53 protein-coding genes, 15 tRNA genes and 1 riboswitch (1 of these 69 only partly in view) are annotated in these 57,423 nt (G+C 36.6%); of the genes, 52 read left to right on the top strand and 16 right to left on the bottom strand.

Annotated features, from left to right (window positions below; translation table 11 throughout):
• Window positions 1-27: 27 nt before the first annotated feature.
• From MOC86_RS00005 to dhaK, 16 genes are all read left to right on the top strand, one after another.
• Window positions 28-102 (top strand) — tRNA-Asn (locus tag MOC86_RS00005).
• Window positions 103-105: 3 nt separating this feature from the next.
• Window positions 106-197 (top strand) — tRNA-Ser (locus MOC86_RS00010).
• Window positions 198-210: 13 nt separating this feature from the next.
• Window positions 211-285 (top strand) — tRNA-Glu (locus MOC86_RS00015).
• Between the two features lie 33 nt (window positions 286-318).
• Window positions 319-394, top strand: a tRNA-Val gene (locus MOC86_RS00020).
• A 14-nt stretch (window positions 395-408) separates the two neighbouring features.
• Window positions 409-485 (top strand) — tRNA-Met (locus MOC86_RS00025).
• A gap of 3 nt (window positions 486-488) precedes the next feature.
• Window positions 489-564: transfer RNA gene (locus tag MOC86_RS00030), tRNA-Asp, on the top strand.
• Between the two features lie 26 nt (window positions 565-590).
• Window positions 591-666 (top strand) — tRNA-Phe (locus MOC86_RS00035).
• A 24-nt stretch (window positions 667-690) separates the two neighbouring features.
• Window positions 691-775 (top strand) — tRNA-Tyr (locus MOC86_RS00040).
• 8 nt (window positions 776-783) lie between these two features.
• Window positions 784-857 (top strand) — tRNA-Trp (locus MOC86_RS00045).
• 10 nt (window positions 858-867) lie between these two features.
• Window positions 868-943, top strand: a tRNA-His gene (locus tag MOC86_RS00050).
• Between the two features lie 48 nt (window positions 944-991).
• Window positions 992-1,066: transfer RNA gene (locus MOC86_RS00055), tRNA-Gln, on the top strand.
• A gap of 4 nt (window positions 1,067-1,070) precedes the next feature.
• Window positions 1,071-1,145, top strand: a tRNA-Gly gene (locus MOC86_RS00060).
• 13 nt (window positions 1,146-1,158) lie between these two features.
• Window positions 1,159-1,229, top strand: a tRNA-Cys gene (locus MOC86_RS00065).
• A gap of 41 nt (window positions 1,230-1,270) precedes the next feature.
• Window positions 1,271-1,351 (top strand) — tRNA-Leu (locus tag MOC86_RS00070).
• A gap of 354 nt (window positions 1,352-1,705) precedes the next feature.
• Complete coding sequence (locus MOC86_RS00075) at window positions 1,706-2,455, top strand: glucose 1-dehydrogenase (protein ID WP_268582228.1); 750 nt, start codon at window positions 1,706-1,708, stop codon at window positions 2,453-2,455.
• Window positions 2,456-2,777: 322 nt separating this feature from the next.
• Window positions 2,778-4,526 (top strand): dihydroxyacetone kinase subunit DhaK, encoded by a 1,749-nt coding sequence (dhaK, locus tag MOC86_RS00080; protein ID WP_268582229.1) that lies wholly within the window; start codon window positions 2,778-2,780, stop codon window positions 4,524-4,526.
• A 56-nt stretch (window positions 4,527-4,582) separates the two neighbouring features.
• Here dhaK and MOC86_RS00085 read toward each other — a convergent pair whose 3' ends face one another.
• Both MOC86_RS00085 and MOC86_RS00090 read right to left on the bottom strand, forming a co-directional pair.
• Window positions 4,583-4,840 carry a hypothetical protein gene (locus tag MOC86_RS00085; RefSeq protein WP_268582230.1) on the bottom strand — a complete coding sequence of 86 codons (258 nt, stop codon included), beginning with the start codon at window positions 4,838-4,840 and terminating at the stop codon, window positions 4,583-4,585.
• 42 nt (window positions 4,841-4,882) lie between these two features.
• Complete coding sequence (locus MOC86_RS00090; protein ID WP_268582231.1) at window positions 4,883-5,152, bottom strand: hypothetical protein; 270 nt, start codon at window positions 5,150-5,152, stop codon at window positions 4,883-4,885.
• 153 nt (window positions 5,153-5,305) lie between these two features.
• Between MOC86_RS00090 and MOC86_RS00095 the strand changes: the two genes are divergently transcribed.
• Entirely contained in the window at window positions 5,306-6,286 is a 981-nt protein-coding gene (locus MOC86_RS00095; protein WP_268582232.1) for an aldose epimerase family protein, read from the top strand.
• A gap of 38 nt (window positions 6,287-6,324) precedes the next feature.
• Here the strand turns inward: MOC86_RS00095 and MOC86_RS00100 are convergent, their stop codons facing one another.
• Window positions 6,325-7,530, bottom strand: a complete 1,206-nt coding sequence (locus MOC86_RS00100; RefSeq protein ID WP_268582233.1) for an MFS transporter — start codon at window positions 7,528-7,530, stop codon at window positions 6,325-6,327.
• Window positions 7,531-7,814: 284 nt separating this feature from the next.
• Between MOC86_RS00100 and MOC86_RS00105 the strand changes: the two genes are divergently transcribed.
• Complete coding sequence (locus tag MOC86_RS00105) at window positions 7,815-9,230, top strand: amidase (protein WP_268582234.1); 1,416 nt, start codon at window positions 7,815-7,817, stop codon at window positions 9,228-9,230.
• 23 nt (window positions 9,231-9,253) lie between these two features.
• On the opposite strand, the gene MOC86_RS00110 is transcribed toward MOC86_RS00105, so the two are convergent.
• The gene (locus MOC86_RS00110) at window positions 9,254-10,861 is read right to left on the bottom strand and encodes an FAD-dependent monooxygenase (protein WP_268582235.1); all 1,608 of its coding nucleotides are present in this window, start codon (window positions 10,859-10,861) and stop codon (window positions 9,254-9,256) included.
• A gap of 128 nt (window positions 10,862-10,989) precedes the next feature.
• Between MOC86_RS00110 and MOC86_RS00115 the strand changes: the two genes are divergently transcribed.
• Window positions 10,990-11,063, top strand: a tRNA-Gly gene (locus MOC86_RS00115).
• 105 nt (window positions 11,064-11,168) lie between these two features.
• On the opposite strand, the gene MOC86_RS00120 is transcribed toward MOC86_RS00115, so the two are convergent.
• On the bottom strand, window positions 11,169-11,834 hold the full coding sequence (locus MOC86_RS00120; protein ID WP_268582236.1) for a B3/4 domain-containing protein: 666 nt from the start codon (window positions 11,832-11,834) through the stop codon (window positions 11,169-11,171).
• 95 nt (window positions 11,835-11,929) lie between these two features.
• On the opposite strand from MOC86_RS00120, the gene queG reads away from it, so the two are divergent.
• From queG to trmL, 3 genes are read left to right on the top strand one after another with little or no spacing between them, the layout of a single operon-like run.
• Window positions 11,930-13,063 carry a tRNA epoxyqueuosine(34) reductase QueG gene (gene queG / locus MOC86_RS00125; protein ID WP_268582237.1) on the top strand — a complete coding sequence of 378 codons (1,134 nt, stop codon included), beginning with the start codon at window positions 11,930-11,932 and terminating at the stop codon, window positions 13,061-13,063.
• 39 nt (window positions 13,064-13,102) lie between these two features.
• Window positions 13,103-13,975 (top strand): amidase domain-containing protein, encoded by an 873-nt coding sequence (locus MOC86_RS00130; protein ID WP_268582238.1) that lies wholly within the window; start codon window positions 13,103-13,105, stop codon window positions 13,973-13,975.
• A 48-nt stretch (window positions 13,976-14,023) separates the two neighbouring features.
• Window positions 14,024-14,497: a tRNA (uridine(34)/cytosine(34)/5-carboxymethylaminomethyluridine(34)-2'-O)-methyltransferase TrmL gene (trmL, locus tag MOC86_RS00135; protein WP_019393994.1), complete on the top strand. Its 474-nt coding sequence runs from the start codon at window positions 14,024-14,026 to the stop codon at window positions 14,495-14,497.
• A 25-nt stretch (window positions 14,498-14,522) separates the two neighbouring features.
• Here the strand turns inward: trmL and MOC86_RS00140 are convergent, their stop codons facing one another.
• The gene (locus tag MOC86_RS00140; protein ID WP_268582239.1) at window positions 14,523-15,269 is read right to left on the bottom strand and encodes an alpha/beta fold hydrolase; all 747 of its coding nucleotides are present in this window, start codon (window positions 15,267-15,269) and stop codon (window positions 14,523-14,525) included.
• 13 nt (window positions 15,270-15,282) lie between these two features.
• A complete protein-coding gene (locus tag MOC86_RS00145) occupies window positions 15,283-15,801 on the bottom strand; it encodes a helix-turn-helix domain-containing protein (RefSeq protein ID WP_268582240.1) in 519 nt (172 codons plus the stop codon).
• A 299-nt stretch (window positions 15,802-16,100) separates the two neighbouring features.
• On the opposite strand from MOC86_RS00145, the gene MOC86_RS00150 reads away from it, so the two are divergent.
• From MOC86_RS00150 to MOC86_RS00180, 7 genes are all read left to right on the top strand, one after another.
• Window positions 16,101-17,186, top strand: a complete 1,086-nt coding sequence (locus MOC86_RS00150) for a type II asparaginase (RefSeq protein ID WP_268582836.1) — start codon at window positions 16,101-16,103, stop codon at window positions 17,184-17,186.
• Window positions 17,187-17,599: 413 nt separating this feature from the next.
• Window positions 17,600-19,495 (top strand): PrkA family serine protein kinase, encoded by a 1,896-nt coding sequence (locus tag MOC86_RS00155; RefSeq protein ID WP_197232551.1) that lies wholly within the window; start codon window positions 17,600-17,602, stop codon window positions 19,493-19,495.
• 264 nt (window positions 19,496-19,759) lie between these two features.
• Window positions 19,760-20,938, top strand: coding sequence for a sporulation protein YhbH (gene yhbH, locus MOC86_RS00160; protein ID WP_268582241.1), 1,179 nt, complete (start codon window positions 19,760-19,762; stop codon window positions 20,936-20,938).
• A gap of 135 nt (window positions 20,939-21,073) precedes the next feature.
• Window positions 21,074-21,694, top strand: a complete 621-nt coding sequence (locus tag MOC86_RS00165; RefSeq protein ID WP_268582242.1) for a GvpL/GvpF family gas vesicle protein — start codon at window positions 21,074-21,076, stop codon at window positions 21,692-21,694.
• Between the two features lie 6 nt (window positions 21,695-21,700).
• Complete coding sequence (locus MOC86_RS00170) at window positions 21,701-21,931, top strand: gas vesicle protein (protein ID WP_243514819.1); 231 nt, start codon at window positions 21,701-21,703, stop codon at window positions 21,929-21,931.
• Entirely contained in the window at window positions 21,918-22,202 is a 285-nt protein-coding gene (locus tag MOC86_RS00175; RefSeq protein WP_268582243.1) for a gas vesicle protein K, read from the top strand. Before MOC86_RS00170 ends, MOC86_RS00175 begins: the two co-directional genes overlap by 14 nt.
• A gap of 16 nt (window positions 22,203-22,218) precedes the next feature.
• Window positions 22,219-22,527, top strand: coding sequence for a gas vesicle protein (locus MOC86_RS00180; RefSeq protein ID WP_268582244.1), 309 nt, complete (start codon window positions 22,219-22,221; stop codon window positions 22,525-22,527).
• A gap of 75 nt (window positions 22,528-22,602) precedes the next feature.
• Here the strand turns inward: MOC86_RS00180 and MOC86_RS00185 are convergent, their stop codons facing one another.
• Window positions 22,603-23,292, bottom strand: a complete 690-nt coding sequence (locus tag MOC86_RS00185) for an FHA domain-containing protein (RefSeq protein WP_234962016.1) — start codon at window positions 23,290-23,292, stop codon at window positions 22,603-22,605.
• Between the two features lie 132 nt (window positions 23,293-23,424).
• Between MOC86_RS00185 and MOC86_RS00190 the strand changes: the two genes are divergently transcribed.
• Both MOC86_RS00190 and MOC86_RS00195 read left to right on the top strand, forming a co-directional pair.
• Window positions 23,425-24,252 carry a penicillin-binding transpeptidase domain-containing protein gene (locus MOC86_RS00190; protein WP_268582245.1) on the top strand — a complete coding sequence of 276 codons (828 nt, stop codon included), beginning with the start codon at window positions 23,425-23,427 and terminating at the stop codon, window positions 24,250-24,252.
• Between the two features lie 137 nt (window positions 24,253-24,389).
• Window positions 24,390-25,175, top strand: a complete 786-nt coding sequence (locus MOC86_RS00195; RefSeq protein WP_268582837.1) for an alpha/beta hydrolase — start codon at window positions 24,390-24,392, stop codon at window positions 25,173-25,175.
• Between the two features lie 31 nt (window positions 25,176-25,206).
• Here MOC86_RS00195 and MOC86_RS00200 read toward each other — a convergent pair whose 3' ends face one another.
• The 3 genes from MOC86_RS00200 to MOC86_RS00210 form a co-directional block, all read right to left on the bottom strand.
• Window positions 25,207-27,207, bottom strand: coding sequence for a penicillin-binding transpeptidase domain-containing protein (locus MOC86_RS00200; protein WP_268582246.1), 2,001 nt, complete (start codon window positions 27,205-27,207; stop codon window positions 25,207-25,209).
• 151 nt (window positions 27,208-27,358) lie between these two features.
• Window positions 27,359-27,604, bottom strand: a complete 246-nt coding sequence (locus MOC86_RS00205; RefSeq protein WP_268582247.1) for an alpha/beta-type small acid-soluble spore protein — start codon at window positions 27,602-27,604, stop codon at window positions 27,359-27,361.
• A 105-nt stretch (window positions 27,605-27,709) separates the two neighbouring features.
• The gene (locus MOC86_RS00210; RefSeq protein ID WP_268582248.1) at window positions 27,710-29,008 is read right to left on the bottom strand and encodes a helix-turn-helix domain-containing protein; all 1,299 of its coding nucleotides are present in this window, start codon (window positions 29,006-29,008) and stop codon (window positions 27,710-27,712) included.
• 832 nt (window positions 29,009-29,840) lie between these two features.
• Between MOC86_RS00210 and MOC86_RS00215 the strand changes: the two genes are divergently transcribed.
• From MOC86_RS00215 to MOC86_RS00265, 11 genes are all read left to right on the top strand, one after another.
• Window positions 29,841-30,695 (top strand): cation diffusion facilitator family transporter, encoded by an 855-nt coding sequence (locus MOC86_RS00215; protein ID WP_419146593.1) that lies wholly within the window; start codon window positions 29,841-29,843, stop codon window positions 30,693-30,695.
• 103 nt (window positions 30,696-30,798) lie between these two features.
• Complete coding sequence (locus tag MOC86_RS00220; protein ID WP_268582250.1) at window positions 30,799-31,203, top strand: YybH family protein; 405 nt, start codon at window positions 30,799-30,801, stop codon at window positions 31,201-31,203.
• A 168-nt stretch (window positions 31,204-31,371) separates the two neighbouring features.
• Window positions 31,372-32,154 carry an aldo/keto reductase gene (locus MOC86_RS00225; protein WP_326847704.1) on the top strand — a complete coding sequence of 261 codons (783 nt, stop codon included), beginning with the start codon at window positions 31,372-31,374 and terminating at the stop codon, window positions 32,152-32,154.
• 253 nt (window positions 32,155-32,407) lie between these two features.
• Window positions 32,408-32,806, top strand: a complete 399-nt coding sequence (locus tag MOC86_RS00230; protein WP_268582252.1) for a YhcU family protein — start codon at window positions 32,408-32,410, stop codon at window positions 32,804-32,806.
• Between the two features lie 156 nt (window positions 32,807-32,962).
• Entirely contained in the window at window positions 32,963-34,498 is a 1,536-nt protein-coding gene (locus tag MOC86_RS00235) for a bifunctional GNAT family N-acetyltransferase/carbon-nitrogen hydrolase family protein (RefSeq protein ID WP_120045847.1), read from the top strand.
• 79 nt (window positions 34,499-34,577) lie between these two features.
• Entirely contained in the window at window positions 34,578-35,129 is a 552-nt protein-coding gene (locus tag MOC86_RS00240) for a glycerol-3-phosphate responsive antiterminator (protein WP_326847693.1), read from the top strand.
• A gap of 183 nt (window positions 35,130-35,312) precedes the next feature.
• Complete coding sequence (locus MOC86_RS00245; RefSeq protein WP_243514798.1) at window positions 35,313-36,140, top strand: MIP/aquaporin family protein; 828 nt, start codon at window positions 35,313-35,315, stop codon at window positions 36,138-36,140.
• A 19-nt stretch (window positions 36,141-36,159) separates the two neighbouring features.
• Window positions 36,160-37,650 (top strand): glycerol kinase GlpK, encoded by a 1,491-nt coding sequence (gene glpK / locus MOC86_RS00250; RefSeq protein ID WP_243514796.1) that lies wholly within the window; start codon window positions 36,160-36,162, stop codon window positions 37,648-37,650.
• A gap of 179 nt (window positions 37,651-37,829) precedes the next feature.
• A complete protein-coding gene (locus MOC86_RS00255) occupies window positions 37,830-39,500 on the top strand; it encodes a glycerol-3-phosphate dehydrogenase/oxidase (RefSeq protein ID WP_268582253.1) in 1,671 nt (556 codons plus the stop codon).
• A 132-nt stretch (window positions 39,501-39,632) separates the two neighbouring features.
• Window positions 39,633-41,396, top strand: a complete 1,764-nt coding sequence (locus MOC86_RS00260; RefSeq protein WP_268582254.1) for a phospho-sugar mutase — start codon at window positions 39,633-39,635, stop codon at window positions 41,394-41,396.
• A 146-nt stretch (window positions 41,397-41,542) separates the two neighbouring features.
• On the top strand, window positions 41,543-42,073 hold the full coding sequence (locus MOC86_RS00265) for an NADPH-dependent FMN reductase (RefSeq protein WP_268582255.1): 531 nt from the start codon (window positions 41,543-41,545) through the stop codon (window positions 42,071-42,073).
• Between the two features lie 30 nt (window positions 42,074-42,103).
• On the opposite strand, the gene MOC86_RS00270 is transcribed toward MOC86_RS00265, so the two are convergent.
• From MOC86_RS00270 to MOC86_RS00280, 3 genes are all read right to left on the bottom strand, one after another.
• The gene (locus MOC86_RS00270) at window positions 42,104-42,688 is read right to left on the bottom strand and encodes a biotin transporter BioY (RefSeq protein WP_061803202.1); all 585 of its coding nucleotides are present in this window, start codon (window positions 42,686-42,688) and stop codon (window positions 42,104-42,106) included.
• Window positions 42,689-42,867: 179 nt separating this feature from the next.
• Window positions 42,868-43,119, bottom strand: coding sequence for a YhdB family protein (locus MOC86_RS00275; protein ID WP_243514770.1), 252 nt, complete (start codon window positions 43,117-43,119; stop codon window positions 42,868-42,870).
• A gap of 183 nt (window positions 43,120-43,302) precedes the next feature.
• Window positions 43,303-44,676 carry an aldehyde dehydrogenase gene (locus MOC86_RS00280; protein WP_268582256.1) on the bottom strand — a complete coding sequence of 458 codons (1,374 nt, stop codon included), beginning with the start codon at window positions 44,674-44,676 and terminating at the stop codon, window positions 43,303-43,305.
• A gap of 180 nt (window positions 44,677-44,856) precedes the next feature.
• Between MOC86_RS00280 and MOC86_RS00285 the strand changes: the two genes are divergently transcribed.
• From MOC86_RS00285 to MOC86_RS00315, 6 genes are all read left to right on the top strand, one after another.
• Entirely contained in the window at window positions 44,857-46,263 is a 1,407-nt protein-coding gene (locus MOC86_RS00285; RefSeq protein ID WP_268582257.1) for a SpoVR family protein, read from the top strand.
• A 141-nt stretch (window positions 46,264-46,404) separates the two neighbouring features.
• Window positions 46,405-48,375 carry an alkaline phosphatase gene (locus tag MOC86_RS00290; protein WP_326847694.1) on the top strand — a complete coding sequence of 657 codons (1,971 nt, stop codon included), beginning with the start codon at window positions 46,405-46,407 and terminating at the stop codon, window positions 48,373-48,375.
• Window positions 48,376-48,491: 116 nt separating this feature from the next.
• Window positions 48,492-49,487: a zinc-binding alcohol dehydrogenase family protein gene (locus MOC86_RS00300; RefSeq protein WP_268582258.1), complete on the top strand. Its 996-nt coding sequence runs from the start codon at window positions 48,492-48,494 to the stop codon at window positions 49,485-49,487.
• A gap of 76 nt (window positions 49,488-49,563) precedes the next feature.
• Window positions 49,564-49,730, top strand: a riboswitch (M-box (ykoK) riboswitch).
• A gap of 95 nt (window positions 49,731-49,825) precedes the next feature.
• Complete coding sequence (mgtE, locus tag MOC86_RS00305; RefSeq protein WP_268582259.1) at window positions 49,826-51,184, top strand: magnesium transporter; 1,359 nt, start codon at window positions 49,826-49,828, stop codon at window positions 51,182-51,184.
• A 187-nt stretch (window positions 51,185-51,371) separates the two neighbouring features.
• Window positions 51,372-52,634 (top strand): Nramp family divalent metal transporter, encoded by a 1,263-nt coding sequence (locus MOC86_RS00310; RefSeq protein ID WP_268582260.1) that lies wholly within the window; start codon window positions 51,372-51,374, stop codon window positions 52,632-52,634.
• Between the two features lie 410 nt (window positions 52,635-53,044).
• Window positions 53,045-53,473, top strand: a complete 429-nt coding sequence (locus tag MOC86_RS00315; RefSeq protein WP_268582261.1) for a GNAT family N-acetyltransferase — start codon at window positions 53,045-53,047, stop codon at window positions 53,471-53,473.
• 14 nt (window positions 53,474-53,487) lie between these two features.
• Here MOC86_RS00315 and MOC86_RS00320 read toward each other — a convergent pair whose 3' ends face one another.
• A complete protein-coding gene (locus MOC86_RS00320) occupies window positions 53,488-54,513 on the bottom strand; it encodes an LCP family protein (protein ID WP_419146594.1) in 1,026 nt (341 codons plus the stop codon).
• Between the two features lie 333 nt (window positions 54,514-54,846).
• On the opposite strand from MOC86_RS00320, the gene MOC86_RS00325 reads away from it, so the two are divergent.
• From MOC86_RS00325 to MOC86_RS00340, 4 genes are all read left to right on the top strand, one after another.
• A complete protein-coding gene (locus MOC86_RS00325; RefSeq protein ID WP_268582263.1) occupies window positions 54,847-55,722 on the top strand; it encodes a helix-turn-helix domain-containing protein in 876 nt (291 codons plus the stop codon).
• A 60-nt stretch (window positions 55,723-55,782) separates the two neighbouring features.
• The gene (locus MOC86_RS00330) at window positions 55,783-55,920 is read left to right on the top strand and encodes a hypothetical protein (protein WP_172460265.1); all 138 of its coding nucleotides are present in this window, start codon (window positions 55,783-55,785) and stop codon (window positions 55,918-55,920) included.
• A 69-nt stretch (window positions 55,921-55,989) separates the two neighbouring features.
• Window positions 55,990-56,430, top strand: a complete 441-nt coding sequence (locus MOC86_RS00335) for a GNAT family N-acetyltransferase (RefSeq protein WP_268582264.1) — start codon at window positions 55,990-55,992, stop codon at window positions 56,428-56,430.
• Window positions 56,431-56,580: 150 nt separating this feature from the next.
• The gene (locus MOC86_RS00340; protein WP_019393946.1) at window positions 56,581-56,922 is read left to right on the top strand and encodes a DUF1516 family protein; all 342 of its coding nucleotides are present in this window, start codon (window positions 56,581-56,583) and stop codon (window positions 56,920-56,922) included.
• Window positions 56,923-56,959: 37 nt separating this feature from the next.
• Here MOC86_RS00340 and MOC86_RS00345 read toward each other — a convergent pair whose 3' ends face one another.
• Window positions 56,960-57,423: the 3' portion of an aldo/keto reductase gene (locus MOC86_RS00345; protein ID WP_268582265.1), read on the bottom strand. It continues 439 nt past the right edge of the window; only the last 464 of its 903 coding nucleotides appear in the window; its start codon lies beyond the right edge, outside the window — the gene reads right to left on this strand; it ends in the stop codon at window positions 56,960-56,962.

Below are 57,423 nucleotides of genomic sequence, written 5' to 3' on the forward strand. Positions count from 1 at the left end.
AGTAGGACGTTGCCAGGCTAACCATATTCCACAGTAGCTCAGTGGTAGAGCTATCGGCTGTTAACCGATCGGTCGTAGGTTCGAATCCTACCTGTGGAGCCATTTGGAGAGCTGTCCGAGTGGTCGAAGGAGCACGATTGGAAATCGTGTAGGCGGCTAACGTTGTCTCAAGGGTTCGAATCCCTTGCTCTCCGCCACTACTCTACTTATGGCCCGTTGGTCAAGCGGTTAAGACACCGCCCTTTCACGGCGGTAACACGGGTTCGAATCCCGTACGGGTCACCATTATTACTATATTACATAGACTACTGTTTTCGTGGAGGATTAGCTCAGCTGGGAGAGCATCTGCCTTACAAGCAGAGGGTCGGCGGTTCGAGCCCGTCATCCTCCACCATTTAAACAACATATCGCGGGGTGGAGCAGTCTGGTAGCTCGTCGGGCTCATAACCCGAAGGTCGTAGGTTCAAATCCTGCCCCCGCAACCAAAAGGTCCCGTGGTGTAGCGGTTAACATGCCTGCCTGTCACGCAGGAGATCGCGGGTTCGATTCCCGTCGGGACCGCCATTATTTTAAAATTCAAAATTGCATACGGCTCAGTAGCTCAGTTGGTAGAGCAATGGACTGAAAATCCATGTGTCGGCGGTTCGATTCCGTCCTGAGCCACCATTTATCATGTTTGACAATGAAGATGGAGGGGTAGCGAAGTGGCTAAACGCGGCAGACTGTAAATCTGCTCCCTCTGGGTTCGGCGGTTCGAATCCGTCCCCCTCCACCATTTCTTACAGGGGCATAGTTTAAAGGTAGAACAGAGGTCTCCAAAACCTCCGGTGTGGGTTCGATTCCTACTGCCCCTGCCAAATTAAAATGGCGGTTGTGGCGAAGTGGTTAACGCACCAGATTGTGGCTCTGGCACTCGTGGGTTCGATTCCCATCAATCGCCCCATTTAGTTTACATATAAAATACATATTATGCTTTCAAGCATCATATAAATGGGCTATAGCCAAGCGGTAAGGCAACGGACTTTGACTCCGTCATGCGTTGGTTCGAATCCAGCTAGCCCAGCCAATATGCGGAAGTAGTTCAGTGGTAGAACACCACCTTGCCAAGGTGGGGGTCGCGGGTTCGAATCCCGTCTTCCGCTCCATCTACTTTAAGACGGCGGCATAGCCAAGTGGTAAGGCAGAGGTCTGCAAAACCTTTATCACCGGTTCAAATCCGGTTGCCGCCTTTTTTTGTATCTGCTATTTCTAGCAGATTTGTTTTTTATATGCCGGTGTGGCGGAATTGGCAGACGCGCACGACTCAAAATCGTGTTCCTCTGGAGTGTCGGTTCGAACCCGACCACCGGTATCATACATTGTAGTGAAATCAAGACTTCAACGATTATGTTGAGGTCTTTTTTTGTTTTTGTTTAACATGATAAAATAAGCTTGAATTGTGTATGTATAATTGTGTGCTTTGAATGGTATCAATGAAATGAAGTAGAAAATTCTCATAGAAATTAGTAAGAGTAAATTCTTGCAAGAGGAAGTCTTTGAAGCATTTTTCAAAAATCCATAATTTAAATATCATGAATATAAAGGAGAAGTATGGAAATTATAAAAGTGGTTAAAAAAAACTTCTGCAAAGGTTTCGAATGAGGAGTTTGTCTCGCATAGTGGCGGGTATGAAAGACATATCAATATGTAAATGGAGTGGAGTATTATGTCCTTTAATGGAAGGATTGTTGTTGTAACAGGAGCGGCAAATGGAATTGGGAAAGAAGTATCAAAGCAATATGCAGCAAAAGGAGCAAACGTTATAATAGCTGATTTTGATGAAGAAGCAGGAAGAGAGCATGAAAAACAAATTCGTCAAGCCGGAGGCGAAGCAACGTTTATTAAAACAGATGTAAGAAATGAAAAGGACATTATCAACTTAATGACAGAAGCTGTTTGTACATATGGCAAGATTGATATTTTAATAAATAACGCTGGCGTTACGAGATGGAAATCTCCTTATGAGTTACCCATTGAAGAATGGGATGACATAATTAATACAAACTTACGAAGCGTATTTTTATGTTCCAGAGAAGCAGCAAAGGAAATGAAGAAAAATGATATGGGTGGCTCTATTGTGAATATGGCCTCAACAAGAGCGGCAATGTCAGAACCACATACAGAAGGATATGCGGCAACAAAAGGTGGAATTGTGGCCTTAACGCATGCATTAGCGATTTCCTTTAGTGAGGATAAAATTACTGTTAATGCCATTTCACCAGGATGGATTGAAACAGATGATTATGAATCACTGCGCGATATTGATCATACTCAACATCCATCACAACGAGTAGGAAAACCAAGTGATATTGCAAAAGCTTGTTTATATCTAACACATCCTGACAATGATTTCGTAACAGGGACAAACCTTGTTGTAGACGGTGGAATGACACGAAAAATGATTTATGAACATTGAAAGCAGGAGCAATTCCTGCTTTTTTGGTAAGGAAAAGTGAGGAGCCGAGAAACATTTGGTGAGGTATTCAACCTTTTAATAGATTTCCTCTTATTCATAAACCTTCTTTAACAGATTTTCTTTGATAACTTACTTATGTCGTCTATATTTATTATCAAAATGATAAGAGACGTTAAAGTAAAAACATTTATCATTTACAATAAAGCGTATTCACTCTAACATGAAAAGTAACAAAGGTGTAATAAAGATGGAATCTACGTATACTCACCTCAAGCATTAATTCTTGAAACTACATAAGGAATAGTTTAAGGAGGAAAATGAAGTGAAGAAAATCATTAATAATCCTGAAGATGTTGTTATGGAAATGTGCAATGGAATTGTAATGGCTCATCCAGAGCTTGAGCTTCTAAAGAAATATAAAGTGATTAAGAAAAAAGAAATGAACAACAACAAAGTGACATTAATTAGCGGTGGTGGAAGCGGTCATGAACCATCACATGCGGGACTGGTTGGAAAAGGTATGTTAGATGCAGCGGTATGTGGAGATATGTTTGCTTCTCCTTCTCAAATTCAAGTCTATCAAGCTATTAAAGCAACAGAGGGTAAAAAAGGCACACTACTAATCATTAAGAACTATAGCGGAGATATTATGAACTTTAAGAACGGAGCTCACTTAGCTTCAGAAGACGGCATTAATGTTGAATATGTTCGTGTTGATGATGATATTGCGGTAGAAGACAGTCTATATACAGTTGGTCGCCGTGGCGTAGCTGGTGTTGTGCTTGTACATAAAATTGCTGGTGCTGCAGCTGAAGAAGGGAAAGACTTGTTAGAAGTGAAGGCCATTGCGGGAAAGGCAGTGAAAAATGTGCGTAGTATAGGAGTTGCTCTTACATCTTGTACATTACCTGCAAGCGGTTCTCCAACGTTTGAGATTGATGAGGATGAAATGGAGTATGGTGTAGGGATTCATGGAGAGCCAGGCATTAAACGAGAAAAAATTGCAAGTGCTGATGAGTTAGCAGAACGTATGGTGCGTGATTTACTAAAAGATTTAAACGTAGAAGGTGAAGAGATAGCAGTATTAGTAAATGGATTCGGTGGAACGCCATTGCAGGAGCTTTATCTTTTTAACAATGCAGTAGCAAGAGAGTTCTCTAATCGAAATATAAAAGTTAACCGAACTTTTGTTGGAAATTACATGACAAGCATTGATATGGCTGGTGTGTCACTATCTATTATGAAATTGGACGATGAATTAAAAACATTGCTTTCTAATAAATCAGATGCACCAGCATTTAAAGTAGATGGACCTGTTCAGCAAGTAGAGTATGCAAGTGTTGAGGAAGAAGAAGTAGCAGGGCCAGTCCATTTTGAAGTAGAGACAGAAGAAGAGTATCGTGTTGTGAAAGACGATGTAATTTCGTTAGGAAATATGATTTATCTTGTTGATAAAATGAGTGAAGTGATTATTAAAAACGAGTTAGCTTTTTGTAAGTTAGATTCTCATGCAGGTGACGGTGATTTTGGGATAAGTGTTGCTAAAGGGTTTAGACAGTTAAAGCGTGAGTGGAAAACAATTATCAATGAAGAGTCATTAAACATAGGTAGTTTTTTAGATAGCAGTTCAATGGTTATTATGGAACATTGTGGAGGAGCTTCTGGTCCAATCTGGGGGGGTGCTTTTAGAGCGGCAGGTAAGTCTGTAGGAGAGAAACGTGAATTAACAGTGCAAGAGTTTTCTAACATGCTTCAAGCTGTTGTAGAGGGAATACAAGACATTGGAGAGCGTTCATTTGGTAGAGGAGCAGAAGTTGGCGATAAAACGCTCATAGATGCGCTTATACCATGTGCCGATGCTTGGAAAGAGTGTGCAGAGCATGGTGAAGATATGAAGACAGCCTTCCATAAAGGAGCAGAAGCGGCTGTAAACGGAGCTGAGAAGACAAAAGAAATCGTGGCTCGAATGGGACGGGCTGGTACTGTTGGAGAAAGAAGCTTAGGTCATCCTGATGCAGGAGCACATGCTTTAGGTATTATTTTTACAGAACTTGCGGAGGCACTAAAATAAATGAATAAAAATCAAGAGACGGAAGAGCTATGCTCTTCCGTCTCTTGATTTTATTCTTAATCTTCCAAAACTAAAACATCTAGCTGCTGTGCTGCTTTACAATCATATAGAGAGATAAGATCGATAAGAAGATAAGCATCATGTTCTCTGATTGCTTCTGCAACAGCCTCTAGGTCATCAAGTAGGTATAAGGTATTCTCTTTACAACATAGCTCTTCCATATATTTAAAAAGAAGCGCATTTTCTTTGAGTGGATGTATATTAAAGCCTTTTGCTAATACTTCAACGGCGCTTTTTACAAAATTGTTCCCCAACGATTTGACTCCTTTATAAGATGATAAATGATGGTTATTCTTTTAAAAGTTTTCTTTCACTAATACTTTTTCTAATTGAAGTTGAAAAAGTTCTGTTTGGAGAGGATCTTTTAATACTTCTTCAATATTCGTTCTTTCAATAAAGTTTCTTACTTCTGTATTCTTTTGAAATAGTATTCCATATCTGTTCACTATTTCTTGAAACCATTTCTCTTTTTTTAGCCTTTTAAATTTAGTATTAATAAGCTTACTTCTGCGTGACGGGACAGAGGTTAAGACTCCTTCAAGAATACTAAACAATAGGTTAGCCATTGTTGTTCCTCCTTTTGTTTCCTCAATATTTGTACTAATAAGACGGAGATAGTAATTGGAAGTTTCACTACAATTAGGAAAAGGTACGGTTTTTATTTTATAAGATACGTCGTTTTAACTTAAACTAGATGTTATAAAGGAAAGGGGTTTATAATGAAAGAGAACATTCGAGAATATACGTTAAAAAATGAAAATCTAACGGTTAAGTTTATGAACTATGGTGCTTATATTACGCACATCTTATTGGAAAACGGTCAAAATGTTGTGATGAACTACGCTGATATTGATAGTTATTTTGATGATAAGCACTGTTTGAATTGCTTTGTTGGTCCTATTATTGGACGAATTGCAAATGCTGAATTTACGCTCGAAGGAAAAGAATATAAGCTTGAAAAAAATGATGGAGAACATAATTTGCATAGCGGATCTGCTAACTTAGCGACGAAGTTTTGGGATGTAGATATAAGCGAAGAAAACACTCTTGCTGTTCTTACATATCGAACAAAAGACGGGGATGGTGGATTTCCTGGCAATGTTGACGTTTCTGTCACTTATAAATTAGAAGGCGAGACGCTAGTTGTTAAAACAGAAGCAGAAACAGACAAACCAACTCTTTTTGCCCCATCCCTTCATTTTCATTTCAATCTTGAACATTTTGAAGAAGGCATTGAGAATCACCTACTTAAAATTTCTTCGCAAAAGTTTACAGAATTAACAGAGGAAGTTATCCCAACAGGAACATTACTCAATGTAGAAAATACACCATTTGATTTTCGAGAGGATGTCAAGATAGGAAACTTCATCGCGAAAGACGATCCCCAGCTTAACATTGAAGGCGGATATGATCATGGGTTTTTACTCCAAGACAGAGAAGTTGTGCTGAAAAATAAAAATAAGACAGTTGAACTTTATGCAACAACAACTGAGCCAGCTGTTGTAATTTATACAAACAACGGATTAACCGAAAAAGAGAGAATCAATGAAGGAAGGACTGGCTTTAAACATGGGGCTATTTGCATTGAACTGCAGAAGTTACCTGATGCGATTCATCACGGGAATTTCCCTAGTGCTGTTCTTTATCCCGAAAAGCCGTTTCAAGAGGAAAGCCGTTATACATTTCGACTAAAACAGTAAAAAGAAGCACTTAAAGAAGCACTTTAAAGTGCTTCTTTTTAAATTTTAACGGATTCATTTTGAGCATTCCACGTTCTTTTCCACGTTTGCTGGGCAACAACAAGAACGGTTAAAGCAACGAGAATAATGGCCGAAAAGGCGATAAAACCTGTTGCATACGTATTTGTCGTGCTTTTTAAAGTACCGAGTAAGTTTGGAACAAAAAACCCTCCAATTCCGCCCGCAGCACCAACAATTCCGGTAATCATACCAATTTGCTTTTGAAAACGTTGTGGAACGAGTTGGAATACAGCGCCATTTCCCATGCCAAGACAGGCCATAGCAACGAATAAAATGGCAATCGCAAACCCAAGCCCTGGGAGTTGTGCGACACCAAACATACAAAGAGCAGCTCCAATATATAAGCACATAAGAATACGAGCTCCACCAAATTTATCAGAAAGAAAACCACCGATTGGGCGAACGAAGCTTCCTGCTGCAACGCAAAGTGTGAGAAAGTCTCCTGCTGCAACTTTACTTAACCCATACTGATCAACGAAGAAAATGCTTAAGAAGCTTGTAAGGCCCACAAATCCACCAAATGTTACACTATAGAGAAGACAGAAAAACCATGTATCTCGATATTTAAAAACTTTAAGATATTCTTTTAAAGGTTGTGGAGCAGGCTGTGAAGGAGCGTCTTTTGCTGTAAAGATAAAGATTAAGAATACAAGTAAAAGAGGGATAATAGCCATTCCCATTACACCGTGCCATCCATATATTTCAGCAAGGCGAGGACCAAATAATGTAGCTAGAAGGGTTCCGCTATTTCCTGCTCCTGCAATCCCCATTGCAAGTCCTTGAAGATGTGGTGGATACCAACGACTTGCCATTGGTAAAGCAACAGAGAAGCTTGCACCTGCAACACCAAGCAAAATCCCGATTATGTACAGCTCTCCCACTGTATTTCCAAACTGCCATCCAAGCACAAGCGGAACTAGTGTTGCACACATGCCGATAATTGCTGTTTTCCTTGGGCCAATTCGGTCTGTTAACATTCCTAAAAGAATACGGAAAATAGATCCTCCCAAAATAGGAATAGCGACAATTAAGCCTTTTTCACTTGGAGAAAGTCCAAAATCATTTGTAATATAAACGCCTAATGCACCGAGCATTACCCAAATCATAAAACTAACGTCAAAGTATAAAAAAGCTGAAAATAATGATGGAGCATGACCACTTGTTCTCAATTGAGATAATTTCATTATTGTTCCTCCTTCTAGTGATAAGTTTTAGCTGACCTTCAAACTTAATAAAGATGTACGAAAAGGATATCTTTTTTTATTTATACTATCTGTGAAAAAATTAATAAATTGATATGTAAGGAAATATAACGTGAAATAGGCGTTTTTTCGTAGTAGTTAGAAATGTCGCTAGTTAATTTAACTAATGCTGAGAAGATTTTTTGGATAAGAAGTACAGTTGGTTGACTCGGTATTTAAAAATTTCGTACACTGACGAGTAGATAAGAAAAAGAAGGTGTTGGGCTATGTTAGAACAATTTAGTGTTTCTGAGCTTGTGTCACAAATGAAAGCGAAAAAACTTTCTCCAGTTGAAGTAATAGATTACTTTTTAAAACGAATTGAAGATCATAACGATAAAATTAATGCGTTTGTAACACTAAATGAAAATGCAAGAGAAGAAGCAAAGAAAGCGGAAGAAAGATTAATGAAAGAAGAAAATGTAGGAGATTTTCACGGCATTCCAATTGCTATAAAAGATTTAACTTTAACAAATGGAATTCGTACAACGTTTGGTTCACCTGCTTTTCAAAACTATATTCCAGATCGAGATGCTGTAATTGTTGAACGATTGAAAAGGGCCGGAGCTATTGTGATTGGAAAAACAAACACGCCTGAGTTCGGTCATATTGGTACAACAGACAACCTATTGTTTGGGGCAACCAAAAATCCATGGGACGTTTCTAAAACATCAGGAGGATCGAGCGGAGGCTCTGCTGCAGCCGTTGGAGCTGGGCTTGTACCAATTGCAGAAGGAAATGACGGGGGAGGATCTATTCGTATTCCAGCCAGCTTTTGCGGAGTATACGGATTCAAGCCTACATACGGAGCTATTCCAAATACAAACAGCACAGCAAATACTTTTGGTTCAACAGCGCCATTTGCCAATCATGGTGTTTTGAGTCATTCGCCATTAGATGCTGCCTTGTTTTTAGAAAATACACAAGGACCTTCCACAAGAGACCCTTTTTCGTTACCTGTGTATAATAAAGAGGTAAGTCAAAAACTTAAAGGGAATTTAAAAGGAGTTAGAATTGCTTATACCGAAAACTTTGGTCTTTATGAAGTGGACAAGGAAGTTGCTCATATTGTTGAAAGTACGTTGTCAAAGTGGGAAGAGCTTGGTTGTACAGTTGAGAAAATTGATATGGATTTCGGCATGAACCTTGAGGAGTTTATCACCTTTTTCACAAGTATGTGGTATTCATCAGCAGCTGCTGGAAGCGGGCCTCTTTTAAATGAAAATCCAGAGTGGGTGTCAGCTTCCTATAAAGCGATGATTGAGGAAGGAACAAAATTAAATGCTGTACAATATAAAAATCTAGATCCAATCCGGACCTCTATTTGGAATAAAATGCAAGACTTTTTCGGCTCGTATGATTTAATTTTATCTCCAACGCTTGCTGTTCCAGCTTTTGATTACAGATTGCTTGGCCCTGATAAAATTAACGGTAAGAAAATCAGTTCTATTTCAGACTGGTTGTTAACGCATTTATATAATACAACAGGATTTCCAGCAGCATCACTTCCTATTGGTTTCTCCGCCTCAGGGTTACCAATTGGTCTTCAAATTGCCGGAAACCGATTTCAAGATGAGTTAGTGCTGCGTGCTTCTTATGCTTATGATGAGGAATATAGTAAACAAAAGCAATTTCCGTTTTAATTAAAAAAGGTTAGGAGAAAATCCTAACCTTTTTTAGATAAGAGCCAATAGCTCAATTTATGAATAACTTCTTGTATATTTAGCTCTTTTTGATGAAAGGCAACATATCCATCAGGTCGAAGAAGGAGGACGTCCTTATGACTCATATGGATGTTCTTTCGTAATGTTTGATCATGATCAACTAAATAGGGGAGTGAACATAATTCAGGTGCTTTTCCTAAAACAACAAAAGAATTTACTGCTTCAGGGTAATGCACGTTAAGTGCTTTATGAAAGCGGTCAATCAGAATTTTATCACTTTCTTGTAAACTATCTAAGTAGAAGAGACTGATAAATGTTTGTGTTCTTAAAATTTCGTACAGGCGACACTCCCCTTCATGATTGTAAAAGGTGAAATCTTGTATTCTTTCTCCACTTTTTAAGCCTGTTGTCTGTAAGTATTGGCTTTGCATCTTTTTAGAGAGCTGGGATTTTTTATAATGAAAACCAATGTTGCTTAGCCTTTCTAAAATTTTTGTAGCAATAAAGTCTTTCTCTATCAACTTAGGAGCAAGTGTATTTCTTAAAGATGAAAAAAGCTCATTCTGGCTTGTAACGCTTTTTATGAGAAATGATGTAGATTGCAGAACGCTTTTGCCAATTGGCCTTCTTTCTTCATCATAGCTTCGCAAAAGAGAGGGAGGGGAAAAGCCTCTTAATACGAAAGATAGCTTCCAAGATATATTCATAGCATCCTGAAGTCCAATGTTCATTCCTTGTCCACCTGCAGGGTTATGGATGTGAGCAGCATCTCCTACAAAAAAGACATGGTCCTGTTGGTAGGAAGGAACTTGCTTATGAGAGGTTCCAAAACGACTGAGCCAAACTGGATTGTGTAATGATAAAGGGGTAGAAATGATACGATTTACGCTTTCCTCTAGCTCATCAAGTGAAAGCTCTCTTGTATGTAATTCGTTTTGCTTTAAGAAATCAGCAACGATCACTCTTGTTACGTTTCTAGAGATAGGAACAATAAAAACGATTCCTCGCTCATTTACATAAAGGTTTGCTCGTTTCTCTTCTTTCAATCCTTCTAATGTTACATCACCTAAAAAAAACGTAATTCCCTCTTTTTCTCCGCGAAAAGGAATGCCAAGAAAACGCCTTACTGAGCTGTGGGCTCCATCACAGGCAAGGACGTATCGTGCTTTCACAGATGTAGTTTCAGAGCCCTGTAGTAAACATGACACGTAATTGTAGTGTTGTTTTATGGAAATCAATTCTGTTCTTCTCTCTACCTTATAAGGAAGCTCATGTTCTAAAATTTCTTCTGTTTCAGCTTGTGGAAGAACAAAGATGTAGGGAAAAGCCGACTTTAAAGAAGAAAAGTGCACAGTAAAAGGCTCTTTGTTCCCTAAATGAATATGAGCTCCGGTTGCTTTGCATCCTTTTTCAAGAAAGGGGTCTACAATGCCTAATAAATCAAATGTTTCCATCGTCCTTGCATGGATAGCAAGTGCTTTTGAAAGAGGAGAGGGTGTTTGCTTTTTTTCGACGATCATTACATGTATGTTTTGTTTTGTAAGAGCATGTGCTGCAAGAAGACCTGTTGGACCACTTCCGACAATTAAAACATCTACTTCTTTTTCCATCATTCAACCTCACTTCAAATGTCATTTGTAAAGTTTTTTAAAAAACTTTATAAAAAACTCTTGCAATCTTAACAAAAAGTTAATATAATATTAATTGTCAGGTAGTTAAGAAACAAAATAAAGGACATGCGGGTGTAGTTTAGTGGTAAAACCTCAGCCTTCCAAGCTGATGTCGTGAGTTCGATTCTCATCACCCGCTCCAATAATACATAACCTAACCATCAATTACGTGTGCAACGCAGTGTTTCGTTTGATAATCAACGAAGCATTGCGTTTTTTATTATTTTTAAAAGAAAAGCGCTGGTTTTTAAGCGATAACCAGCGCTTTTCCTTCTCCACCGTGGATTTGATTAAACATTTGCTGAAGAGAAGAAAGTAATCGTTCTGCATTATCAAGGTCTGTTGAAGGTTTTAGATAGACGATTTGTAGAGCATTTTTTGTTGTTTCCGTAACTTTTGTTCGTACAGAATCAACATAAGGACTGCCAAAAGCACCTTGGTTATCAAGCGAAACAATACTGTTTGAAAACGTCACATTCCGTCCGTTCAGCCCTTCGTAATGAGCATTTTCATCGCCAATTGTAATAAGAATATCGCCTTCTAAGGCATCGAGATCATAGAGACCTATTGGTACTTGATATTCTAAGGAGAAGAAATTATTTAAGTCTACTCCAGAATGGACAGGCTGTAGGTATGTATGTTTTTTGATACGTCTGTACAATGCCTCAATTGAAGGACGATAGCGGCTCGGATCAGTTCCAACCGTTTTAAACACTTGGCGCCATTCTTTAATTCCATCGAAGTCTGTGACATTTTTATCTTGTAAATCAAAATGAATTGATTCTTGGAATAACTGAAGTCTTCCACGTAGCATTTGGGGTGACTCCCCAATTTCGATGTTGTTGTATTGGATAACACCTACTTTAAAACCAGGAACTTTCTCAATAAGTGTATTAGAAAGTTTGATTTCCATTGGATTCCATCTCCTTTTTCAGTTCATTTCCTTTAGTATAAAGGGTAGAAAAGAAAACTACCAAAATTAAGTCTTAAACAGAAAGGAGGATTGGGATGGATATTAATCAACTTAAAGAAGAAGTTATTGCTTATAGTAAAGAAATTGGTATCGATAAAATCGGCTTTGCGAGTGCTTCAACATTTCAAACGTTAAAGAACCGGCTTGAACGTCATAGAGAGCTTGGCTATGAATCTGGATTTGAAGAGAAGGATTTAGAAAAAAGAACAAATCCAGACCTTTTATTAGAAGAAGCGAAGTCTATTATTGCAATTGCCATTGCTTATCCATCGAAAATGAAAGACGCTCCGCGCGGAACGAAGGAAGATCGTCGCGGTATTTTTTGTCGTGCTTCATGGGGGCATGATTATCATAACGTACTTCGCGATCGTCTTAATAAATTAGAAGCGTTTATTACAGAAAAAGTACCGAGTGCACGATTGAAATCAATGGTTGATACAGGAGAGCTTTCAGATCGTGCTGTTGCTGAGCGAGCGGGGATTGGCTGGAGCGGAAAGAACTGCGCCATTATTACCCCTGAATTTGGTTCCTATGTTTATCTTGGAGAGATGATTACAACTCTTCCATTTGAACCAGATCAACCTGTTGAAGATGGCTGTGGCACGTGTAATAAATGTATTGATGTTTGTCCAACAGGTGCTCTTGTGCAAGGTGGACAGTTGAATTCAAATCGCTGTATTGCGTTCCTTACCCAAACAAAAGGATTTTTACCAGATGAATTTCGGACGAAAATTGGCAATCGCTTGTATGGGTGTGACACATGCCAGACGGTTTGTCCTGAAAATAAGGGAAAAGATTTTCATCTTCATGCTGAATTAGAACCAGATCCTGAAATTGCTAAACCAAAGTTAAAACCACTTCTTCAAATGAGCAATCGCGAATTTAAAGAGAAATATGGGCATGTTTCAGGTTCATGGAGAGGAAAGAAACCAATCCAACGTAATGCCATTATTGCACTTGCTCATTTTAAAGACGAAACAGCAGTGCCAGAGTTAATAAAGCTTTTAAAGGCAGATGTGCGCCCTGTTATTAGAGGAACGGCAGCATGGGCACTAGGGAAAATCGGAACAAATGAAGCAGTAAGTGAATTAGAAAAGGCTCTTTTAAAAGAAAAAGAGGAAGAAGTTATTGAAGAAATTAAGAAAGGGTTACGCCTTGTAAATAGTTAGCCTTTTTCCATCATAAGCTTTTAAGGGGTGATAAAGCTTATGAAAACCAAACGATATATTCTTCAGCTCTTAACAGAAGCAAGGGCGGCAAGTTATGCAAATGGAGAGATACGTAATGATTTCTGGACCCTTATTGAAGACCAATGTGAACGGAAGAAGGCTTCGCTAGAAAAAAGGGGAGCAATGATTGTTAAGTGTCAGGCAAAAGGGGCAGTTTCTTCTTATCGAGAAGAAGGAGAAGAAACGTTTGTCGAATACAACGTTCATTTGAAGTCTTTTATTAAGCAAGGCGACTTCTTTTACATGGAAGAAAATGTGGAAAAACGCAGTGCTCAGTTTTTTAAAGATACGCTTGTAAAAGATGAAGAGCATAATCCATTTATTAAAGAAACGAAAAGCAAAGCAGACTTGAAGTTTGAAGAAGTTGATACCCGCGGAACATATAATCGTTTGCAAGCTATTCAATATGCTGAGCTTTGGTGGCAGGAGCGAAATCCGAAGTATCATACATTTGAAGTAAACTGCACAAACTATATTTCTCAATGCCTTCACGAAGGTGGAATCTCGATGAGAGGGTATCCAAACCGTTCTAAAGGCTGGTGGATGCAAAATGATTCATGGAGCTACAGCTGGTCTGTTGCTAATGCCTTTCATCGCTTGCTGAAAAGTGGAGGACTTGGTGCGAAAGAAGTAGGAAGTGCCGAACAACTTATTCCAGGTGACGTTATTTGCTATGATTTTGAAGGCGATCGCAAGTGGAATCATACAACAATTGTTGTAAACCGGGATTTAAATGGTATGCCACTTGTGAATGCTAACACGTATGACAGCAGAATGCGTTATTGGGACTATACAGACTCAACGGCTTATACGCCAAATATTAAATACGCTTTTTTTCATATTAATTCATAACCTTTAGTGGTATAATGATGGATAGATTTTTTTGTAGAGGTGACAATTGTGGGATTAAACGTTGTTTTATATCAACCAGAAATTCCGGCTAACACTGGAAACATTGCTCGTACATGCGCAGCAACAGATACAACATTACACTTAATTCGTCCATTAGGATTTTCAACAGACGATAAAATGTTAAAAAGAGCAGGACTTGATTATTGGCAGCACGTAAAAGTTGTTTATTATGATTCACTTGACGAACTATTTGAGAAAAATAAAGACGGCGATTTTTATTTTATTACAAAGTTCGGTGACCAAAACTATATGAAGTACGGGTTTGATCAACCTGACAAAGACTATTTCTTTGTATTTGGTCGTGAAACAAATGGTCTGCCAGACTATATTCAAGAAAAATATGCTGACAAATGCTTACGCTTGCCAATGAATGATAAAGTTCGAGCATTGAACTTATCAAATACGGCAGCTATTCTTGTGTATGAAGCGCTTCGTCAACAAAATTTTGCTCATTTAAAATAAAAATAACCCTAGCCTCTAGCTAGGGTTATTTTTTTAGCTTTTCTACAACGTTTTGAATAAGCTGAACAATGGCTTCAGGCTGATCAATATGAAGGCCATGCCCTGCATTTTGGATAATCCTTCTTTCACTATTTACAGAAAGGCGAGTAAGGTCTCGCTGAAACAAATCCCATGCTGCAAAAGAGGCTTCTGTATGATAGGAAGGTAAGCTTGCACTTGCTACAATGAGTGGGATACCTTCTAAAGAATGGCAATTGCGAATTTGTTCTAGACTTTCTTCGAATTCTTCTAAAGAGGCTTCACTTCCTTCTGCAGAGAACTGTCCAAAATATCCTTCTTGTACTTCTTCACTAAACAAAGGAGCCATTACTCTATTTTGATCTTCATGACAAGAATCTAAGAGAATCACTGCTTCTATTTCTTCGGGATATGTATGAGAAAATAATCTCACATTTGCTCCTCCAAAAGAATGACCAATAAGAATATAGGGAGGTTGGATATTAGCTTTTTGTAGAAGAAGGCGCAGATTTTCTACGCATTGTTTGCTGTGCTGTGGACGTCCATCATACGTACTTTCTCCAATTCCTGCACGGTCATAGAAAAAGCAATTTGCAAATTCACTTACTTTATCTTTAATAGAATCCCAATAGACTGAAGGACATCCATAGCCAGATTCAAATATAAGTGTTGGCTGTTCTTCTTTTATATAAGAATGTTCATAATATAATTCAATTCCGCCAATATCTCTTTTTTGGATTTGTCTTACTTGCATTCTTTACACACTCCTATTCTGTAGTTGGTATAAATACAGTTGCTAACGTAAGTTTTGTTCGATCTTCATGAGGTGCTTTAGAAGAGAATTCTTCCATTAAAGCTTTATAACGGACGAAAAAATCTTTTTTCTCTTCTTTTGTTAAATGAAAAGGTGTAAATCCGTAGCCAAAATCTGTCGTTTTGTTTTCATTTAATAAATAATTTTGTACTTCTGTTAAAAGATGCGTAAGATATGTCAAAAAGAAACGCAGATGTTCTTCATTTGAATAAGCTTGGAATTCTTCTCTAGAGATATTAACAACACTTTTTACTGCCCCATATACTTTTTCAACAGATCCTTTAACCATTTTTTCTTCAATCACTTGAATGAGCTCTTCTTTGAGCAAAGTCTGGAGCTGTCGGTACATTGTAGCTTGTGGAACGTCTTTTAGTTTATAAATTAGCCCATAAGCTGTCATGTTTTCTTCAACAAGAGCTTGAACAATTCTCATCCTTACAGGGTGAAGCAGTAAGTCTGCTTTTTTCTTCATGAGTACTATCTCCTTTACCATTATCATTATTGATAATGGTAGTATAAAAGAAAGTAAAAGTAAATATTTGGATAATACCTACATATGTGAATGGTTTTCATCTTTATGTAGCTTTATATAACATGAACAAAAATATTTTGCTTTTATAGTTATCTTATCTGACATAAATGGTGAATCCCTTATTGTCTACTTTTATAATGTCATTAATTATAGTAAACAGTAAACAAAAAAAGGGAGAGATTTTATTGAAAATTAACAAAAAATTCAGAAATAAATTATTGGCTTTTGTTTTGCCTTTTATGTTTCTTGTTGGATGTGGAACAACAGCTCAAGAGGAAGGTCAAGAAGATAGCAGTGTAAAGGTATCTTCTTCAGAATCGAATGAAGAGGTAAAAGACACAAAAGCTGGAGAAAATAACAGACTTCCAAACGTTCAAATTTTAGCAACTGGGGGTACTATTGCAGGGGGAGGAGAGTCGAATACTTCTACAACAGACTATAAAGCTGGGGAAGTTGGAGTTGATGAACTTATTAAAGCCGTTCCTGAAATGAAGGAGATTGCTAATGTGGATGGTGAACAAGTTGTCAATATAGGCAGTGCTGATGTAACAAATGAGATTCTTTTAAAATTAGGAAAACGAGTAAACGAGCTTCTTGCTTCAGATAATGTAGATGGAATTGTCATTACCCATGGTACAGATACATTGGAGGAAACGGCCTACTTTTTAAATCTTGTTGTAAAAAGTGACAAGCCTGTCGTTGTAGTAGGAGCAATGCGACCTGCAACAGCAATAAGTGCAGATGGACCTTTAAATTTATACAATGCTGTGAAGGTAGCTTCAAGTAAAGAAGCACGAGGAAAAGGGACAATGGTTGTTTTGAACGACCGTATTGCTTCTGCTCGCTATGTGACAAAAACAAATACTACGGCTCCAGATACGTTTAAAGCTGAAGAAATGGGCTATTTAGGTACAATTGCTGATGATATTTACTTTAATAATACGATTACGCGTAAGCATACAACTGAAACAGACTTTGATATTTCAACAATCGAAAAGCTTCCGCAAGTTGATATTTTGTATGGGCACCAAAATGAAGGAAATTATTTATTCAAAGCAGCGGTTGATGCAGGTTCGAAAGGAATTGTTTATGCAGGTTCAGGAAATGGATCAATGTCAGAAGTAGCAGACGAAGCTGCGAAGGAAACGGAAGATGCTGGCGTAGAGGTTGTTAGATCTTCTCGCACAGGAAATGGAATTGTAACACCTAAAGACTATATTTCTGCTAATTCCTTAAATCCTCAGAAGGCACGAATTTTACTTATGCTCTCTTTAACAAAAACGGAGAATAAAGAGAAAATTCAAAAATACTTTAATGAATATTAATCAGTAGACTAGAGAAAGCAAAATCTTAGTTTTAAAGATTTTGCTTTCTTTTTTAATTTGGGCAACTTCCGCTGGTGATTAATCACAAAAAAAGAAAAAGACAAGGGAATGTTTTTCCTTGTCTCTCATATGTTAAAAACACGCTTCTATTTTCGTTTAACAGTCTGTTTGTCGTTATAACCTGCTGTAAAGATAGCTGATAAGAAAGCTAAGCTGACACCAATCATAATCAATGTATGCATTGTTTGACATCTCCTTTCTTAAGCCCATTATAACGAATGAAGCGCTTTCTGTGAATGTAGTTATGGACAAAATTCAGCAATTATGTATTTAAAGAGCATGTTCAAGATTTTTGGTGCATAGAGTGTATTAATCTCGTTTTCTAGCATTGACGGTAGGAGGAGGTCCTGTTAATGGATATATTAAAAAAGGTGGAACAGTATAGAGAAGAAGAACAGCGCTTAAAGTGGGAAGGTACGTTTGGTGAGTATTTAGAGATGGTAAAGGAAAACCCTTGGATTGCTCAATCAGCACATGCTCGCGTTTATAACATGATTAAAAGCGCAGGAACAGAAAAAGTGAATGGAAAGAAGAAATATAACTTTTTTAGTGAAAGTTTATTTGGTCTTGAGGATTCGCTTGAGCGTTTAGTTGAAGAATACTTTCATCCAGCGGCAAAACGTCTTGACGTAAGAAAGCGTATTTTACTTCTCATGGGACCTGTTAGTGGCGGTAAATCAACGCTTGTAACAATGCTTAAAAGAGGACTTGAGCAATATTCTTTAACAGATGAAGGTGCAGTGTATGCGATCAAAGGATGCCCGATGCACGAAGATCCGCTTCATTTAATTCCACATCACCTTCGTGACGATTTCTTCAATGAGTATGGCATTCGTATCGAAGGAAACTTATCACCGTTAAATACAATGCGCGTTGAACAAGATTATGATGGACGCATTGAAGACGTAATTGTTGAACGTATTTTCTTCTCAGAAGATAAGCGAACAGGAATTGGAACATTCAGTCCATCAGATCCGAAATCTCAGGACATTGCAGATTTAACAGGAAGCATTGATTTTTCAACTATCGCAGAGTATGGATCTGAATCAGATCCACGTGCATACCGATTTGATGGAGAATTAAATAAAGCAAATCGAGGAATGATGGAGTTTCAGGAGATGTTAAAGTGTGATGAGAAGTTCCTTTGGCATCTTTTATCATTAACGCAAGAAGGAAACTTCAAAGCAGGGCGCTTTGCATTAATTAGCGCTGATGAACTTATTGTGGCTCATACAAATGAAACAGAGTATCGCTCATTTATTGCAAATAAGAAGAATGAAGCATTGCATTCCCGCATTATCGTTATGCCTGTTCCATATAATCTCAAGGCAACAGAAGAAGAGAAAATTTATGAAAAAATGATTAGCGAAAGTGATGTATCTGACATTCACATTGCTCCACATACATTAAAAGTTGCTTCAATGTTTACGATTCTAACGCGCTTAAAAGAGCCGAAAAAAGGCGATATTGATCTAGTGAAGAAGATGCGCCTTTATGATGGTCAATCGGTTGAAGGCTATAATGAAGCTGATGTAGAGGAATTAAAAGCAGAGCATGCTGATGAAGGCATGAGCGGTATTGATCCACGTTATGTTATTAACCGCATATCTTCTACAATTATTCGAAAAGAGATGTCTACAATTAATGCTCTTGATGTACTTCGTTCATTAAAAGAAGGGCTTGCACAGCATGCCTCAATCACCAATGAAGATAGAGAGCGTTACTTAAACTATATTTCACTTGCTCGTAAAGAGTATGACAACATCGCGAAAAAAGAAGTTCAAAAAGCTTTTGTCTACTCTTATGAAGAATCTGCAAAAACGTTAATGGATAACTATCTTGATAATGTTGAAGCTTACTGCAATAAAAATAAGCTTCGTGATCCGTTAACAGGAGAAGAAATGAGTCCAGATGAAAAGCTTATGCGCTCGATTGAAGAACAAATTGGAATTTCAGAAAATGCGAAAAAAGCGTTCCGTGAAGAGATTCTCATTCGTATTTCTGCCTATGCTCGCAAAGGAAAACGTTTTGACTACAATTCTCATGAACGTCTTCGTGAAGCAATTCAAAAGAAACTTTTTGCAGATTTAAAAGACGTGGTGAAAATTACAACTTCATCGAAAACTCCTGATGAGCAGCAGTTGAAGAAAATTAATGAAGTTGTCGCACGCTTAATTGATGAGCATGGATACAATTCGACGTCAGCAAATGATCTACTCCGTTACGTTGGTAGCCTTTTGAACAGGTAGTACGCTTATACCCCCACTGTTTAGCGATAAGTGGGGGTTTTCTTTTCATCGCAAAAAGGTTGTCCAAATAGAAAGGTAATTATCTAAAAAGTTTGTCAATTTTAGGGTGGCTTTGCATAGTATAGAGTAATAAACACTTTAAGAGAGAGGAAGTCAGCATATTATATGCTGTTGAACTAGAAATTGTGAATATTGTGATCAATGGCTAACCAGATATTTTTCTGAGTTAGCCAAGTTTTTCTAAACATGTAAGGAGGGTACAAAATGAAAAAAGAAGATAAGCAAAGTTTTGCGATCTCACAGGAAAACTGGTCCCTCCACCGAAAAGGCTACGACGACCAAAAAAGACATCAGGAAAAGATTCAAGAAGCTATCAAAAACAATCTTCCAGATTTAATCTCAGAGGAAAACATTATTATGTCTAATGGTCGTGACGTTGTGAAAATCCCGATTCGTTCTCTTGACGAATATCGTATTCGCTATAACTACGATAAGAACAAACACGTTGGTCAAGGAAATGGCAAAAGCAAAGTCGGAGATGTAGTAGCAAGAGATGGCTCAGGTGGGCAAGGGCAAAAAGGTGCAGGAAAAGGGAAAGGAGCAGGAGATCAAGCAGGAAATGACTATTATGAAGCAGAAGTATCCATTTTAGAGCTTGAAGAGGCATTGTTTTCACAGCTTGAGCTTCCGAACTTAAAACGTAAAGAAAATGACGAAGTTACAATTGAACATATTGAATTTAATGATATCCGTCGAACAGGTCTTATGGGCAACATCGATAAAAAAAGAACAATGCTTTCTGCTTATAAGCGAAATGCAATGACAGGAAAGCCAAAATTCCATCCGATTTATCCAGAAGACTTAAAATTTAAAACGTGGAATGAGGTTCAAAAACGAGAATCCAAAGCAGTTGTACTTGCAATGATGGATACAAGTGGTTCGATGGGAATATGGGAGAAATATATGGCCCGAAGCTTTTTCTTTTGGATGGCTCGTTTCTTACGTACAAAGTATGAAACTGTAGATATTGAATTTATTGCTCATCATACAGAAGCTAAAGTTGTTACAGAAGAAGAATTCTTCTCAAAAGGAGAAAGCGGTGGAACGATTTGTTCCAGTGCTTACCGAAAAGCTCTTGAGCTTGTAAATGGTAAATACTCGCCAGAGCGATATAACATTTATCCGTTTCATTTTTCAGATGGAGATAATTTAACATCTGATAACGCTCGCTGTGTGAAACTTGTTGAAGAGCTTATGAAAGTGTCTAACATGTTTGGGTATGGAGAAGTGAATCAATATAACCGTCATTCAACGCTTATGAGTGCTTACCGAAACATGAATGATCCAAAGTTCCGCCACTTTATTTTAAAACAAAAAGCAGACGTTTTTCATGCAATGAAAAGCTTTTTCCGAAAAGAAGAAGAAGGAACGAAATACGCATAGAAGCAGGCAATTTGCCTGTTTCTTTTTTTGGGGAAAAAAACATTAAGAAAAAATTGGAACTGAATACCTGTTTAGTTTTGGTCCATGGCGTGTACATAACCTATAAATCACTTTAGTTAAGGAGTGATAAACAAGTTGATTACGAGAAAGACGCTGTGGATTAGCAGTTTAATTTCTGGATTAGGAATCACCACAGCCTTTGCCCTAAGAAAAATGAAAAAACGTAAAACCTTGAACAGAAGAAGAACAAAGTATTTAAAAGAAAATGTGCAAGAGAAGATGAGTTCAGTAAAAAAAGAACTTTCTAAGCTTTTTAAGGATCTTGTAGGAAAAGAAGAGTGGACGCTAAAAATATATAGCGATGAAAAACAGTTAAAGCCATATGTTGAAGAAAATAATAAAGATATAAAAATAAAAAGTGAGGAAATTAAATCACTATCAAAAGGAAGACAATATTTTGAACGTAAGAAGTTAGAGCGTTTATTACAAGAGAAAAAGAGGCTTTCAAAAGAAATTCATGAAGAGCTAAGTGCTTTAACAAGTAAGTCAGGAATTAAAAAGAATTGGAATCAAAAGGTAACAGGCCGACAAGATGAGATGAGCTGGAACAGTGTTTATCTTATTAAAGAAGGTAATGTAAAACGCTTTTTAGATGAAGTCGAAAAGTTAGGAGAAAAATATAAGACGTACGGATTACAGCTTGAAGCAACAGGACCATGGCCTTGCTACTATTTCGCTAAAGTAGAAGGAGAGTGATGGGAAGTGAATGAAGAAGTAACTGTGGAAGATAGACATCAGGAAGTAACATTACTTGATATTCTTGACGTTATTTTAGATAAAGGAATCGCACTCCGAGGTGAACTCGTTATTTCGATTGCCGATATTGATCTTGTGTATTTAGATTTACGTGTCCTCGTTGTAGCCGTTGAAAAAATGATGACTTTATCAACAAATACAATTGAAGGGAGTGCAGAAGAATATGGGAGCACTTAAGCAAGACAAGGGGAGGATTGAGCTTGATCCCGAAAATGCCGAGCAAGGTTTAGCACAACTTGTTCTTACATTAGTAGAGCTCATTAGGCAGCTTGTTGAACGACATGCGATGCGTCGTGTTGAAGGGGGGGCTTTGACAGATGAGGAAATTGAGAAGCTTGGAACAGCCCTTATGAACTTAGAAATGAAAATGGAAGAACTAAAAGAGATATTTGATCTTGATGAAGAAGATCTAAACATTAATTTAGGCCCTCTTGGTAACTTAATGTAGCAAAGGAGTGTGAACAATGGAACATTCATCAAATTCAGCTACAATTGTAGATGTATTAGAAACAATTCTAGATAAAGGGGTTGTAATCGCAGGAGACATTAAAGTTGGTTTGACAGATGTTCAACTTTTAACAATTAAAATTAGGCTTGTAGTTGCTTCAGTTGATAAAGCGAAAGAAATGGGAATGGACTGGTGGGAAACTGATTCATATTTTTCTTCAAAAGCAACAGAACAGCTTGAGCATCAAAATTTAAAATTAAATGAACGAATTGAGCAGTTAGAGAAAAAATTAGAAACAAAAGAAATTGAGGGTGAGAAAAAATGAGGGAAATAAAATTATACCATTGGAAAGGAAAAGAGAAAATGGTTCGCTCTTATCCTTTTCAATGGTATAAACAGGCTATTCATTTAGATGAAGAATATATCCTTTACCACGGATAACTTCAATCGTGAAATCACTATGAAGTTTTCTTCTCATTCGATAAACAAGGGCATTTAGCTCTTCTGCATGAACATCAGGGACTCCGTCCTCTAAAAGTTCACGCTCAGGCCATACCTCTTTTTTAATATCTGTTTTTAAAACAAACTCATTTAAAGAATGAGCAAGCTTATGGAAGAAAAGAAATTCCTTGTCGGAAAGTGTACATGTTTGTTTTTTATATGTGACAGTTTGTTTGATTTCATCCATTGTAAAAGGTAAAGAAGGACCATTACATTGAATCATTTCATGTGAAATAGGTTGGAAATCAAGCGTTTGATCCAGATCTAATGAAGAAAAATGTAAAACTACTGTTTCATTTGCAGCTGAAATGATATCACCATGCTTTAATGTAAAAGGTAAGTGTGGAGTTAAAGAACGACCATTTACCTTTGTTCCATGCTTGCTGTTCAAATCAACGATGGAAGCTTGTCCATTGCTATACTGAATAGCGAAATGTCTTCTTGAAACGAAAGCATTCGAAAAAGCAATATCAGGTTTTGAGTTTGCTCCAACTCTACCAAATAAAATTTCAAACTGATCTACATATATATATGCTCCTTGTGTGAAAGGTTCTCCACATTCAACGAACAATTTTGGATAAGTATCCATTGGGACGACAGGCTCCTTTTTGGTATCTGTTTTTTCAGACAATTATCATCTTATTTTCAGTTTTCTTTCATTGTCACATCATTGCTTACTCGCTATGATAACATTAGACAATGTTAGCAAGGAGGGAAAACAATGAAAAGGACTGTTAGCCTTGTTATTGTTTTACTAATTGCTTTTGTGGTCATTTACCTTGTAGAACATACAAAAGCACAATCGGGTTTTCCAAAAGAACTAAGCGTTGAAAAAATGGACGTGCAAGATGAGTTTAATGGAAAGAAAGGCACATTCATCTTACGAGACTTAGAGAATAATAAGACATTAATATATAATAAAAAAAGAGCTTCGAGTCGTCAAGCACCTATTGGAACTTTTCAAATTCCTAGTTCTTTAATTGCTCTCGAAACGAAAACAGTTAAAGATGAATATGAAGTAAAAAGATGGGATGGAAGTGATCAAGGTGTGGACGAATGGAACAAAGATCTTACCCTTGCTTCATCATTACGTAGCTCAGCTCCTTGGTATGAAAAAGAGATTGTCCAAGATATTGGGGTAGATAACATAAATAAATGGCTTCAACGCTTAAATTATGGAAATGAAAAAACAGAGCAAAATCACTTGTTCTGGGAAGATAATAGTTTACAGATATCTCCGCTTGAACAAGCTAATTTTTTAGAGTCTCTGTATCATGAAGATTTACCTTTTTCTTCATCTTCCATGAAAAAAGTGAAGAGAATAATGATTGAAAAAGAAACAGGAACATATACTCTTCATAGTGTAAAAGGTTCAAAAGGAGAGCACAAGAGTGGATGGTACATAGGGTTTGTGACTGTAAAAGGACATCCATATGTATTTGTTACAAATATCGAAGGTAGCGGTAAGAGTGATGAGAGTGCACAAGCGAAAAAAATCACGGAAAAAATCTTTAAAAAATATGATGTATTAAAAGGTGCGTCTCTTTAAATAGAGACGCATTTTTATATTTATAGGATAGAAGTTAATTTTTAGTTGACAGGTCGGAATTGTATGAATTAAAATGAAGACAAGAAAATAAAGAGTCGGAATCAAAGCTAAACATTGAAAAAGGGAGGCAAAACATGATGAAAGAACAGTACAAAGTAATGGACGGCGCTGAGTCATTTTTTATAAAAGGAAATGAAGTTGGTATTTTAATTTCACATGGATTTATGGGAACTCCACAAAGTATGGAATATGTTGCACATCGTTTAGCAGAACAAGGCTACACGGTATATGCTGCAAGATTAAAAGGTCACGGTACTCATCATTATGACCTTGAAAAATGTACGTATAAGGATTGGGTAGCAAGCATTGAAGAAGGCTATAAAAAATTGAAAGCTCAATGTAGCAAAGTATTTATGCTTGGTCAGTCAATGGGTGGAACATTAACAGCGAACTTAGCATTAACACATAAAGATATCGACGGTATTATGCTTATTAATCCTGCTATAAATTCAATTCCTGAAATGGAGCATTTAGATCAAACCGTAAATGATCGTTTTGTTGAAGAAGGAAGACCAGATATTCATAATGAAGAAGCGGTAGAGATTACGTATACGCATGCACCGATGAAGGCTATCAGGGAGCTTCTCTCATTTATGAAAGTTGTTTCATTTAAATTATCAGCTATTGAAGCACCGCTATTATGCTTAACATCACCTGAAGATCATGTTGTGCCTGCTTCAAATAGTACGTATTTGTTGAACCATGTATCTTCCCAAGATAAGAAACAAGTGATGCTCCCTAACTCTTACCATGTTGCTTCAATGGACTTTGATCAAGATACAATTGTAAAACAGTGTACTTCTTTTATTGAAAGCAACCTTCAAAAGTTTAACAATGTCATGCCACTAAGAGCAGCAAAATAAGGACCGATCAATAATGATCGGTCCTTATTTATTATTGTAGAGGGTTAGATGCGTAATAATCTTCAAATACCTTTTTTACTTTCGGTACGACAGAGTGGCTTCCTCCGTCCGTATTGCTTACCATCATTGTTACAAGAAGAGAAGGGTTGTCAACATCTGTCATCACAAACCAACCGTTTTCAGCTCCTTGTTCGCCTTGAGACTTTTTAAGTTCTGCTGTTCCTGTTTTACCTGCAAGCGTTACTCCAGGAATTTTTGCGGCACGAGCTGTTCCGTGAGTATCTTCAATAACTCCGATTAATCCTTTTCGTACTTCTTCAGTTGTTTTTTCAGACATTACGTGTTCTTTCCAAACTTGACTGCTTTTTTCACTTTTTAATAAAACAGGAGTTATCATATTCCCATTGTTTACAATAGACGTATAGATTGAAGCTAAATGGATTGGATTCACTTGTACTTCACCTTGTCCATATGCTGTATTAGCTAATAAAAGATCAGATTCCATTTTACCGTCTTTCGAAATAGTTGATTTAGCCACATCGTATCCTTTCAGCGGAAGTTTCTCTCCAAAACCGTAATTTTTCGCTCCTTCGAGGAACTTTTCAGCGCCTAACTTTACAGCTCCTTGTGCAAAGTAAATATTATCTGATGTAACAAGGGCATCATAAAGGTTAACGTTTGGTGAGCTTCCAACACGATTTACATGAAAGCTTCCCCAGCTTTTATCTTTTTGCCATGGCCCACTTATTGCAAGTTTTTGATCTGGAGACCATACATCGTTTTCTAAAAGCATGCCTGCTGTTAGAAGTTTAAATGTAGACCCAGGGGAGAAAGTAGCTTTAAAACGGTTTAGAAGTGGTTTATGCTCATTGTTAGAAAGGGCTTTATACTCGTCTGCGCTTATCCCTAGTACAAAATCAGCTGGATTATAAGAAGGAGCGCTAACAAGAGCTAAAATTTCTCCTGTTTTAGGTTGAAGAGCTACCCCAACGCCTTCTCCATCTTTTAACTGATTATAAATAGATTCTTGCACGTTTGAGTCAATCGTTAGCTGTATGTCTTGTCCATTTTCTGCATTCTTTTTCAAGAGTTCTTTTCGTTTATTTCCATCTTGACCTGCAATATAAATGACTGCTCCGTCCTTGGCGCGAAGCTTTGATTCATAGAGAGATTCCAGACCTGTCTTACCAATGACAGAACTTGCTGTATATCCTTCATCCTTTTTCTTTTCTAGCATTTCAGCTGTGATGTCTCCAACATACCCAATAAGATGTGCACAAGATTCTCCGCATTGGTAAACTCGTGAAGGTACATCTTGTGTTCCGACACCTTGGAGTTCTTTTGCTTTAGTAATAATTTCTTCATCTGTTGAGCTTACGGTCTTTAATGGCACAAACAAGTTTTCTTTTACCCAAGACTGATTAAGTTTTTTATCAATCTCTTCTATACTCATATTTAAAATAGCTGCAAGTTTTTCTTTTGCACCACTTGTGTTTCCAAGTTCACCTGGAATAACACCAATTTGCGTAGCTGTCCCATTGAAAGCAAGCGGTGTTCCATTTCGATCTGTAATACTTCCACGCTCCGCTTTGATAGTAGAAACACGTACTTTTTCTTTATCCTTCAAATCAGGAACAATAAGAGAAGGTGCCCAGTTTACATACCAACTTTTATCTTTTGATTGTTCCTCTTCAACAGCTTTAATCGTTTCATTCCATTGAAGTTTGCCAGCCATTGTATCCATCTTCATTGTTACTTTGAAACGGTTATCTTTTTCTTCTTTAACACTTACTTTTAAGTTCTTTGTTTCAATTCCGCTATAAATATTTTCATATTTTGATACAAAGTCTTTTTCTGTAATAGAATTCTTAGATTTTTCATCAAGGTAAGTGTACATTTTCGTAAAATCTTGCTTGTTCCATGAAGTAACAAATTCTTTGACCCGTTCTTCAGCAGTTGGTTGATTTGAACAGGAGACAAGTGCTGTTATACATAAGCATAAAAAAGCGATAAAATATATTTTTTTCTTCAACGTCGTGCTCTCCCCCTTGTAGTATAAAACTATGTTATGTTTTCATCATAATGGAAAACATAGTAAAAGTAACCTAACAATTGGATGATAACAGATAAATAATATTAGTACAATCGATTGAGAAGAGACAAAGGGGAGAGAGACGTTCGATTTATTTTGGCTTATTCAACTGGAGCTTTGCTTGCTGAATTAGTTCTTTTACCATCTTGCTTCCAATTTTTCCGCCGATTTTCCCAGCATTTTCAGATGTTAATTCTCGATTTCTTCCTTTGTTTAAAGGGATATTCAATTCCTGTGCTATTTCATACTTTACGTCTTCTCCGTCAGTACGATATCCCGCTTTTTTCATAACTTCTTTTTTGAATGCGATCATTTCAGGCTTTTTTTGTTTGCTCATTATACTTCCTCCTTTTTTATTTAGCGTTTGCTCTTTGCTAAAGAACTATGTAAAAAATGAAAAAAGCCCTCCTTTTTAAGTTCTAGAACTTAAAAAGGAAAGCTTTTATGAAGAGCTGTACATAGACGATAATAAATTATTAGATTTTTTTAGCATATCATTTGCTTCAGCATAGTTTTGTTGTTCTTCGAGAATTTGTGCTTTAATTGCATAGCAATGTGATAGAATATAGGAAATATTGAATTCCTTACAAAATTTCTCACAGTCATTAATATAAATAAGTGATTCACCAAGAGAATTTTGCTTGAATTTAATACGTGCCATCATTACCAAAAGTTTAGCTTTTGATTCTTTAAAAGAATGAGAGTAAAGAATACCTTGCTGGCAATATTCTTCTGCTTCTTCTAGGTTTTGCTGTTCATATGCTGTTGCTGCTAACTCATAATAAGTATTAACAACGTGATGTTCCTGATGATGCGTCTTGGCAATAGTTAAGCTCTTCTTCAAATAGTCTTGAGATTTAGAAAGCTCTCCAACTTGGCGGTAAAGGATACCAAGATGTAAAAGACAATCACTATAGTTGGAATCTGGAGAGGATCTATCAATACGGCTTAGAGCATAAAGTGTCGATTGAATTCCTTCTTTAGGTTGTCTAAGGTGAAGTTCTGCTAATCCCTTTAACATATAGAAACGATCTTCTTGATAAAAAACAGAGCTTGTCTCCATAAGAGAGAGAGCTTCTTTAATATGAACAATTCCTCGCATAAATTGATTTGTCTTACAGTATCCATATGCTAAATTATAGAGAACTTTTAAATGCACGATTTTATCAAATTCATGATAGTGTGTTCTCAATAAAATAGACGCATATAAGGCATGATCAATACAGCTTGAGTAGTTTTCTAACTGTCGATAACATGTTGCAAGAGAAGAGTATACTTCGATATGATAATTTAAATCAAATGGAGTAATATAAACAAGACAGTCATTAAGATAACGAATAGCTTCTTCATATTCTCCTTTATTCATTGAGATTTCAGACAACAGTTTAAGTGCTTTTCCGCGGATTGTAAAATTATTTTCGTCATGTGCTAGTGGCTCTAGAGCTTTATAAGCATTTTCATATTTTTTAGAATTGATTAGCGCAATGCACATACTTATTACGCGTTCTTTGTTGTTTGTCTCAACTTCCACTGAATCATTGCCTTCTGCTTCACCTAAAAGATAGCTTACGGAAACGCCGAGTTTTGAAGCGATATGCTCAAGTGTTTTTAAAGAGGGTTTTGTATGATTACGTTCAATCAAGCTAATCATTGAATGACTTAAGTTTGGACCAGAAAGGTCACCTTGGGTGAAGCCGAGGCTTTTACGCTGTAGCTTTATTCGTTCTCCAACAGTTCTCATATAATCTCACACTTTCTAAAATAAGATATTGTACCTACAAATGTTTTTTAGTTGTATTTTAAGTATTTTCAATAAATTTTAGTTACTATTATAAATAGATCGAGACTTATCCAATATTTGTTTTTTAATATTTGAATAAAAGGGTATTATATACATTTTTCTATTAAGCAATCGATAAGGTGTTTTGAAAATTCAGATTAATATTTACTGTTAATCCTCTTAGTGCATATTTCAATCATATAGTTGTATACGAATAGAAAGACAATAAAACACATTAAAATCTAAATAAATAACAAAGAGTTAAAATAGAAGAAAATGCATAAATGGCTTAACAGCGCCTTTTATTACCTTTTGTATTACATATAGATATCATTTTAGTAATTAATAAATATTAAAGTGTTAATGGTTATACTTTAGATATTAACATAAATTGTATGTTATATATAGTTTAAAATAATGTAAAACGTAAAAAAACTAGGTATATTCTCACTGTAAAATAAAATATTCGTATTCGAATATTTTTTAGTAGGTATATTTTTACATAAATATACATTTTCTCACTTTAGAGTGCTGACTATTAGCCTATCAACAGAAAACTAGTAAATAAGAAATAATTTGCCTAAGGGAAAAACAGTTTAGTTTTGTTCAAATTTTTTTCTTTAAGCTATAGTAGTTCATAGAGGCAATTATGTTTCTGTAGACCCACTATGACGCGGTTTGGTAAACTAATTTTGCTGCAAATAATGTCTTTTCTACATACGTTATAAAGTTGGTTAAAAGGAAATAATGTAAGGAAGACTAAATATTCAGTAGCGCAGTTAGATGAAGGAGCGTGGATATAGTGAGCGCGGAGCGTGGCGCATGGGTTAGTATTTATACTTATCTTATCCTTTCAACGCTTAAACTGTTTATTGGGAACATAGCGAACTCAGAAGCTTTAAGTGCAGATGGATTAAATAACTTTACGGATATTATCGCCTCAGTAGCTGTTTTAATCGGTTTGAAAATTTCAAAGAAACCTCGAGATAAAAACCACCCGTACGGACATTCAAGAGCTGAAAACATTTCTTCTTTACTTGCCTCGTTTATTATGATGGTTATTGGATTCCAAGTTTTATATGAAGCGGTTCAGTCTCTTTGGCATCAGGAAACAACAACTCCAAGTCTTTTAGCTGCTTTAGTGGGAGCAGGAGCAGCCATTGTAATGTTCTGTGTTTTTCTTTACAACAAGCGCCTTGCTGATAAATTGCAAAGTGGAGCATTAAAAGCTGTTGCAAAAGACAATCTTTCAGATGCTCTCGTAAGCGTTGGGGCTGTTGTAGGAATCATTGGAGCATATTTTGGTCTTTCATGGTTAGATCCACTTGCAGCTCTAGTTGTTGGGCTTATTATTTGTAAAACGGCTTTTGAGATTTTTAAAGAAACGTCGCTTTTATTAACAGATGGATTTGATGAAGACAAAATGGGTGAATATAAGGAAGCCGTCAAGGCTATTACAGGAGTAAACGATGTTAAAGATTTAAGAGCGCGCATGCATGGTAATGATGTTGTGCTTGATGTTACAGTAACCGTTAACCCGGAGCTTAGCGTTGTACGCAGTCATGAGATTGCAGATGAGATTGAAGAAGAGCTCGAAACTAAACATCAAATTTCGATGATTCACGTTCATATCGAACCAGATCATTAAGGAAAAGGAAGGAGAAGTTTCTCCTTCCTTTTTTTAGCTTAAAAATAGGATTCTATTGGGTTTTCTAGAATAAAGTACAAAGCATAAAAAAGGAGGATGAAATATGGAAGAACATGAGTTGAAAAAAGTAATTCGTGAATGTGATACAGCTATTCAAAATGAGGATTTTGATACGTTAATGAACTATTATACAGATGACGCAGTCCTAGTTGTAAAACAAGGAATGATTGCAAAAGGAAAAGAGGAAATCAAAAAAGCTTTTATCGCAATTGCGAAATATTTTAATAATAGCATTGTTCCAACCCAAGGAGAGATGGTGATCTTAGAAGCAGGAGATACAGCTCTTGTTCTTTCGCAAACGTTTCTTGATGCCAATAAAGAAGATTCCAAATATCCAATGGAGAGAAGAGCAACATATGTATTTCGAAAAAATGCAGAAGGAAGATGGCTTTGTGCTATTGATAACTCATATGGTACAGATTTGATTCTAAGCGAAGAACAGCAGTAAAACGTTCCTTTATTATTCTTTTATTGTATAGGAACGACTAAGATAGGCAAAATATTTTATGTTAAAAGTGAACTATGAGAAAATGAACATGTTTATAAAAAAGAAAAAGGAGGAAGTAAGGTGACAAACTCTTTACAATCTACAACAACTTTACATAATGGAATTGAAATGCCTTGGTTTGGGCTAGGTGTATTCAAAGTTGAGGACGGATCAGAAGTAATTGAATCTGTGAAATCAGCAATTAAAGCAGGTTACATTAGCATTGATACTGCTGCTGTATATGGAAATGAAGAAGGGGTTGGAAAAGGTATCGCTGACTCTGGAGTTGACCGTGAACGCCTCTTTGTAACCTCTAAAGTTTGGAATAGTGATCAAGGGTATGAATCAACATTAAAAGCATTTGACACAACGCTTGAAAAACTTGGTCTTGAATACCTTGATTTATATTTAATTCACTGGCCTGTTGAAGGAAAATATAAAGAAACGTGGAAAGCACTTGAAAAATTATATAAAGATGGACGCATTCGTGCTATTGGAGTTAGTAACTTCCAAATTCATCATTTAGAAGATTTACTAACAGATGCTGAAATTGTACCAATGGTAAACCAAGTAGAGTATCATCCACACCTTACTCAAAAAGAACTTCATGCTTTTTGTAAAGATAAAGGTATTCAGCTTGAAGCATGGTCTCCGCTTAAGCAAGGAGAGCTTTTGCAAGATAAAACAATCACTCGTATTGCTGACAAGTATAACAAATCAGCAGCACAAGTAATTTTACGTTGGGATTTACAAAATGAAGTTGTAACAATTCCAAAATCAACAAAGGAACATCGTATTATTCAAAATGCTGATATTTTTGATTTCCAATTAACAAAAGAAGAAATGAACGAAATTAATGCTCTGAATAAAAATGAGCGAGTTGGTCCGGACCCAGATAATTTCGATTTCTAATAAAAAAGGTTCCCTTCTTTAGAAGGGAACCTTTTTTATTGTGTTTTTATTATTTCCATAATAGTTAATTCATTGAAATTAAAATCGCTATTTCGTATGCGTGAAATAGGTCTAAAAAAACAAAAAAAGGAAATAATATGTTATTTATCTAGGTTTTACGGCATGTTTTAGAAATAACTACCTCACCTTTTTAACTGGAAAATATGTTAGTATTGTAAGCAGAAGAAAAAGGATAAAAAGAGGTGGAGGTAACGTGAAAGTTTTAAATGCCGCAACACCAGAGATGGAGACATACATAGAAGAAATGAGCGAGCACTTAGTCTACAATATTTTACCCTGCTACTTTTCTCAGGAAGAGATCCAAACATACAAAAATGTTCAGTTTCTTTCGATAAGCTATGCAAAGCAAAAAGCATATAATGGCTTTTTACATGAAGCTTTAAAGGTTATTAGCAGCATGCAAACGATTACTAATCTTATTGAAACTGTCCAAACGAGAGAAATTACAAACCAGGATCGAAAGCTTTTTCATCACAATATTTCTATTTTAGAGAAATATGGGTTTTTATTTCCGTTTGAAATGGATTATTTCTCGAAAGAACGTTATCAGATTATACAAGGGCATTATGAATATCGTTTCATTGTGAACTAAATGGCAGCGGGTTTTCCCGCTGTCTTTTTCTAGTTCCCCCCTTTTGCTTTTCCGATTATAATAAAAGTACAGATTTGTAGTGATTCAGCTTAGAAAGTTTTACTTTTACAAAAAAGGGAACAATATAAAGAATGTTGAAAAAGGAGCTACAGATGCATGTCAGAAATCGATTTATCCAAATTTGAGAAGAAAGTTATTATGCGTAATATTGAACATAAAGACATTGAAAAAATTATTGAGCTTCAAGAGCTTTGCTTTCCTGGAATGGACCCGTGGAAAAAAGATCAGCTTCAAAGTCATCTGGATATTTTCCCAGAAGGCCAGATCTGTGTCGAGTTTGATGGAGAAATTATTGGGTCTTGTTCAAGCTTAATTATAAACTTTGATGAGTATGATGATAAACACACGTGGGATGATATAACAGACGAAGGTTATATTACAAATCACAATAGTGATGGCTATAACTTGTATGGAATTGAAGTTATGGTTCACCCTCAATTTCGAGGAATGAAAATTGGTCGTCGTCTTTATGAAGCGCGTAGGGATTTAGCGCGAGCTCACAATTTAAAAAGCATTATTATTGGAGGAAGAATTCCTAATTATCATAAATATGCAGATGAATTTACGCCGCGTGAATATGTAGAAGAAGTGAAAGAACATAAAATTTATGATCCTGTTCTTTCATTCCAGCTTATGAATGGATTTACCGTTATGCGAATTAATCCAAACTATTTGCCTGATGATGCAGCTTCAAATCAGTATGCAACGCTTATGGAGTGGAACAATATTGATTATGTAGCAAAATCAAAGCGTCACTACAAAACATCTTTTCCAGTAAGGATTTGTGTAGTACAGTATGCAATGAAACAAATTAACTCATTTGAAGATTTTGCACAGCAAGCTGAATATTATATTGATGTTGCATATGATGCTGGAGCTGATTTCTGCGTATTCCCTGAAATCTTTACAACACAGCTTATGTCATTTTTAAATGAGCATATTCCTAGAAAAGCTGTTCAACGTGTAACAGAATATACTGAAGAATACATTGAGCTTTTTACAGATCTTGCTGTAAAGTACAATGTTAACATCATTGGTGGCTCACATTTTGTAGAAGAAGATGAACACATTTATAACATTGCGTATCTTTTCAGAAGAGATGGAACAATTGAAAAGCAATATAAGCTTCACATTACACCAAATGAGCGGAAATGGTGGGGAATTTCGGCTGGAGAAGAAGTGGAAGTATTTGATACAGACTGTGGGCCAATTGCTATTCAAATTTGCTATGACATTGAATTTCCTGAGCTTGCACGTATTGCGACAGAAAAAGGAGCCAAAATTATTTTTACTCCGTTCTGTACAGAGGATCGCCAAGGCTATTTACGTGTGCGCTATTGTGCTCAATCAAGAGCGGTGGAAAACCAGATTTATACTGTTATTGCAGGAACAGTTGGAAACTTACCACAAGTGGAGAATATGGACATTCAATATGCTCAGTCCGCTATTTTTGCTCCTTCTGATTTTGAATTTGCACGCGATGGCATTGTAGGTGAGTGCAATCCTAATATTGAAATGGTCGTTATTGGAGATGTTGATTTAGAAATTCTACGTCGCCAACGCCAGTCAGGAACAGTTCGACAGTTAAAAGATCGTCGTCGTGATATTTACACTGTTCACTATAAGAAGTAATGTTAAAAGGGCATCCTTACTTCCTTTTTCCCTAAGGATGCTTTTTTAATATGAAATAAATTATAATGGAGGAAAAATTGTGAGCTTTGAAGATCAACAAATCATCCCAGCTATTCGTGATATGAAGCAGCTTGAACGTTTTTTACGTTCTCCATATCAATATGGAGTTTTATTGGAATGTTATTTAGGTCATTTAAAGGGAATAGCACGTGCGGCTCAAGAGCACGATAAAAAGCTAATTTTCCATGTTGATTTAATTAGTGGTCTAAAACACGATGAACATGCTGTGGATTTTTTATGTCAGGAAATTAAGCCTGCTGGTATTATTTCAACGCGTTTAAATGTAATTCTAAAAGCCAAACAAAAAGGGGTATATGCCATTCAGCGCGTTTTTCTTTTAGACAGTCAAGCACTTGAAAAAAGCTTCGCTGTTATTAATAAAGGAAAACCAGACTACATAGAGCTCCTTCCTGGAGTTGTTCCACATCTCATTGAGGAAGTAAAGGAAAAAACGAATACCCCTGTCCTTGCAGGAGGACTTATTCGAGCAGAGCATGAAATTAAAAAAGCATTGGAAGCAGGAGCTGCAGCTGTTACAACGTCTAATGAAGAGCTTTGGAAAAAAAAGTAGTAAAAAGGGTTTGACAACGCTTTCACTTTCTAGTACTCTAGTATCAAAGTTAATACACGTGACGGAGACAAGAACCACAGTACATCCCTAATCAACCTTAGGGGTATACTGTGGTTTTTTGCAATTTGTCACATCGCCATTAATAGATTTTTAGAAAAATATGAGCAAAGGGGATGAATTCCCATGGGTACTTTTACAGCGGAAATAGTCGGGACAATGATTTTAATTATACTAGGCGGAGGAGTTTGCGCAGGGGTTAATTTAAAAAAATCACTCGCTCATAAAAGTGACTGGATTGTAATTACTTTTGGCTGGGGATTAGCAGTAACAATGGGAGTTTACGCAGTTGGAAGTGTAAGCGGTGCACATTTGAATCCAGCTGTAACAATTGGAATGGCATTAGCTGGTCAGTTTGCTTGGGGAGATGTTCCACTTTATATTTTAGCTCAAATGATTGGAGCCTTTTTAGGAGCAGTTATTGTTTACTTTCATTATTTACCACACTGGAAAGCAACGGATGACCCAGGAGCAAAGCTTGGCGTATTTTCAACAGGACCAGCCATCTATCACCCGTTTTCAAACTTATTAAGTGAGATGATTGGAACATTCATTCTTGTTCTAGGATTATTAACAATAGGAGCAAATAAGTTTACAGAAGGCTTAAACCCCCTTATCGTTGGGTTCCTTATTTTAAGTATTGGCCTTTCTCTAGGGGGAACAACAGGATATGCAATTAACCCGGCAAGAGACTTAGGACCACGTATTGCACACGCATTACTTCCGATCGCAGGAAAAGGAGATTCAAACTGGAAATATGCATGGATTCCTGTTGTTGGGCCTATTCTTGGTGGAAGTTTAGGAGCAGTATTTTATAAAATAATATTTGAAGGAACAACAAGTGCTGTATATTGGGGAGTAGTAGCCATTGTTGTTGTAATACTAGCATTGGCGTACGGTATGTCTAAGAAACAAGATTACGTAGCAGGAGAAATAAAAAGAGAACTAAACTAATTTAGAGGGGGCAAAAGCTATGAGCACATACATTTTAGCATTAGATCAAGGAACAACAAGCTCAAGAGCTATTTTATTTAACAAAAAAGGCGAAATTGTTCATACATCACAGAAAGAATTTACGCAATATTTTCCAAACCCTGGCTGGGTTGAACACAATGCAAATGAAATTTGGAGCTCCATTTTATCTTGTATTGCCTCATGTTTATCAGAATCAGGAGTAAAAGCAAATCAAGTTGAGGGAATTGGAATTACAAATCAGCGTGAAACAACAGTTGTATGGGATAAAAATACAGGCCAACCTGTTTATAATGCGATTGTTTGGCAATCTCGTCAAACAAGCAGCATTTGTAATGAACTAAAAGAAAAAGGCTATAACGATACGTTCCGTGATAAAACAGGGCTTTTAATTGATGCTTATTTTGCAGGTACAAAAGTAAAATGGATTTTAGATAATGTAGATGGAGCACGTAAGAAAGCAGAAAATGGTGAGCTGTTATTTGGAACAATTGATACGTGGCTTATTTGGAAGCTATCTGGTGGAAAAGCGCACGTTACAGACTATTCAAATGCATCACGTACGCTTATGTTTAATATCTATGATCTAAAATGGGATAAAGAATTGCTAGAGATTCTAGGTGTTCCAGCATCTATGCTTCCAGAAGTAAAGCCGTCTTCAGAAGTATATGCAGAAACAATTGATTATCACTTTTTTGGTCAGAAAGTACCTATTGCAGGAGCAGCTGGTGACCAGCAGTCAGCACTGTTTGGGCAAGCGTGCTTTGAAAAAGGGATGGCTAAAAATACGTATGGCACAGGTTGTTTCATGCTTATGAACACAGGAGAAAAAGCTGTTAAGTCTGAGCACGGTTTGTTAACAACGATTGCATGGGGAATTGATGGAAAAGTAGAGTATGCGCTTGAAGGTAGTATTTTTGTAGCTGGTTCGGCTATTCAATGGCTTCGAGATGGTCTTCGTATGTTTAATAATGCTGCAGACAGTCAAAAATACGCAGAGCGTGTTGAATCAACAGATGGAGTTTATATGGTTCCTGCTTTTGTTGGATTAGGAACACCGTATTGGGATAGCGATGTGCGTGGTGCAATGTTTGGATTGACTCGTGGAACTAAAAAAGAGCATTTTGTTCGAGCAACACTTGAATCACTAGCTTATCAAACACGTGATGTCCTTGATGCTATGAAAGAAGATGCAGGCATGGAAATTAAGCGTTTGCGTGTTGATGGAGGAGCTGTTAAAAATGATTTTCTCATGCAGTTCCAAAGCGATATTTTAGATGTTCCTGTTGAAAGACCTACAATTAATGAAACAACAGCTCTTGGTGCAGCATACCTTGCAGGGCTTGCTGTTGGGTTCTGGGAAAGTCGTGATGAAATAGCAGAGAAGTGGGATGTTGAAAAAGCATTTGAATCGAAAATGGAAGACGATCAGCGTACGAAGTTGTATGATGGATGGAAAAAAGCTGTTGAAGCAGCAATGGTGTTCAAATAAAGAAAGAATCTTCTGAAGTGTGAAACAGAAAGATTCACAAAAGGACAAAAGTGTGATATATTAAAAATAAGTTAATAAATGGTTGGAGAATAGGAGAGACCACAGGACCTTATGGGTATATAAATATCATAAGGGACTTGTGGTCTCTTTTTATTTACTCTTAAAAGGAGGAATTATTCATGAGTTTTTCAGGGGAAAATCGTGCTGCGACTTTAAGCGAAATGGAGAAGCAGCAGTTTGATGTATTAGTTATCGGTGGCGGTATTACAGGAAGTGGAATTGCTTTAGACGGGGCAACGCGTGGATTGAAAATAGGACTTGTAGAAATGCAGGATTTCGCAGGAGGAACGTCAAGTCGTTCTACAAAGCTCGTGCACGGTGGACTGCGTTATTTAAAACAGTTTGAAGTGAAAATGGTAGCGGAAGTTGGAAAAGAAAGAGCTATTGTATACGAAAATGCACCGCATGTTACAACACCTGAGTGGATGATGCTTCCTTTCCATAAAGGAGGAACGTTTGGAAGTTTCACAACATCAATCGGTCTTCGCATGTATGACTTTCTTGCAGGTGTTAAACGAAGCGAGCGACGTCAAATGTTCTCACGAAAAGAAACATTAAGACGTGAGCCGCTTGTGAAAGCGGAGAACCTACGAGGTGGCGGCTACTATGTTGAATATAAAACAGATGACGCTCGCCTGACTATCGAAGTAGCGAAGAAAGCAGTTGAAACAGGAGCTACTCTTGTAAATTATGCCAAAGTAGAAAGCTTTCTTTACGAAGATAACAAAGTTGTGGGAGCGGTTGTTGTAGACCAGACAACTAAAAAAGCGTACCAAATTTATGCTAAAAAAATTATTAATGCTGCAGGACCTTGGGTTGATACACTTCGTGAAGAAGATCGCTCAAAAGAAGGCAAAACGCTTGTTCATACAAAAGGAATTCACTTAGTTATTGATGCAGAACGTTTCCCATTACAGCAAGCTATTTATTTTGATACACCTGACGGACGCATGGTATTTGCCATTCCACGTGATGGAAAAACTTATGTTGGTACAACTGATACAGTTTATGATGGAGATCTTGTTCATCCGAGAATGACAAAAGCAGACCGTGAATATGTCATTAAATCAATTAACTACATGTTTCCGGCTGTAAACATTACCGAGAAAGATGTAGAATCAAGCTGGACGGGACTTCGCCCGCTTATTAATGAACAAGGAAAAGGGGCTTCTGAAATTTCGCGTAAAGATGAAATTTGGGAATCCAAATCAGGCTTAATTACAATTGCAGGTGGCAAGCTAACAGGCTATCGTAAAATGGCTGAAATGGTTTTAGATTCTGTAACGAAAAAAATCGAAGAGGAATATAATGTTTCGTTTCTTCCTTGTCAAACTAAACATCTCTCACTTTCAGGAGGAGAGTTTGGAGGATCTCAGAAATTTGAAAGCTTTGTAAAACAAAAAGTTGAAGAAGGAACAAAGATTGGTCTTGATCGTAAACAAGCTGAAAAATTAGCAAAACGCTATGGTTCAAATATTGATAAAGTATATGAGTATGTGAAAAATGGTGAACACGCAAATGTGACTCCCGCTGTTTATGCTCAAGTTATGTACGGACTAGAACATGAGATGGTCGTAAAACCTGTTGACTTTTTCATTCGCCGTACTGGAGCGCTTTTCTTCAATATTTCATGGGTGCATGAATGGAAAGTTGAAGTCATTAATCTTATGGCTTCAAAACTAGGCTGGACGCGTGAACAAAAAGAATTATATAGACAAGAACTTGAAAAACATCTTCATGATGCAGTTGTTCCTGTTGATGAAGAAGATGATACAGCTCTTGCACAGTAAGAAGAAAATCCCATCTTAAAAAGTGAAACGAGATGGGATTTTTTTTCGTTAAGTTATAAAGAAACATGGTAATATAAATGGAAGAGAATTTTATAAAATGAGATTTAAGATTCATCATTAAGGAGGAGAAAGATGAGCTGGCATCAGCATTTTTTGCGTTGGGATAATGAAATTGAATTAGAAAATGAAATGAGAAAAAGTTTAGATAGTATTAAGCATGATGAGAGATTGCTTGAAGAGCATTTTTATAAAAATCTAGAATTTGGTACAGGTGGAATGAGAGGCGAAATTGGAGTCGGAACAAATCGTATGAATCTCTATACCGTAAGGAAGGCATCAGCTGGATTTGCTCAGTATATTGAAAACGCGGGAGAAGAAGCGAAAAACCGCGGAGTTGTGATTGCGTACGATTCTCGCCATAAGTCCCCACAATTTGCTCTTGAAGCAGCTAAAACTCTTTCTTCATATGGAATTAAAACCTACCTTTTTACAGAACTTAAGCCAACGCCACAGCTTTCATTTGCTGTTCGAGAGTTGCATGCTTTTGGTGGTATTGTTATAACAGCAAGTCATAATCCACCTGAATATAATGGTTACAAAATATATGGAATGGATGGAGGGCAACTTCCGCCTAAAAGTGCTGATGAGTTAATCTCTTATGTAAACGGTATCGAAAATGAGCTAAAGATTACAGTGAAAGAAAAAGAAGAGCTAAAAGAAGAAGGGTTGCTTGTTATGCTTGACGATACACTTGATGAAGCATACAACAAGAAACTTCAAGAAGTGAGCGTTTCAAAAGAACTTTCACAGGAAGCTAAAGACAACGTAAGAGTAGTTTTTACACCTTTACATGGAACAGCTTATAAATCAGCAACAAAAGTGCTTGAAACGCTCGGTTATAAACATGTTCACGTTGTAGCAAAGCAAGCAATGCCAGATCCTAATTTTACAACCGTGCTTTCTCCGAATCCTGAAGAAGCCGAGGCTTTTTCATATGCGATTAAAGATGGAAAAGATGTAAAAGCAGACGTTCTTCTTGCAACAGATCCTGATGCAGACCGAGTTGGACTTGCTGTTCGAAAAGACGATGGAGAATATACGCTTCTAACAGGAAATCAAACAGGAGCACTTTTACTAAAATATCTTTTATCACAGCTTGAAAAGAGCGGAAATCTTCCTGAAAACGGAGCTGTTCTAAAAACAATTGTAACTTCTGAGCTTGGGCGCAAGATTGCAGAGGATTATAAGCTTACAGCAATTGATACCCTTACTGGATTTAAATTTATCGGCGAGAAAATTAAACAGTTTGAACAAACAAATGACCACACATTTTTATTCGGTTATGAAGAGAGCTATGGCTATTTAGTTAAAGACTTTTGTCGAGATAAAGATGCGATTCAAGCACTGATCTTAGCTGTAGAAGCGTGTGCCTTTTATAAACAACAAGGCAAAACACTTTGGCACGTTATGCAAGATATCTATGAAGAATACGGCTATTATAAAGAAAATTTAAAATCACTTACGTTAAAAGGAAAAGAAGGATCTGCTCAGATTGAACACCTTTTAACATCTTTCCGTGCTACTCCTCCAGGAGAAGTAGCTGGCTTACGAGTTAAAACAATCGAAGATTATCAAGTGCAAAAAAGAGCGTACGTAGAAAGTGGAGAAACAGAAACAATGTCTCTTCCTTCCTCAAACGTTTTAAAGTATTTCTTAGAAGATGGCTCATGGTTTTGTCTTCGCCCGTCTGGTACAGAGCCAAAAGTGAAGTTTTACTTTGGAGTTGTTTCCAACACTAATGAGGAAAGCGTGTTAAAGTTAGAACAGCTTAACAATAGTATTATGGACAAAGTAGCAGCTATTTTAGAAAGTAATGAAGAAGGAATCAAAAAATAAAGAAATGTTTCTCCATTTAAACTGGGGAAACTTTCTTTTAATAATATTAAGATAGCGGAAAAAGGGAAAAATGTGGTACGTTTAATAAATGAAGACTTTTATAAAAAAAGTCCATTGACAACACCATAGCATAGGAGGATTTTATAATGAAGATTGTTGTGATTAATGGAACACCACGTGAGAGTGGAAGAACGCGTATTTTAAGCCGTTTTTTAGCAGAAAAATACAGCTTAGATTTGCTTGATTTAAGTGAAACAGTGTTACCTGTTTTTAACGGAACAAGTGAGCAACATGAATTAGAAAACGTAGTAAAAGTAAAAGAGCTTGTACATAGTGCAGATGCTATTATTTTAACAACGCCAGAATATCATGGAAGCATGAGTGGAGCGTTGAAAAATATGCTTGATTTCTTAACGTTTGAACAGTTTAAAGGAAAACCAGTTGGACTTCTCGCAGTAGCAGGTGGGGGAAAAGGCGGTATTAACGCATTGAACAGCATGCGTGATGTAATGCGTGCTCTTTATGCGAATGCATTACCAAAACAAATTGTATTTGATCCACCGATGTTTGAAAAAGACAGCGATCTTCTTGTTCCAGAGGCTTCAGAAGCGTTAGAAGGATTTGTGGAAGAGCTTAAAAAATATACAAAGCTTTATAAAGAGTTTGCAAAAGCATAAAAAATAAGAGGCAGGATTTTATCCTGCCTCTTATTTTTTTTGAAATCCTGTCTTTTTAAATAAAGCATGAAAACGGGGAGCAATAAGACCACCTAAAAATGTGAAAATCACATCTTTAATAAAAAATCCACCCATGAAAATCCACAGTGCTTTATAAGACATTGGAGTATTAATCCACGTATTAAGAGCTAAGTACATATAGTTAACGCTAAACAGATAAATAAAAATAATGCCAATATACGACGCAACCATAAATGTACCAAGCGTTGGATTTTCTTTTCGCTCGACAATTTTACCTACAATATAAGCGGCGAAAATATAGGAAATGATAAATCCACCTGTTTGGGTAAATAAAGCGCTGAGACCACTATAAAACTCAGCAAACACTGGAGCTCCAGCAAGCCCTACAACCATGTAAGCGAGCATAGAAAAAGCGCCTAACCGGCTACCAAGCAAAGCACCAGCTAGAATAGCAAAAAATGGCTGAAGTGTTGGAGTTACATTTCCAAAATGTAAAAATGGAGCAAAAGAAGCAATGTTAGCTCCAATTGCAGTAAGGGCTACAAAGACACTTGCATATGTAATGTCAATTGCCCGAAATTGTCTTTTGTTCACGTAGTGTTCCTCCTGATGATAGAATACGCTTTTTATCTTAACGAAAGAGAGTTACATTAGTCAACAGATAATATTTCTCAGTTTACATTCAAAAAATGAATAAAAATAAAAAAGGAGCAGAAAATAAGTATAAAAGAAAAAAGGCATACCTTTTTAGGGGTATGCGTTAAAAAGTTTGTTTATAAAGATTGTTCCATTGCGCTCAGCTCAGACTGAAGCGCTTGTTCTCCTGCATAGTCAATATAACATAGCAAAGAGTATAAATTCTCTTCCACAATTCGCTCGTTTCGCTCGAAGTTATAGGCGTGTAAAAAGTGTTCAATCCTTTTTGATAACAAATCATCGTTTGTTCGCACCATCAGAATCAACAGGTTGTCCCACTGTGATCGATGTGTGTAATAAAGCGCTCTGTCATAGTCCAACATGTTCATTGCTTTTCCTCCCCTTTGAAGGAGTCGATATTATTGTATGACAGTTTGGATGATTTGTTACTGAACAAATGTTGGACAAAAAAGCAAAATAGTGACAGTGTGACAAGAACAACACTGTTAACTTTTTCTGTTGTATAAAACCGAGTTCAAAAAACAAATAATACGAGCAAGCCTTCTGTGAGGTTACTTTAACAACTTTTTCACATATTTCAGGCTGTTTTTAAACGAAGGATAGCGAATAGGAAGATCAAACTTTGTTGTTTGTTTTAAAATGCCTTTTTCATGTGTAAAAGCATCAAAGCTTCCTTTTCCATGGTATTTGCCCATCCCGCTTTCTCCAACTCCTCCAAAAGGAAGGTGTGTGTTCGCTACATGCATAACCGTATCATTTATACAACCTCCACCAAAGGAGAAAGAGTTAATAATCTTTTCTTGCTTTTTCTCATCTTCTGAAAAGTAATAAAGTGCAAGCGGATTCGGAGTTTTACCCAGATGATATTTAAGGTCTTCAAATTTTGTGAAAGAAAATAGAGGTAAAATAGGACCAAAAATCTCTTCCTTCATTACGCTGTCTTCCCACATTATATTTTCTAAAAGGGTAGGAGATATACGATTTTCAACTTCTTCATATTGTCCTCCAAACAAAATATCCCCATCTTGTAAAAATGCGAGCAGTCTTGTGAAATGACGTTTGCTCACAATTTTTCCGAACTTTTCACTGTTAAGTGGAGTTTCTCCGTAGAACTCTTTTACAACGGCTTTCAGCTCTTGTACAAATTCTTCTCTTATTTGCTCATGAACAATAACATAGTCAGGAGCAATGCATGTTTGACTGGCATTGGTGAATTTCCCCCAGGCAATTCGTTTTGCGGCAAGCTCTATATTTGCATCTTGATCAACAATGCAAGGACTTTTGCCACCAAGCTCAAGTGTGAGCGGTGTTAAATAATTTGCAGCAGCTTTCATTACTTCTTTTCCTATTGCAACGCTTCCTGTAAAGAAAATATAGTCAAAACGTTCATTCAAAAGAGCCTGACTTTCTTCAACTCCTCCTTCAACAACGGCAATATATTCTGAAGGGAAAGTTTTTTGAATAAGCTTAGAAATCCATCTAGAAACGGTAGGCGTGTATTCAGATGGTTTTAAAAGGGCTGTATTTCCTCCTGCAATTGCTCCAATAAGTGGAGAGAACTGAAGCTGAACAGGGTAATTCCAAGGTGCGATAATCAAGGTCACGCCATATGGCTCTCTATAAAGATAACTTTTGGATCCGAGATGACTTACAGGTGTTTTTACTTTTTGAGGTTTTGTCCATGAATCAAGATGTTTTAGAACAAAACGAATTTCTTCATATATAAAAGCAATTTCTGTCATATACGCTTCTGTCTCAGATTTATGTAAATCTCTTTGCAAAGCGTCTAGCAATTGTTGTTCATAGCGTTTTACAGCACTTTTAAGCTTTGTTAAGTTTTCTTTGCGAAAAGCAACATCTTTTGTAGTATCAGTCTCAAAAAAAGCTCGCTGCTTTTCAATAAGAGATAAAATATTGTCTTTCATCGAACCCCTCCTTATAACCCAGCTTTCTCTTAGAATATAAAACGTTTTCCTTTCCTAAACAACAAATAACGTCTTTCTCTCTCTTTTTCTATACAAAAAAGAGAGAAAAAATGTATCTCTTCATCATGAATAAACAAGCATATTCATACTATAGGATATGAAGGTGAAAGGGGAGAGCCTATGAACGACACTCAGCAAAAGCAACTTTATCGTGCAATTGAGGAGATAACGGAGATTGCTGAAGGCTTTGGATTAGATTTTTATCCAATGCGCTATGAGATTTGTCCGTCTGAAATTATTTATACATTTGGATCATATGGAATGCCTACTCGTTTTTCGCACTGGAGTTTTGGTAAACAGTTTCATAAAATGAAGCTTCACTATGATTTAGGATTAAGTAAAATCTATGAGCTTGTCATCAACTCAAACCCATGCTATGCATTTCTGCTTGATTCTAATTCTCTTATTCAAAATAAGCTTATTGTTGCTCACGTTTTAGCACACTGCGACTTTTTTAAAAACAATGCGCGCTTTGCCAATACGAACCGAGATATGGTAGATAGTATGGCAGCTACTGCTGAAAGAATTACTCAATATGAAATTTTGCATGGAAAACGTGAAGTTGAAAAGTTTTTGGATGCTGTTTTATCTATCCAGGAGCATATTGATCCATCGCTTATGCGTCCAAAACTTTCTTGGACGATGGATGAAGAAGAGGAAGAAGAAACAACAGTTGAAACACCTTACGATGATCTTTGGGCTCTTGACGGAGATAAAGTGAAAAAAGAGAAGAAAAAAAAGAAGAAAAAGTTACCGCCACAGCCTGAAAAAGATATTCTCTTATTTATTGAACAGTACAGTCGTGAATTAGAAGAGTGGCAGCGCGATATTTTAACAATGATGAGAGAAGAAATGCTTTATTTTTGGCCTCAGCTTGAGACAAAAGTAATGAACGAAGGATGGGCTTCTTTCTGGCATGCACGCATCATTCGTGAACTGGAGCTAACAAGCAGTGAAGCCATTGAATTTGCTAAATTAAATGCAGATGTTGTGCAGCCATCACGTACAACGATTAATCCCTACTATTTAGGATTGAAAATCTTTGAAGATATTGAAGAGCGGTATAACAACCCAACGGAGGAAATGAAACGTCTTGGAGTTAAAGAGAATTCAGGTCGAGACAAAATGTTCGAAGTACGTGAAGTTGAATCTGATATTTCATTTATTCGAAATTACTTAACAAAAGATCTTGTTATGCGTGAAGATATGTATCTGTTTGCAAAACAAGGTCGTGATTATAAAATTGTCGATAAACAATGGACGGAAGTACGTGATCAACTTGTAAGTATGAGAGTAAATGGGGGATTCCCTTATATCACAGTTACAGATGGAGATTATCTGAAAAATGGAGAACTTTATTTAAAACACTGGTATGAAGATATTGAACTTGATGTGAAGTACTTAGAAAAAGTACTTCCATATACGTATCAGCTTTGGGGGCGTACTGTTCATATGGAAACGAGCTTGGAAGGAAAGCAAGTGCTATTTTCATATGATGGAAATGCTGTGCATCGAAAAATCTTATAAAAAAAGGCGAGTGTCACATATGACACTTGCCTTTTAATATTTATAAAAAGTTAATGCTAGATTAACAGTAGGTTAATGAAAGGAAGATATCATCTTAGGTGGAAAAGAAAAACTAGCTTAATTCAGGGGAGAGAATCAGAAATGTTCAAAAAAGCAATGAAGAAAAAGTTAATTCCATTTGCAGCAATGTCTACCATTGCCATTAGCGGTTTATTAGGCGGAGGAGCAGGAAGCGTTGATGCGGCAGAGAAGACAGAGCCAGAAATTAAAAATATCATTTTCCTTGTTGGAGATGGTATGGGAACGTCATATACGACAGCACAGCGTTATATGAAAGATAATAAAGAAACACAAAAAATGGAGCCAACAGCTTTTGATCCAAATTTAGTTGGTTTACAAAGTACATATCCATATGCCCAAAATACCATAACTGATTCAGCTGCGGCAGGTACAGCTTTAGCAACAGGACATAAAACATACAATGGAGCTGTTTCTGTTGATTCTAATAAAAAGGAAGTAAAAACAGTTCTTGAGCAGGCAAAAGAAGAAGGTTTAGCAACAGGCCTTGTTACAACATCAGATATAACAGATGCAACACCAGCTTCATTTGGAGCGCATGATCCAGATCGTAAAAATAAAGATGGAATTGCAGACGATTATTATAATGAAATGATTAATGGAGAACATAAAATTGACGTTATTTTAGGTGGAGGTTTAACAAACTTTAAAAGAGATGATGAAGATTTAACAAAGGCCTTCCAAGAAGACGGATATAGCTATGTTTCTAACCGTGAAGATATGTTAAAAGACGAAAATAAACAAGTTTTAGGTCTCTTCTCTGAAGTTGGAATGCCAAAAATGCTTGATCGTTCTGAAGAAGATCCTTCATTAAAGGAAATGACAGATTCTGCGTTAGATCGTTTGGAACAAGATGAAGATGGATTTTTCCTTATGGTTGAAGGAAGTCAAATTGATTGGGCAGCACATGATCATGATATTGTAGGAGCAATGAGTGAAGTAGAAGACTTTGAAAGAGCATACGAATCAGCAATTGAATTTGCTAAAAAGGACAAGCATACGCTTGTCGTGGCAACAGCTGATCATTCAACAGGTGGTTTCACACTAGGAGCAAATGATAAGAATGGTGCAGGTGTACAAAAGTGGGTTCCAGAAGCTGTAAAAGCCGCAAAACGCACGCCAGACTTTATGGCTCAGCAAATTGCTGATGGCAAGAGCGTTGAATCTGTATTAGGCAAGTACCTTGACCTTGAATTAACAAAAGAAGAAATAAACAGCGTAAAAGAAGCAGCTAAAAATGATCAACAAGTAGATGATGAGACAGGAAATATGAAAAAAGTAGATGAGAGCGCTCTTGTTACAAACATTGACAACGCTATTGAGCGTATCATTGATGCGCATTCATATACAGGGTGGACAACAACAGCACATACTGGTGAAGATGTTCCTGTTTATGCATATGGACCTGGAAAAGAAATGTTTGCAGGTATGAGTGATAACGTTGATCAAGCCAAGCGCATGTTCAAAATTTTAGAAGAGAATCATAAAGGTAATGGAGATAGCGAAAAAATTCAGTTCAGTGATATCAATGAGAAAACGTTTGGCTATGAAGCAATTATGGCATTAGCGGAAAAAGGAATTGTAAAAGGAAGCAATGGAAAATTTAATCCATCACAGCAGTTAACGCGTGTTCAAGCAGCAATTATGCTTCAACGTGCACTAGATTTACCAGTTCCACAAGATTTAAATTCATTTAAAGATGTAGATAAAGATGCTGAATATGCTGAAGCTGTTGCAGCTTTGAAACAAGCAGGCATTTTTAACGGTTATGGAGATGGAACGTTTGGTGTAAATGACAAGCTTTCTCGTGAACAAATGGCAAGTGTGCTTGTTAAAGCATTTGACTTAAAGAAAAATAATAAAGAAGTAAATCTATCAGATCTTGATTCTGTATCTCCTTCTCATAAAGAGAATGTCAAAATTCTTTACCAAAATGGTATCACAACAGGGAAAGAGGATGGCACATATGCTCCATTTGAAAAAATCAAGCGTGATCAGTTCTCTGTCTTCATGCACCGCGTATTAACAAAATAAAACAAGCTAACTTAGCCGCTGCCAACTCGCAGCGGCTTTTCGCGTTTCTTCTTTTTTGAAGTGGGAAAATATAAAAAGAAAGTACAAGATAGAAGGAATGATAAGGAGGAAAAAAGATGAAGGCGGTTGGTCTTTATAAATACTTACCAATAACAAAAGAAGAGAGTTTAGTAGATGTTGAAGTCGAACAAGGACATCCTACAGGTCATGATTTATTAATTCATGTCCAAGCAGTCTCTGTTAATCCTGTTGATACGAAGGTTCGGGCACCAAAAGATAGAGAAGAAGAGAAACCAAAAATTCTTGGCTTTGATGCCTCAGGTGTTGTTGAAGACGTAGGAGAAAAATGTTCACTTTTTAAAAAAGGGGATAAAGTTTACTACGCAGGAAGCATTGGTAGACAAGGCACAAACAGCCAATATCATCTTGTTGATGAACGCATTGTTGGACGAAAACCTGAAAATCTCTCTTTTGCTGAAGCAGCAGCAATGCCTCTCACAACTCTTACTGCTTGGGAAGGATTATTTCAACGTCTTCATGTTCAAGAAGGAGAAAGTATTTTGATTATTAATGGAGGTGGCGGAGTGGGGTCTATTGCCATTCAGCTTGCGAAACAGGCAGGGCTAACTGTTATTGCAACCTCTTCTCGTGTTGAAACAAGTGAATGGTGTAAAGGTCTTGGAGCCGATTTCATTATTAATCATTATGAATCAATGGAAGAACAGTTAAAAGAGCATGGAATGGAGAGTGTTGACAATATCTTCTGTTTGCATAGCACAGATAAACATTGGGAAGAGATGGGTAAAGTAATTCGTCCACAAGGGAAGATTTGCTCCATTGTTGAAAATGAAGAGCCTATCGATTTAAAAATTTTACAAGATAAAAGCGTTTCTTTCCTTTGGGAATTTATGTTTACAAGACCTCTCTATGAAACAGATGATATGATTGAACAGCATCATATTTTAAACAAGGTTGGAGAAGAGTTAGAAAAGGGGAACTTACAGCACACTCTACAAGAGACAATAAGTCCAATCAATGCTGAAAATATGAGAAAAGCACATGGAAAAGTTGAAGAAGGAAAAATGATTGGGAAAATTGTTGTAGAAGGATGAGGACAATAACATTTTTTTAGTTATAATGGTAGTTGACTTATTCTACAATGTTAGCTACACTCATCACAGACAAAAGAATATACCTCGTTAGGTGAGGCTCCTGTACGGAGAAATGCTGCTGCCCAAAAATGTCCAAAGACGCCAATGGGTCAACAGGAATTATCGACATAAGGTAATTCTTAACGTAGCTGGTTTTAGAACCTATGCCGTACAGTGCTAAAGCTCTACGAATGGAGGGTATGAAGCGTTATTTAGTATGCAAAAAAACAAAAACACACCTTCCTTAAGGTGTGTTTTTTTTGTGCATTTGTTGCAGCATAAGAGAGGAGGAATCAATCATGATTCAAGATATGACATACGAAGAAATCGTAGCAAGAATTTCGCATCTTCTGGAGCAAGAAAAAACAAATGGTATTCAAGTAATTCTTGAAGAACTACAGCCTTATGATATTGCTGAAATATATGTGATGCTTTCAGAAGAACAGCGTCCTAAGTTTTTAGATGTACTTGAAACAGAGCAGCAAGCATCACTTATTGAAGAAATTGATCGCGACGAGCAACTTGAGCTTGTTGAACAAATCAATGTTAATGACCTTGGGGAAGTATTAGATTTAATGGACAATGATGATCTTGCACATCTTTTAGATGAAGTAACGCCAGATGTGAAAGAGCAGTATTTATCAGGGATGACAACAGAAGAATCTACAGCAGTTCAGAAACTAATGGAATACGAAGCTGAAACAGCTGGACGGATTATGACCAACCGCTATGTTTGGATTCCTGAACAATACACTGTAAGAGAGACAGTAGACAAAATAAAAATTTTCGCCGAAATTGCCGAATCCATTAACTATATTTACGTGATTAATAATGAAAAGCAACTCATGGGAGTTGTTTCATACAGAGATTTAATCTTAGCTGAAATGGATGAGAAAATTGCAGACATTATGTTTTCACGTGTTATTTCCGTCCCTGTAGAGATGGACCAGGAAGAAGTTGCGAGCATTATTGAAAGATATGATTTTCTAGCTATTCCAGTTGTTGAAGAAAATAATATGCTTGTTGGGATTATTACGGTTGATGACATTATTGACGTTGTGATTCAAGAAGCGAATGAAGACATTGAAAAGCTTTCAGCAACAGGGAAATCAATCGATTTTGATACAAAAGTATGGGTTGCTTCTTATCGACGCCTTCCATGGCTTGTTTTGCTTTTATTTGTTGGACTTATTTCAGGAAGTATTATTAGTCAGTTTGAAGAAACATTGCAAAAAGTTGTTGCCTTATCGTTTTTTATGCCACTCATTTCTGGAATGACAGGAAATACAGGGACACAGTCGCTTGCTGTTGTTGTAAGAGGTATTGTTGGTCAAGAAATGAACAAAGCGGTTGTTACTCGTCTTATCCTACGTGAATTTGGAGTAGGAGCTTTAATTGGAATTACTTGTTCTATTTTGCTTTTTATTATTGCTTATGTTTGGCAAGGAAGTCTTGTATTAAGTTTTGTTGTAAGTTCATCTCTTGTTTTTACTTTAATCATTGGAACACTTGCAGGAACTATTATTCCGCTCTTATTATCCAAATTAAAGGTTGACCCTGCAATTGCTTCAGGACCGCTGATTACAACGCTAAACGATATTTTATCATTGCTTATTTATTTTAAAATAGCTACAGTTTTCTTACATCACTTATTATAAAGATAGGAAAAGAGTAAAAAGAAGAAAATTCTTTTTACTCTTTTTATTTTTCGACACCTTCTTCATTGACAATATGAAGGGAGAGGAATATTATAATATTAAAAGTTGCGTTAGGTAAAAAAATATAGCTTATAGAAAAATAGATAGTTTCACGACAAATAAATGACTGGAGTAAAAAGGTGATAAAATGAGTGAACAGTTTATGGATAAAATAGATCCTGCTCAACATGTTTTAAGCGGAAAAACAAAAGGAATAAGACGTTTTCTTCCTTTTTTAGGCCCTGCTTTTATTGCCGCTGTTGCTTATATTGATCCAGGCAACTTTGCGACAAATATTTCAGCTGGGTCTCAATATGGATACCTTTTGCTGTGGGTTATTCTGTTTTCCAATATTATGGCATTATTAATTCAAACTTTATCAGCAAAGCTTGGGATTGCAACAGGCAAAAACTTACCTGAAGTAGCAAGTGAGCGTTTTTCTAAATGGGTTTCCATTGGACTGTGGATTCAAGCAGAGCTTGTTATTATGGCAACAGATCTTGCTGAGTTTATTGGTGCTGCCTTAGGGTTTAACTTGCTTTTTCATATTCCCCTTTTACCGTCTGCTTGTATTGCCGCTGTTGGCTCTTTCTTAATTTTAGAGCTGCAAAGACGAGGAGTCAGACGTCTTGAGGCGGGGATTACCAGCCTCTTGTTCATGGTGGCCCTGTCATTTGTAATCGAAGTGTTTTATGCAAAACCAGAACCAGGAGCAGTTATGCATGGTCTCTTTGTACCAGGACTAGAAGGAATGAATAGTTTATTGTTAGCCGTTGGAATTCTAGGAGCTACAGTGATGCCACATGCAATTTACTTACACTCAGGCTTAACTCAAAAAAGGGTTGTCGGAAAAAGTGAAGCAGAACGTAAAAAAATCTTTCAGTTTGAGTTTGTAGATATTGTTATTGCAATGGTTATTGCTGGAGCTGTCAATGCAAGTATGCTGATTGTTGCTGCTGCTTTGTTTTTCAAAAATGGTCTTCATGTAGAAGATATTGATGTAGCCTACACTGAATTAGGAAATCTTGTTGGCCCAGCAGCTGCCGTTTTCTTTGGAATTGGTCTTTTGATTGCTGGTCTTTCTAGCTCGTCTGTTGGAACGATGGCAGGGGATATGGTAATGCAAGGCTTTATTAAAAAACGGATTCCGTTATATGTTAGACGTTTTGTAACAATTGTTCCTCCTATTGTTATTATTGCGCTAGGAATTAATCCAACAAAAGCGCTTGTCATTAGCCAAGTGATTTTATCGTTTGGGATTGGTTTTGCGCTTGTTCCTTTAATTATGTTTACAAGCAATAAGAAACTGATGGGAAGTCTTGTGAACCGTCGAATAACAACGATTGTAGCATGGGGAGTAGCAGCACTTGTGATCGGTCTTAATATTTTTCTACTTTTAGATTTTGTATAAAAAATCTCCCCCTGTATTCAGGGGGAGTTTCTTGTTTATTCTCTGAAAATTTGAGTTTGCCGTCTCTTTTGTAGAGTGTAAGTGGCCCAGCAGTAAGAAAGCTAAGTCCAAGACCAACAAGTTGGCCAAAGAACAGATGCCCTAGCTCATGGATAAAAACCGTAATAAACCAAATTAAAAGCCTCGTCCACATAAAAGAGAGTGTGGATGCGAATGATGGAGATACAAAACTAATAAAAAATGAGATAAGCCCTGCTCCTAATAGGAAAAACAAAGGTCTTTTTAAAACTAGAATAATGATTAATCTCCCTTATAATAACTGTATTAATTTTCTTTCTTTTCTATAATTAGGATAACATATTGTAGTATATTAGAAGAAGGGAGAAAATGAATAGGGGGAGGAGATACAAATGATTAAAGTATTAGTAAATGAAGATGAAGTTTTATCTGCTTTTCCTGTTATAAATCAGTTGAGACCACATTTAACAATTGATGCGTATAAAAAACGGGTTCAGGAAGCGAAGGAAGCTCATCAATATGAGCTAGCGGGAGTTTTTAATGAGAAAGGAGAAATTGTTGCTGCAGCAGGATATATGCCTAAACTGACGCTTTATGATGGTCATTCTGTATGGGTTTGTGATCTTGTTGTGAGTGAAAAGGAGCGTTCAAAAGGACATGGAGAAAGACTTCTACGTTTCGTTGAGGAAAGATCGAAAAAGTGGGGTTGTGTTAACATGACTCTTTCATCTGGATTACAGAGACATGATGCCCACCGCTTCTATGAAGAAAAAGTAGGCTTTGAAAGAAAAAGCTATACGTTTAAGCGAGAATTTATATAAAAAGCCGCCCACCTTTATTGGTTGGACGACTTTTCATTTTCATCATCTAAAAATTCTTGTAAAGCTTCTTTATTTTTATCAATATCAAGAACAAGAGCAGCGCCAATGCTACCACCTAGGTTTTCTTCAGTAAATCCGTCTTCTATAGGGAGGCGGAAGCTTTCAACTTCGCGGTTATCACTTGATAGAAACTCTTTACCAATCCATGCAAGTTGACCTGTGCCTAAATTTGTTTCAAGATTTGAATTTACAATTCCTGCAAGCTTCGGGATTTTTAAGATGTTTGTCACTTGAACTGCTTGATCCTTTAGTTTTCCGATGACTTCCTGCTGTCTTTTAACCCGCCCAAAATCGCTTTGGGCATCATGGCGGAATCGTACATATCCAAGAAGTTCCTCACCGTGAAGGGTTTGTTTACCGGGCTTTAAAGTCATATGGATACCGTGTGACATTTCATATGGAATGTCCACTTCAATTCCGTCTGGAGCAATGGTGTCTACAATTTTGGGAAAGCCTTTGAAGTCAACAATAGCATAATAGTGAACATTCACTCCAAAATTCTCTTTAATTGTCTTTCGAAGAAGTTCTGGGCCACCAATAGCGTATGCTGCATTAATTTTATTTTTGCCGTGACCAGGAATCTTTACATAAGAATCACGCATAATAGAAACTACTTTTGCTTTGTTTGTATCAAAGTTGTAGTGTGCGATCATAATGGTGTCTGTTCTCGGTGTTTCCTCACCTCTGGCGTCTCCACCAAGAATTAAAACATTTGTCCTTGTTGGAAGCTCATCAGCTCCTTTAAAATCTTGAAACTGATTAAGATTAGAATCAGAACGATCAAAGCCTTGTATGTATTGATAAATTGAATAACCTGCTACAACCAAAAATAGAAGCAATAAAATTCTTAAAAAATTCCGAGTTCGTTTCTTGCGATTTTTTCGTCTTTGCCTTCGTGCTTCTTGTCGCATGGATTCGCACCTCTTGCACTCTAAATAATAGTTTCTTTTTGTACATAGTTCTTTTGTACAGTATACCATATGTCGTAAATGTAGGAATATTTATCAATAAAATGAATTTCTTGATTGAATTATCCTGCTAATAAAAGGTCTATTTACCGATTGAGAACAATGTGTTCTTTTATTATTTTAAGAAGAGGAGAGAAATATACTTTATTTCTAATGTAAGACGTGTAATAAGGGGATAAAAAGGACATAAAAATCATCATTTTACATTTTAAGGATATGTTTAGGTAAAAATCATCATTTTTGAATTATCGATACTTTTTTATGTTATACTTTTCCTTATTTCCCTTAAAATAGAGATAAGTCTGTAGTAGAATAGTAATAGAGTGAGTTCAAGGGGATGAACGTATGAACGAGTATTATATTGGACAGAAGATTAAAAACCTGAGAAAGAAGATGGGCTTAAGACAGTCTGAATTAGCTGAAGGCATTTGTTCTCAATCACAAGTAAGTAAGTTTGAAAAAGGAGAAGGCATCCCCTCTAGTATCATTTTATATCGTCTCTCTCAAAGGTTAGGGGCGCCGATGGAATACTTTTTTGAAGAAAACCTAGAAGAGTATATTCAGCCTGTTAAGAAATTAATCCGTTATTATACTGATGAAACCAACTATAAGATGGTTTTTGATATTATTTCAAAAGAGAAAAAAACGGAAATGTATAAAGAAGATTTAGATTATCAGCAATTTCTACTTTGGCATGAAGGGATTTGTAGACAGCATATCTTTAGTGATTTTAAAAAATCCCAGGATTTGTTAAATGGAGCGTTAGAACTTTCAGATTCAGCTAAGCCAAGTTCCTCTAATAGAAGAAGTGAAATATTAAATAGCTTAGCTATCATTCATGCTCATAATGGGGACCTTGATAAAGCAATAACATTTCATAATAAAGCAATAGGTGAATGGAAAAAATTAGATTACGTCCATGATCCTACAATTTATCAAAAACTTTTATTTAACCAATCTAAATCTTTAGGTGACGCAAGAGAATACAAGAAATCGCTAGAAAAAGCTGAAAGAGGACTTAATGTTTGCTTGCAGAATAATTCATTATATCTTTTTGCAGAGCTTTGGTATGAAAAGGCAGAAGTTCTAATGTTATTGGGAGAAAAAGAGCAAGCCTTAGAGGCATTTCAGCGTTCTGAAAGCTTTTTTAGGCTGCAGTCAAATACCGCTTATGCCGATGTTGTAAGAGAAGATATAGAAGAGTATTTTGGTAATCAATAGGCTTTATTGATTAAATATATTGAACTAAAATCTAAAGTATACAAAGGAGAGAATAAAATTATGAAAAAGAAAATTGCTTTAACAGCTGTCTTTGCAGTAATAGCATCAATTGTAGTTGCAGGAGGGGTTATGGATAATACACTCTTAGAATTAACAAATCATCAAGCAATCCAAACTGCTGCCGAGTATCGTCATTAATAAGTAAGGATAGAAAAGAGAGGAATAATATCCTCTCTTTTTTTTACGAAAGAATACGGAGGATTCATCATGTCTTTTACCCTAAAACCATTCAACAATCTAACCCCAAAGGAACTTTATGCAATTTTAAAAGCACGTATCGACGTTTTTGTTGTGGAACAGAACTGTTTGTATCATGAAGCAGATGATAAAGATCAAGAGTGTTACCACTTATTTAAAGAAGAAGATGGGACCATTGTTGCCTATGTGCGGATTTTACCGAGAGGCGTCTCCTATAAGGAAGCATCAATTGGACGAGTGCTTGTTCATAAGGATTTTAGGGGAAGTGGCTTAGGCTATGAGGTTATGGAAAGAGCTCTTAGATTTTTAGAAGAAGAGCTTTGTGAAACAACAATAAAAATTCAGGCTCAAGCTCATCTAGAGAAATTCTATGGAAGCTTTGGATTCCAAGCCATTACATTACCATATGACGATGAGGGGATTTCTCATGTTGATATGATTAAAAAGTAGATAAATTTCTACTTCTTTTAAAAAGAGTTTAATTCTTGAACAGTTTGTAAAAAATATTATAAAAGCATTGTCACTAGATAGAAACCTCTATAAAATTAAAATGAACCTAATGTAAAAGTAAAACTTAAGAGAGAGTTGGGGGGAGAAAACATGGATTTATGGGAAATCTTTTTCAAAGCACACCAAGGTTCTTGGGGAGTGCTTGTTGTACTTTATCTTATAAGCTATATCTTTAGTAAACAGAAAATCACACATATGATTTTACGTTTATTTTACGTAATCATGCTTGTATCAGGTATTGGAATGCTTGCACTTGGCGCATTACAAACCGTATTTATCGTAAAACTTGTTATTGCAGTTCTTGCAATTGGACTAATGGAAATGACGATTTTAAGAAAGAGAAGAAACGAACCAACAGGGGCTTTCTTTATTTTATTGATTGTTCTTGTTGCAGTTCTTGTATCAATAGGATATGGATATATTCGCTTCTAAAAAAGCTAGCTTAGCAATCGCTAAGCTAGCTTTTTTATTAAGGCACTTCATGTCCCATTGAGCTTTGTAAGATTTCAAACCATTGCTCAGTTGAAATAGGACAATTTAGAGCATCTACAGCGTTATGAATCCGTTCTTTCTTGCCTGAGCCGACAATTGGCATAATGCGGGCTGGATGAGCAAGAAGCCATGAGTAGATGACTTTATCAATCTCTGCGATTTCAAGCTCTTCTCCGACTTTTTTTAGAGTAGCGTGAAGACGGAGTGATTTTTCATCTTGTTCCGTAAAAATGCTTCCACCACCAAGCGGTGACCAAGCCATTGGAGGAATCCGTTTTTCTTGACAAAGATTAAGTGTCCCATCTAGAAAGTTTTCTAAGTTGGAAGGAGACAGTTCAAGCTGGTTTGTGACAAGTGGAAAGTCAAGGTAAGATTCCAGCATACGAAACTGATGATCTTTAAAGTTTGAAACCCCAAAATGACGCACTTTTCCTTCACGAT

The organism is Priestia endophytica (assembly GCF_026790145.1).
In the GTDB taxonomy this organism is placed as follows: Bacteria; Bacillota; Bacilli; order Bacillales; family Bacillaceae_H; genus Bacillus_I; species Bacillus_I endophytica_A.

Excerpts from the sequence above, each read along its gene's own strand:
- MOC86_RS00175 (WP_268582243.1), top strand. The coding sequence starts at position 21,918 with ATGGGAGCACTTAAGCAAGACAAGGGGAGGATTGAGCTTGATCCCGAA.
- MOC86_RS00265 (WP_268582255.1), top strand. The coding sequence starts at position 41,543 with ATGAAGATTGTTGTGATTAATGGAACACCACGTGAGAGTGGAAGAACG.
- MOC86_RS00220 (WP_268582250.1), top strand. The coding sequence starts at position 30,799 with ATGGAAGAACATGAGTTGAAAAAAGTAATTCGTGAATGTGATACAGCT.
- MOC86_RS00210 (WP_268582248.1), bottom strand. The coding sequence starts at position 29,008 with ATGAGAACTGTTGGAGAACGAATAAAGCTACAGCGTAAAAGCCTCGGC.
- MOC86_RS00150 (WP_268582836.1), top strand. The coding sequence starts at position 16,101 with ATGTTTCTTGTTGGATGTGGAACAACAGCTCAAGAGGAAGGTCAAGAA.
- MOC86_RS00090 (WP_268582231.1), bottom strand. The coding sequence starts at position 5,152 with ATGGCTAACCTATTGTTTAGTATTCTTGAAGGAGTCTTAACCTCTGTC.
- MOC86_RS00180 (WP_268582244.1), top strand. The coding sequence starts at position 22,219 with ATGGAACATTCATCAAATTCAGCTACAATTGTAGATGTATTAGAAACA.
- MOC86_RS00300 (WP_268582258.1), top strand. The coding sequence starts at position 48,492 with ATGAAGGCGGTTGGTCTTTATAAATACTTACCAATAACAAAAGAAGAG.
- MOC86_RS00325 (WP_268582263.1), top strand. The coding sequence starts at position 54,847 with ATGAACGAGTATTATATTGGACAGAAGATTAAAAACCTGAGAAAGAAG.
- MOC86_RS00195 (WP_268582837.1), top strand. The coding sequence starts at position 24,390 with ATGAAAGAACAGTACAAAGTAATGGACGGCGCTGAGTCATTTTTTATA.
- MOC86_RS00280 (WP_268582256.1), bottom strand. The coding sequence starts at position 44,676 with ATGAAAGACAATATTTTATCTCTTATTGAAAAGCAGCGAGCTTTTTTT.
- MOC86_RS00260 (WP_268582254.1), top strand. The coding sequence starts at position 39,633 with ATGAGCTGGCATCAGCATTTTTTGCGTTGGGATAATGAAATTGAATTA.
- MOC86_RS00185 (WP_234962016.1), bottom strand. The coding sequence starts at position 23,292 with ATGGATACTTATCCAAAATTGTTCGTTGAATGTGGAGAACCTTTCACA.
- MOC86_RS00145 (WP_268582240.1), bottom strand. The coding sequence starts at position 15,801 with ATGAAGAAAAAAGCAGACTTACTGCTTCACCCTGTAAGGATGAGAATT.
- MOC86_RS00105 (WP_268582234.1), top strand. The coding sequence starts at position 7,815 with ATGTTAGAACAATTTAGTGTTTCTGAGCTTGTGTCACAAATGAAAGCG.
- MOC86_RS00130 (WP_268582238.1), top strand. The coding sequence starts at position 13,103 with ATGAAAACCAAACGATATATTCTTCAGCTCTTAACAGAAGCAAGGGCG.
- glpK (WP_243514796.1), top strand. The coding sequence starts at position 36,160 with ATGAGCACATACATTTTAGCATTAGATCAAGGAACAACAAGCTCAAGA.
- MOC86_RS00100 (WP_268582233.1), bottom strand. The coding sequence starts at position 7,530 with ATGAAATTATCTCAATTGAGAACAAGTGGTCATGCTCCATCATTATTT.
- MOC86_RS00315 (WP_268582261.1), top strand. The coding sequence starts at position 53,045 with ATGATTAAAGTATTAGTAAATGAAGATGAAGTTTTATCTGCTTTTCCT.
- MOC86_RS00340 (WP_019393946.1), top strand. The coding sequence starts at position 56,581 with ATGGATTTATGGGAAATCTTTTTCAAAGCACACCAAGGTTCTTGGGGA.
- MOC86_RS00120 (WP_268582236.1), bottom strand. The coding sequence starts at position 11,834 with ATGGAAATCAAACTTTCTAATACACTTATTGAGAAAGTTCCTGGTTTT.
- MOC86_RS00310 (WP_268582260.1), top strand. The coding sequence starts at position 51,372 with ATGAGTGAACAGTTTATGGATAAAATAGATCCTGCTCAACATGTTTTA.
- MOC86_RS00335 (WP_268582264.1), top strand. The coding sequence starts at position 55,990 with ATGTCTTTTACCCTAAAACCATTCAACAATCTAACCCCAAAGGAACTT.
- queG (WP_268582237.1), top strand. The coding sequence starts at position 11,930 with ATGGATATTAATCAACTTAAAGAAGAAGTTATTGCTTATAGTAAAGAA.
- MOC86_RS00235 (WP_120045847.1), top strand. The coding sequence starts at position 32,963 with ATGTCAGAAATCGATTTATCCAAATTTGAGAAGAAAGTTATTATGCGT.
- MOC86_RS00330 (WP_172460265.1), top strand. The coding sequence starts at position 55,783 with ATGAAAAAGAAAATTGCTTTAACAGCTGTCTTTGCAGTAATAGCATCA.
- MOC86_RS00140 (WP_268582239.1), bottom strand. The coding sequence starts at position 15,269 with ATGCAAGTAAGACAAATCCAAAAAAGAGATATTGGCGGAATTGAATTA.
- MOC86_RS00245 (WP_243514798.1), top strand. The coding sequence starts at position 35,313 with ATGGGTACTTTTACAGCGGAAATAGTCGGGACAATGATTTTAATTATA.
- MOC86_RS00110 (WP_268582235.1), bottom strand. The coding sequence starts at position 10,861 with ATGGAAAAAGAAGTAGATGTTTTAATTGTCGGAAGTGGTCCAACAGGT.
- MOC86_RS00155 (WP_197232551.1), top strand. The coding sequence starts at position 17,600 with ATGGATATATTAAAAAAGGTGGAACAGTATAGAGAAGAAGAACAGCGC.
- MOC86_RS00290 (WP_326847694.1), top strand. The coding sequence starts at position 46,405 with ATGTTCAAAAAAGCAATGAAGAAAAAGTTAATTCCATTTGCAGCAATG.
- MOC86_RS00095 (WP_268582232.1), top strand. The coding sequence starts at position 5,306 with ATGAAAGAGAACATTCGAGAATATACGTTAAAAAATGAAAATCTAACG.
- MOC86_RS00275 (WP_243514770.1), bottom strand. The coding sequence starts at position 43,119 with ATGAACATGTTGGACTATGACAGAGCGCTTTATTACACACATCGATCA.
- MOC86_RS00205 (WP_268582247.1), bottom strand. The coding sequence starts at position 27,604 with ATGAGCAAACAAAAAAAGCCTGAAATGATCGCATTCAAAAAAGAAGTT.
- MOC86_RS00320 (WP_419146594.1), bottom strand. The coding sequence starts at position 54,513 with ATGGTATACTGTACAAAAGAACTATGTACAAAAAGAAACTATTATTTA.
- MOC86_RS00075 (WP_268582228.1), top strand. The coding sequence starts at position 1,706 with ATGTCCTTTAATGGAAGGATTGTTGTTGTAACAGGAGCGGCAAATGGA.
- MOC86_RS00285 (WP_268582257.1), top strand. The coding sequence starts at position 44,857 with ATGAACGACACTCAGCAAAAGCAACTTTATCGTGCAATTGAGGAGATA.
- mgtE (WP_268582259.1), top strand. The coding sequence starts at position 49,826 with ATGATTCAAGATATGACATACGAAGAAATCGTAGCAAGAATTTCGCAT.
- MOC86_RS00190 (WP_268582245.1), top strand. The coding sequence starts at position 23,425 with ATGAAAAGGACTGTTAGCCTTGTTATTGTTTTACTAATTGCTTTTGTG.
- MOC86_RS00255 (WP_268582253.1), top strand. The coding sequence starts at position 37,830 with ATGAGTTTTTCAGGGGAAAATCGTGCTGCGACTTTAAGCGAAATGGAG.
- yhbH (WP_268582241.1), top strand. The coding sequence starts at position 19,760 with ATGAAAAAAGAAGATAAGCAAAGTTTTGCGATCTCACAGGAAAACTGG.
- MOC86_RS00225 (WP_326847704.1), top strand. The coding sequence starts at position 31,372 with ATGCCTTGGTTTGGGCTAGGTGTATTCAAAGTTGAGGACGGATCAGAA.